Raw genomic sequence first — 57,464 nt, 5'->3', positions numbered from 1 at the left:
ACGGCGCCGGGGGTGAACTCCACGGCGATCTCCTGGGCGTGCAGCCTGCGGCGGGTCCCGTCGAGCAGCAGCTCGGTGATCTGGCGCAGCTGATCGTCGGTGAGCCGGCGGAAGACGATGATCTCGTCGAGCCGGTTCAGGAACTCCGGGCGGAAGTGTTCGCGCAGGGAACTCAGCGCCCGCTCGCGCGCACCGTCGCCGGCCTCCGCCCCCGAGATGTCCGGGCCGAAGCCGAGCACCCCGCGGCTGCCGCTGAGCGCGTCGGAGCCCAGGTTGCTGGTCATCACGATGACGGTGTTCTTGAAGTCGACCGTACGGCCCTGGGAGTCCGTCAGATGCCCGTCGTCGAGGACCTGGAGCAGCATGTTGAAGACATCCGGGTGCGCCTTCTCCACCTCATCGAGCAGCAGCAGCGAATAGGGGTGGTGCCGCACCGCCTCGGTCAGCTGGCCCGCGTCCTCGTGGCCGACGTAGCCGGGGGGCGCGCCCACCAGCCGGCTGACGGTGTGCCGCTCCTGATACTCGCTCATGTCCAGCCGCACCATGCGCTCCTCGCTGCCGAACAGCGCCTCGGCGAGCGCGCGGGCCAGCTCGGTCTTGCCCACACCGGTCGGGCCGAGGAAGAGGAAGCTGCCGATCGGCCGGTCGGGGTCGGCGAGTCCGGCCCGCGAGCGCAGGATCGCGTCGGAGACCGCGGTGACCGCGTCGTCCTGCCCGATCACCCGGGTGTGCAGCCGCTCCTCCAGCTTGAGCAGCCGCTCCTTCTCCTCCTGGGTCAGACTGCTCACCGGCACCCCGGTCTGCCGCGACACGATCTCCGCGACGTCCTCCGCGGTGACCTTGACGATGTGGCAGTCGCTCGGCGGCTCCGCCTGGCCGGCCCCGATCCGCGCGGTGAGGTCGGCGATCCGGTCCCGCAGCTCGGTGGCCCGTTCGTACTGCTCCGCCGCGACCGCCTGGTCCTTGTCCCGGACCAGTTGCTCCACCTCGCGTTCCAGATCCCGTACGTCGGTGGCCTTGGCCCCCGAACGCAGCCGGACCCGGGCACCGGCCTGGTCGATCAGATCGATCGCCTTGTCGGGGAGGAAGCGGTGCGCGATGTAGCGGTCCGAGAGCTCGACCGCCGCCAGCAGCGCCTCCTTCGTGTAGCGCACCTGGTGGTGCGCCTCGTAGCGGTCCTGCAGTCCGCGCAGGATCTCCACCGTGTCCGAGACGCTCGGCTCGGGCACCAGGATGGGCTGGAAGCGGCGGGCGAGCGCGGCGTCCTTCTCGATGTACCGCCGGTACTCCTCCAGGGTGGTGGCCCCGATGACGTGCAGCTCCCCGCGCGCCAGGGCGGGCTTGAGCATATTGCTCGCCTCCAGGGAGCCGCCGTCCCCGCTGCCGCCGCCCGCCCCGACGACGGTGTGCAGCTCGTCGATGAAGACGAGGAGCGAGTCGGGGTGCGCGCGGACCTCCTCCATGATGGCGTTCATCCGCTCCTCGAAGTCGCCGCGGTAGCGGGTCCCGGCGACCACGGCCGTCAGGTCGAGGGCGACCACCCGCCGGCCCGCGAGGGTCTCCGGGACGTCCCCGTCGGCGAGCCGCTGGGCCAGGCCCTCGATGATCGCCGTCTTCCCGACCCCCGCGTCGCCGACCAGCACCGGGTTGTTCTTGCCCCGGCGGGAGAGCACCTCGATGGTCTGCTCGATCTCCTCGCCACGGCCGATGACCGGGTCGATCCGGCCCGCGCGGGCCAGGTCGGTCAGATCGCGGCTGTACTTGTCGAGCGTCGGGGTGTCGTGCTTCGGCGGGGCGCCGTGCTCGGGGCCCGGGTGCCCGGGGCCGTGGCCGTGGCCGCCCTGCGGGGTGGCGTGCGGCTCGAAGTGGGCGAGGTTCAGAATGCGCCCCGCCGCCGAGTCCGGATTGGCCGCCAGGGCGTCCAGGACGTGTTCCGGGCCGATGTACGAGGAGCCGTTGTCCCGCGCCAGCTCGTGCGCGCTCAGCAGCGCCCGCTTGACCGCGGGCGTCACGGCGACGCTGGACTGCTTGGGACCCGACCCGGCGGCCCGGTCGATCTCGGCCGCCAGCGCATCGGGGTCCGCCCCCGCCTGCTGCAGCATGCTGCGGGTCGGTTCGGACGCCAGGGCGGCCCGCAGCAGATGCTCGGTGCCGAGCTCGGGACTGCCGTGCTCGGCGGCGTAGGCGGCTGCGGAGGTCACCAGGTCCCGGGCGGGGGCGCTCATCATGCGCGCGATGTCCGCCTGCCGGGGCATCGACTGCCCCTGCTCGCCGCCCGTGGAGGGCGCGGAACCGAAGAAGCGCGCGAGGAAGTCACCGAACGGGTCCGGGCCGTAACCCTCCGGACCCATGGATCCATTGCTCATGAGTGTCCGTTCCGCTGTCACGGCGGGACCGCGACATGCTGCCTTGTCGGGTGCCTTGTGCTGGTGCCGTGTCCCCGTCCTGCCGGGTGCCCGGGAGGCGCGACGCGACACGTCGTACGACACTCCACTGCTTCAGGATCAGGGCCGGGAACTCCATCCGCACCCGGGCAGCCGGCCCCCGGTACGCCCCGTCCGGCGCCACCTGTTCCGGCGCCGTCCGTCCGGCCCGAGGCGCCCCGCGGCACCGGACGGCGCGCGGCCGCGGCGGCACTGGTCCCCGGGCCCGGCGGCAACGGCGTCACACCTCCTTGTGGATCCTGCTCAGATCGGCGGTGAGTGCGTCGAGCCAGATCACCGAGTCGAGGAGCAGGGCGGCGGAGAGCGCGCGGGACCCGGTGTCCGGGCTGTGGTGCGGGACGGCCGGTGCGACCGCCAACAGGGCACGGATGTCGAGTGGTTGCGGCCGGTCCCCGGGTGCCTCGCGGTCCGTGCCGAGGCGTTGGCCGAGGGACCGGTAGTCGGCGGCCGTCCGTCCGGCCGAGTGCCGCAGCCAGGCGCCGACCTCCGGTGAGGCGATCTGGCCGGGGCGGCCGGGCAGCAGCCGTTCACCGCGCCGCGCGTCCTTCCCGGCGACCAGCACGGCGGGCCAGTCCGGCTGCGGGGCGTCCTCCCGCGGCTCGCACTGGTACTGGGCCAGGCTCTCCTGCGCGAGGCCGATGGCACGGTTGAGGGCGAAGATGTCGGTGCTGCCGGAGCGTTCGACGACCCGTGCGGTGGTGTGCCCGATGGCATCGGCGATGGCCGAGCACAGCGCCGCCATGCTCCGGCGTACCTCGCCGCCCGCGCCCCGGGGCCAGGCCACCAGCCCGCAGGCCAGCCCGATGACGCTGCCCACCAGCACATCCACCAGCCGGACCGGGGCCAGCTGCCAGGTGACCGGGGAGACCTGCGCGAACAGCGTGGCCACGACCAGGGTGAAGCCGCCCTGCGCCCAGGCCAGCCCGCGCAACGGTCCCGCGATGAACGCCACCAGCATGACCACCGGCAGCACCACGGCGTACACCGTGTCCCGGTCGTGCACCAGCGCCAGCATCCCGCCGGCCAGCACCGCGCCGACCAGCGTGCCGGCCAGCGCCTGCCGGACCGCGGACCGGGTCTCCAGGCTCGTGGTCCGGGTCAGGGTGAGCGTGGCGAGCAGGACCCAGAAGCCGTGCTGGAGGTCGAGGAGCCCGGCGATGGCACGGGCCGCGGCCAGCCCGAGCGCGAACCGGCAGGCGTTCTGGAAGATCACCGAGCGGGGCGTGAGGTGCATGGTCAGCCGCTGCCACCACAGCCCGAGGAGACGGGCCCGCGCATACGCGAAGGTGTGCCCGGCGGGGTTCCGTTCGACGGTGCGGTCGCCGAACATCAGCCGGGTGGCCAGGACCAGGACGACGGCACAGTCGGCCGCCTGCACCACCTGGGACCGGCGCCGCAGATAGACCAGCTTGTCGTCGGCGCCGAGCCGTTCCAGGGTGTCCACGGCCCGGCGGGCGCGGACCGGGGCCAGCTCTTCCTGGAGGGCGGTGGCGGACGGCCCCTCGCCGGGCCGCAGCCGCTTCCCCCGCCACAGCGCGTCCGCCGCCCCGCGTGCGGCGTCGCCGATGCCCTCCAGCAGCGCCACCGTCTCCGGCTGGTACCTGCTGTGCGGCCCGGTCCCGGTGTGCAGGGTGTCCAGCCGCGCCAGCAGGGTGCGGACGGCTTCGGAGGCGTGCGCCATGGCCTTGTGGGCGAGCGTGGGGGAGGCGGGCCGGTCCGCGAGTGGCACACCGGAGGGGCGGAGCGCCTCGCTTGCCCTGTGCGCCCGGTCGAGCGCCGCCACGGGCGGTGGCCCGCCGTGGTGGTCGGCCAGCCGCGCGGCCGCGTCGGCGGCGTCGGCCAGCAGCCGGCGGTAGGACGGGGTCTCCGGTTCGGGCATCAGGAAGCGCTGGGCCAGCGCGAGCAGCACCGCCCCCAGCAGGAAGCCGGACAGCCGCTGCCCCAGCGTCTCCGGGGCGTACGGCGGGAAACACGGCAGGATGTAGAGCAGCTGCATCCCGGGCGCCGCCCCGGCGATCCGCGGTCCGGTGGTGCCCGCGTACGCCACCATGAAGCCGATGACGAGCATGCCGACGACGGCCGACCAGGTCTGCACGGCGAGCAGGGTGCCCAGCGTGATCAGCACCAGCCCGGCGGGTACCGCGGTGAGGACGGTCGCGGCGCGCTGCCGCCCGGAGCCGGGAATCCGGGCGAGCACACCGAGCGACACCACGGTGAAGGTGGCGTAGACGGACATGACGAGCAGGCCGAACCCGTAGCGGCAGAGATAGAACGCGGCGCACGAGGCGGCCGTCACCCGGACCGCGTTGCCGACCACCGTGTGGTGCGCCTGCACTCCGTGTTTGCCGTGCTCCAGCAGGTAGCGCAGTCTGCGCAGCGCGGCCCGGACGGGTCCGCCGGCCGAACGCCGCGGCCCGGACCCCGGGGAACCTCCCTGCTGCGGGCTCACCTTTCCACTATTGGCCAGCGGGTCCGGGACCGCACCGCGCAGCCGGCCGGCCGGCGTCCCGTATCCCGCGCCGCACCCGCCCCGCCGTCCCGCCGAGCCGCGTGACACCCGCCACTCACCCTCCGCCCGCCCGACGCCGCCCCGGTCCGCGCCACCCCCACGTCCCGAACGTGTTTCCGTTCGGCATAGCTCTGTCAGGAATGCCACGCGGCGGAACGGGAGTTGACGACGCGTGGCCCGGCGGGGGACCGGCGCGGACGTAGGATGCGGCACGTGACGGAGAAGAGGGGCGACGCCGTGGACACCGTGACCGGCGAGGCCGGGCGACCGGCGCTGCCGGCGACCAGTTGGGCGGTGCTGGGACTGCTCTCCTTCGGCGAGGAGCTGTCCGGCTACGACCTGAAGAAGTGGTCCGACTGGTCGCTGCGCCTCTTCTACTGGAGCCCGTCGTTCAGCCAGATCTACGGCGAGCTGAAGCGTCTGGAGAAGGCCGGTTACCTCACCTCGCGGATGGTCGCCCAGGAGACCGGCAACCGCGACAAGCGGGTCTATGTGATCACCGACGCAGGCATGGCGGCGGTACGGCACTGGGCCCGCGAGGCACCGGTGGAGCCGCCCGTCCTCAAGCACGGTGTGATGCTGCGGATGTGGCTGGGGCATCTGCTGGAGGCCGACCGGATGCGCGAGGTGCTGGGCCGGCACCGGGAGTACGCGGAGTCCATGCGGCAGCGCGCCGAAACGGACGTCGAGGACACCCACGGCGAGGAGGGCTGGGACTGTCCCGCACTCGTCCTGAAGTGGTCGGAGCGCTACTACGCCGCCGAACGGGACCTGGCCGACGCCATGCTGGCCGACCTGGACGAACGGGACCGCCGGCGCCTTTAGTGGGCCCGGGACGTCTGCTGCTCGGCAGCCACCCGTCACATGTGAGGCCGGCCGGGCTGACGACGGTCCGCCAGGAGGCTGTGCGCACGGCTGGGTACGCGGTGCGGTTCGCCGTGGTGCGCCTGGAGAACGTGGAGTTGGCGCCACCGGAGGCGGTCCTGGCTCCGCAGTTGGTGGGACGCGGGACGAGCGGGCCGCCGCGGGCCGAGTGCGGCGAAGGTGCCCGCGCGTACGCTCCAGGGCACTACATCTGGTCCCCCAAGGCTCCTGACACGGACGGTTCGACAGGTCGGGGAACCGCACGCCCCCAAACGCTGGGTCAGTTCTTCTTCGACGTGTTCCAGGGAGCGGCCGTTCGTTTCCGGGACGGCCCGGACGTAGAAGGTGAGCGTGCCGATGTTCACCGCGGCGAAGAGGAAGAACGTGTAGCCGTGGATCGTGCTGATCAGGACGCGGGATGGGGCGAGGGCGTTGTCAGATGCGGGCCGGGGCCCAGTCGGGCGCGTCGCGGATGACCACGGACCTCAAGAGTTCGGCGGAGCGCCGGACGCCCTCTTCCGAACCCACCAGGACGTCTTCGTGCTCGATGTTCAGCGGCCCGTCATAGCCGGCGGACCGCAGCACATAGACGAACTCCGACCAGAAGGCCGCGCCGCCCGGGTGACCGAGGCCCAGGGTGACGTAGTTCCACGACCGCTCCGCGGCACGCGTCGGCGGCAGGGTGTCCAGAACGCCGTTGACGGCGGAGTTCGGATGCTCGACCCGGGCGTCCTTGGCGTGTACGTGGAAGATCGCGGAGCCCAGGCTGCGGATCACCGCGAGAATGTCCGCCCCCATCCACATCAGATGTGAGGGATCGAGATTCGCGCCCACCACGTCCTCACCGGCCGCTTCCCGGAGCCGGTGCATCGTCGCCACGTTGAAGACGAGCTGGCGCCCGTGCATCTCCACCGCGAGCCGCACGCCACGCGCGCGGGCGAACGCCGCAAGGTCGCGCCAGTAAGGGATCGCCACCTCGTTCCACTGGTATTCGAGGATCTCCAGCGTCTCCGGTGGCCATGACGTGGTGATCCAGTTCGGGGTGCTTTCGCCCTTGGCGCCCGGCAGACCGGACATCAGCACGACGGTGGGCACGCCCAGCTCCCCGGCGACCGTGATCGTGTCGCGAACCACCCGGTCGTGGTCGGCACCCTGGACCGGGTGCAACTGGTTACCGTTCGCGTTCAGGGCGCTCAGCGAGAGTCCGCGGGACTCCACCGCGCTGAGCAACTGCTTGCGCGCCGCCGGGTTCGATACCAGTTCGCCGAGGTTCGCGTGCGGGCTCTCCGACCAATTGCCGGTGGCGACCTCAACCGTGTCCAAGTTCAGCTCGGCCGCGAGGTCAAGTGCCTGCTCAAGCGGCTGGTTTCCGACCGAGTCGGTGATGAGTCCGAGTTTCACGGGGCATCCGATCTGCCGTGGTTCGAGGCATGAGGGGAGGGGAACCGCCCTCAAGCGCGGGAGCCTACGTTCGAATGTCATGACATTGCAATGGGTTGGACGCCCCTTGGTTCGGGGAACGTTCCGGCCGGGTCACCCGCCCGTGTGTCACGGTGGCGGTGCGTTTCCCCCGTCGCCGGTAGCGACGTGCGGCGGCTCACCGCCGAGGGGGCGCGCGGGTTCAGGAGATGGTGGGACCGCTGCACGCCCCAGAGGTCAACCGGCCAGGACGCGGGCGCGGCAGTCGGCCGAGGTGCCCCAGGCGTCCCGCAGCGGACGGGCCTTGCGGATCCACAGCGAGAGGTCCAGCTCTTCCGTGTAGCCGATGGCGCCGTGCAGTTGGAGCGCCGTGCGGGCCGCGGCATACCCGGCCTCGCCGGCCGCGACCTTCGCCGCCGCCACCTCCCGGCCCGCCGACGGGGCGTCCACCGCCACCGCCAGGGCCGCCGCACGGACCAGCGGCTCGGCGAACTCCAGCCCGAGGAGGGTGTCCGCCAGCCGGTGCTTGACCGCCTGGAATGACCCCACGGCCACCCCGAATTGGGTGCGCTGCCTGACGTACGAGACGGTCGCGGCCAGCAGGGCGCGGCCGAGCCCGAGCGACTGCGCGGCGGTGGCCAGCCGCGCGATCCCGACGGCGTGCGCGGCGGCCGCGGTCACCGCCGGGCCCCGGGCCAGCACGGCGCCGCCGTCCGGACGGGCCACCCGCCGCGCCGGGTCGAGACAGCCCTGCACCGGGCCGTGGGCCTCCGCACGGCAGACCGTGTCGCCCCGTACGACGAGGACGGCATCGGCGGCATCCGCGTCCAGGGCGTACGGGTCCGCCCCGGCGCACAGGCCGAGGACGGCCCCGCCCGCGGCGATCCGCGGCAGCCACTCCCCGGCCTCCGGCTCCGCCCCGAGCCGCGCCAGCAACGCGGCCGCCGCCACCGTCTCGGCCAGCGGCCCCGGAACGGCATGCCGCCCCAACTCCACGAAGGACAGCGCGAGTTCCACCGGCAGCAGCCCCGACCCGCCGTGCCGCTCCGGAACGGCGAGCCCGAACACCCCCGCCTCCGCGAGCCGCAGCCACAGCGCCCGGCCCGGCCGGTGCTCCCCGGCCGCCCAGGCCCGCACCACGGCGGGCGTACCGGACGCCCCGAGCAGGCCGTCCAGCGTCTGCCCGAACTCCCGCTGCTCGGCGGTCAGGAGGAACCGCATCACCGGCGTCCCTTCGGCAGGCCGAGCAGCCGCTCGGCGATGATGTCGCGCTGGATCTCATTGGTGCCGGCATAGATCGGCCCGGCGAGCGAGAAGGTGTAGCCCTCCGCCCAACTCCCGTGCGCGGGCGCCTCGTTCGTGTCGTCGGAGAGCGTCCCGTACGGGCCGAGCAGGTCCAGCGCGGTTTCGTGCAGCGCGATGTCCAGCTCGGACCAGAAGACCTTGTTCAGGCTCGACGCGGCGCCGGGGTCCTCCTCGCCGGCCGCGAGCCGGGAGGCATGGGCGTAGGTGAAGAGCTGGTAGGCGCGGGCGCCGATCAGCGCGTCGGCCACCCGGTCGCCGAGGGCCGTACCGGCGTCCTCGGGGGCCTCCCGCCACAGCGCGGCCAGCCGCTCGGCGGCCGCGGTGAAGCGCCCCGGACTGCGCAGCGTCAGACCCCGTTCCTTCCCCGTGGTGCTCATCGCGATCCGCCAGCCCTGCCCGGGTTCGCCGATCACGTCCGCGTCGGGCACGAAGACCTCGTCGAGGAAGAGTTCGGCGAAGGCGGGCTTGCCGTCGAGGCGGCCGATGGGGCGTACCGTCACGCCCGGTGCGTCCAGCGGGAACATCAGATAGCTGAGCCCCTGGTGCGGCCGGGCGGTGTCCGGGTCGCTGCGGAACAGCCCGAAGGCGCGGTCGGCGAACGCGGCCCGGGACGACCAGGTCTTCTGCCCGCTCAGCAGCCAGCCCCCTTCGGTCCGTACGGCGGCCGAGCGCAGCGACGCCAGATCCGACCCCGACTCCGGCTCCGACCAGGCCTGCGCCCAGATGACCTCACCGCGCGCCATGGGGCCGAGCACCCGCGCGCGCTGCTCCTCGGTGCCGTGCTCGAACAGGGTCGGGGCGAGCAGGCTGATGCCGTTCTGGCTGACCCGGCCGGGGGCGCCCGCGGTGTAGTACTCCTCCTCGAAGACCAGCCACTGCCAGAGCGAGGCGCCCCGGCCGCCGTACTTCTCGGGCCAGGAGACGACCGACCAGCGGTCCGCGGCGAGCCGGTGCTCCCACTCCCGGTGGGCGGCGAACCCCTCCGCGGTCTCCAGTGACGGCAGCGGCGCGGCGGGGACGTGGCGGGCGAGCCAGGCGCGGGCCTCGGCCCGGAACTCCTCTTCGGCGGCGGTGAATTGGAGGTCCATCAGGCGCCTGCCTCCGGTGGGCGGGGGAGTGGCCCGTCGCGCCGGGGCGTCTGGTCGTGGGCAGCGGGCATCGCCATCGGCCTCCTTCTCTAACAAGTGTTTGGTAGGTTAACGTAGCGCCATGAGCAGCGTCGAGGCCGCACCGACGGCGAGCACCCGCGCCGTTCCGCGACCGGACCGCCCGGCCCCGGACCGGGCCGGAGACCATCCGCTGGAGGCTCGCGTATGACACCGCCCCCGTACGTGCCCGGCCACCATCTGCTCGACGGCCGGACCGCCGTCATCACCGCGGCCGCCGGAGCCGGGATCGGCGGCGCCACCGCCCGCAGGTTCCTGGAGGAGGGCGCCCGTGTCGTCATCGGCGACGCCCATGCGCGCCGGCTGCGGGAGCACGCCGCGGCGCTCGCCGCGGAGTTCGGCGACGGCAAGGTGGCCGCCCTGCCCTGCGACGTCACCGACGAGGACCAGGTCAACGCCCTGCTGGAGCTGGCCGTGGAGCGCCACGGTCGGCTCGACATCGTGGTCAACAACGCCGGGCTCGGCGGCACCGCCGATCTCGTCGAGATGACCGACGAGCAGTGGGGCAAGGTCCTCGACGTGACGCTGAACGGCACCTTCCGCTGCACCCGGGCCGCCCTGCGCCGGATGCGGGCCACCGGCAGCGGCGGCGTGATCGTCAACAACGCCTCGGTCGTCGGCTGGCGCGCCCAGCGCGGCCAGGCCCACTACGCCGCGGCCAAGGCCGGGGTGATGGCGCTGACCCGCTGTGCCGCCATGGAGGCCGCCGCGTACGGCGTCCGCGTCAACGCGGTCTCGCCCAGCCTCGCCCTGCACCCGCATCTGGTGAAGGTGACCACCCCCGAGCTGCTCGCGGAGCTGACCGAGCGCGAGGCGTTCGGGCGCCACGCCGAACCCTGGGAGGTCGCCAATGTCATCGTCTTCCTGGCCGGCGACTACGCCTCGTACATGACCGGCGAGACGGTGTCCGTCAGCTCCCAGCACGCGTGAGCCGCGGCCGGACGGACGCCCGGCCGCCCCGTACCGCCCGGGGAGTTCGCCGCCCGCACCCGGCAGCACCTTGCGGAACCGACCGGCACGTCCGCAGAATCTGACCAGGGAGACCACCATGGCCGAGGCCTACATCGTTGACGCGGTCCGCACCCCGGTCGGCAAGAAGGGCGGCGGTCTGTCCGCCGTCCACCCCGCCGACCTGGGCGCCCATGTACTGACGGCGCTGATGGCACGCACCGGCACCGACCCGGCGGCCGTCGAGGACGTCGTGTTCGGCTGTCTGGACACGGTCGGGCCGCAGGCCGGGGACATCGCCCGGACGTGCTGGCTGGCCGCCGGGCTGCCCGAGGAGGTGCCCGGCGTCACGGTCGACCGGCAATGCGGTTCGTCCCAGCAAGCCGTCCACTTCGCCGCCCAGGGCGTGCTCTCCGGCACCCAGGACCTGGTGGTCGCGGGCGGGGTGCAGAACATGTCGCAGATCCCGATCGCCTTCGCCAGCCGGCAGGCCGCCGCCCCGCTCGGGCTGACCGACGGACCGTTCGCCGGCTCCGAGGGCTGGCGGGCCCGTTACGGCACGGCGCCCGTCAACCAGTTCCACGGTGCCGAACTCATCGCGTCCAAGTGGCACATCTCCCGCGAGGACATGGAGGAGTTCGCCCTCCGTTCGCACCGGCGGGCCGTCCGCGCCCTCGACGAGGGCCGCTTCGACCGCGAGGTGGTCCCCTACGGGGACGTCACCGCCGACGAGGGGCCACGGCGCGGCACCTCGCTGGAGAGGATGGCCGCCCTGCCGCCGGTCGTCGAGGGCGGCCGGCTGACCGCGGCGGTCTCCTCGCAGGTCTCCGACGGCGCTGCCGCCATGCTCCTGGCCTCCGAGCGGGCGGTGGCCGAACACGGGCTCACCCCGCGCGCCCGGATCCACCATCTGTCGGTGCGCGGTGAGGACCCCATCCGGATGCTGTCCGCACCGATCCCGGCGACGGCGTACGCGCTGAAGAAGGCGGGCATGTCGATCGGCGACATCGATCTGGTCGAGATCAACGAGGCGTTCGCGCCCGTGGTGCTGGCCTGGCTGAAGGAGACCGGCGCCGACCCGGAGCGGGTCAATGTCAACGGCGGCGCGATCGCCCTCGGCCATCCGCTCGGCGCGACCGGCGTCCGGCTGATGACGACGCTGCTGCACGAACTGGAGCGCACCGGCGGCCGGTTCGGGCTGCAGACCATGTGCGAGGGCGGCGGCCAGGCCAACGTCACGATCATCGAGCGTCTCTGACGGCCCCCCGGAACGAGCTCACGTGGGACGAAACCGTCAGCGCCCGCACCCAACGTCGTGCTTTGCCGGGCTGCAAAATTCGAAAACTTCTCGCTATCTGGAGTCCCGGAATCCGGCACCTCGTAAAGAATGTTGTCTAGAGTCGTTGGCTCTCTCAAGGGGGCGGCAATAGCGGCGTGATGATGAACTGACCCCAGGCGGTCTGTAATATTCACCCTTTGAAATTCTTCTAGACCTTGTCGGCGCATCCATTCATTTGCAGCTTTGATGTCGTCCTCGTATATTTCAACTATCTTGGCGTAGCCGTCGACGTTCCTCATGCCTTCCGCCATGCGGGCCTGCATTGTTTCTGCTGTTCCTGGGCGCTCGGCGGCGATGTGCATCAGCCTATCCAGATTGCCAAGGTAGCGAATTGAAAGCCATGCAATAGAGGTCGCAATGATTACCGTAATCGCGGAGGTGAGCGCCGTGTTCCTTGATAGGGCTGCTGTATAGAATTCCCCTATCGAGCTCAAATTCACGAATGTTAAAGTCAGGGCAACTCCCAGGGCGCCGAAAGTTAGGGATGCCAGGTTGATCAAATTCGTGCGAGCGCGATCTATGCGGACCTTAATTCCTGGACGTGCCGCCCGCAGGGGATACGTTATAAGGCTTAGGCGATCTTGCGCCCATTGCCCTGTAACTCTCATGATGGGACCTTTGGTCAATCACCTTCAGTCAAACATGCGAAGCCAACGCGTGCCACTGCGCAATTGATTGAGTCGTTTATTATTCCCGGTTCAATGAACTGCGTCGCTGACATCCACGAGTGACATCAATGGCGCCACACCCGGGCACCCCTGCACGGCTCAGCACATTCGAGCCGACCGTCCACTGACACCCCCGAGCCGCGCTCGGATGGAACTCCTAAGGCAGGCGTCGGCGCATGCCAGATCAGGCGGACAGTCACGGTCAACGCGGGTGCGTGGGAGTGCAGTGATTGCGTTGCAAAGGAGGAGACTGCTCGTCGCGTGACCACCACAGATGTGCTAGAGGTCACCGCCAGGCTTACAAAGCAGCGATCGTGAAGCCAGCGCACCGTCGTAGTAGCTCCGACCGCCCTATGGGCCGGCCTTTCGCCACCTGAGCGCTTCTTCCCGCGCTGCGTTGCCCAGAGCTAGCGCGGCTTCCACAGGGAGCGACAGTCGGAGTACTCCCGAGCCATCAGTTGTTGTCGATGCCGTCGACATGACGTGGGTCGTGTCGATGCCGGCCTCATCCATTGCGCCCTTCAGCTCCGTCGCAGCGTCGACGGCGCTCCGCCAGTCGGCCAGGTAGTCCACTCCGCGGACCCACATCCAGCCGTCCGGTTCCAGAGCCTCGTCGTCGAAGTTCGGGTCCATCGGATCGTGCTGCACAGAACGTCACTCCCAGGAGCAGCAGTTGATTACCTGGGGCTGTCCCCCGCCGGTCAGCGGGCATGACTGCCGCCCCAGTACCATCGGCACCGGGGTCCGCGAGGGCTCCGGACCGGACCACCCCGAATGCTGTCCAGGCGAGGGGGTCCGGTCTCACATGTCTTGGGTCAGCCGTTGTCAGGGGTGCTGATGACGACAAGCGGCACGACTATCGCCGCCCAGAAGGCCACGATCAGAATGCTGAATAGTCGCTGTCTCACAGGCACTCACCGTCCGTCGGCGTCATGCGCCAGAACCGTGTGACGGTCTCGCGGTACCCGCGGTGTGAGGGGTGTTGGCCGGTATGCGAGAAGGCCCAGTCGCGTGCGGTCTCGAACTCTTCCGAGGGGTCTGCTGCGGCGTTGCAGGACATGCACTCCAACTCGTGCACCATCTCGGGGGCTTCCGGAGCGGTCTCCGGTCCCATCGTCCATCTGAGATAGCGGAAGACGGACCTGGTCACAGCCCGCTCCTGCTGTGAGCGTTGAGTTCTGCCACTCGTGAGCTCAGATCGTCACAGGAACCGAGTGCGCGTAGATCCTCCGGACGTGCGTCCCATTCGATCCCGCCTTGGGGCGGACGCAGTTGTACGTGCGACCACATGACGTCCATGACCCGGCCGACCCGGCCGCTCCTGGTGTCCAGCGTCAAAGTGCCCACCGCAGGGGCTTTCTTGTCGCTCATGCAAGGAGGATCACGGCGATGCCCAGGACGTAGGAACCTCACCCAAAGCCCATTTTGGGACGTCCCAGAGGAGGTAGAACGTCCCTAGCAACGTCCCAACTTCCAGGGAGAGACTGCGGATGCCGAACGAGAGGCTTCGAGCCGCCATGGCAGCCGGAGGGTGGACCCATGCCACCCTCGCAGCCAGGGCTCAGGTGGACCCCAAGTCCGTGGAGCGATGGGTCAACTTGGGCCGGACCCCGCGACGGGCGACGGCCCTGCTGGCGGCTGAGACGTTAGGAGAAGACGTGCATGCACTTTGGCCGGCGCTCAGGCAAGCACGCTCCGCCCGCGCTGTCAGCTCAGAGCTGGTCGCGTTGTACGACCAGCGGGCGGACGTTCCCGTATCCACGTTCACGGACATGCTGGCGGAGGCCCGCGAGAACATCGACGTACTCGTCTACGCGGCGGTCTTCCTGCACGAGGGGTTTCCCCGCCTGAACGATCTGCTCCGTGAGCGTGCCACCGAAGGGTGCTCTGTACGCATCGCGTTGGGTGATGCGGAGAGCGAGAACCTGCGGAAGCGCGGCGAGGAGGAACGGTTCGGGCACGGCATCGAGTCGCGTTGCCAGCTCGCTCTCATGCACTACCGGTCGATCCTCGGGGTACCCGGAGTCGAGATCCGGACCCACGGAACCACGCTGTACAACTCCATCTACCGGGCGGACGATCAGCTCCTGGCCAATGCCCACGTCTGGGGCGTGAACGCCTATGGGGCACCGGTATGGCACCTTCGTCGCAACGGGGATGGTGGAATCTTCGACACCTACGCCCAGAGCTTCGACGCGGTCTGGACGACGGCGAAGCCTGTACCCGAGGAGTGAACCCTGTCGCGCACCGAGTACTACGACGATCCCGATGCCCCCGAGCCCAACAGCCTCGTCGTTGCCGCTTCAGCTGTGGTGACCGACGACGAGGGCCGCATCCTGCTCCAGCGGCGCCGGGACAGCGACCTCTGGGCCCTGCCCGGCGGTGGCATGGAGATGACCGACTCCCTTCCTGGCACCGCGGTCCGGGAGGTCAAGGAGGAGACCGGGCTGGATGTGGAGATCACGGGGCTGGTGGGCACGTACACCGATCCCCGTCACGTGATCGCCTACACGGATGGAGAGGTGCGGCGGCAGTTCAACGTGTGCTTTACCGCGCGCCTCGTCGGAGGGCAGCTTGCCATCTCGGACGAGTCCACGGAGCTGCGGTTCATCCAGCCCGATGAGATCGGCGATCTCCCGATGCACCACACGCAGCAGCTCCGTATCCGGCACTTCCTTGAGCATCGGGAGCGCCCCTACCTGGGGTGATGCGGCTCGTAACGGGGGCAGTCGTCAGTCGGCACCGGCGTGATGACCGTTGGGCAGAACCGTCCCCCGTTCGCCTCCGACGGGCACTTAGCTTGAGCGCAGTCCCGGCGAATCTGTCAGCCCGTGCGATCCGATCAGCGTTCCGCGGAGTGAGGCGAGTCTTTGCCGCGGCTCCCAACGGAATGGATGTGAAGGTGCCTTGAACTTAAAGGCGGCGTAGAACCTGTGCCTCCGCCCGCTCGACAAGCGTACGGCCGTATGCGTGCACGAGGGAGAGATGGAAGAGGGACGGTGCCAATGGTGCCCAGCGGTGGATGCGGTTGGTGCGCAGCATGTATTTGACCACCGTTGCCGGCCGGAAGGGAACGTAGTCGATGGTCTGGTGCTCCCAGCGATCGGCGACACCCCTGCTGATACGCGCTTGTAGATCCGCGCTCGAGAGGTCCTTCAGCCTGGCATGGAAGTGACCACTCCAGTGGCGCTTGTCTATGTCCAGGACGAAGGCCAGCAAATCGAGAGAGTATTCGTGGGGCTCCAGGGACAATTCCTCCCGCATCCCGCGACGAGCCACCGCGTGCAGGTCCGGTGCGCTCCGGCCCGAAGAATCGATGTGCCTCGAAAGGCCCTCGTTGACGGAGGAGTTCCAGACGTCCGGTGCCATGCGCACCCGGTTGCTGCGTTGGCTCACGACGAGCATGTCGTCGGCGGTGACCACGGCGACGTTGACGGCGAAGCTGCACTGGAGAAAGGACGGAGCTGTCAGTGGGTCGTCGGGATTCAGATAGCGGGTCCGCGGTGTGGTGCCGTCAGAGAGCCTACGGTCCAGTTGCTGAGCGGCGAGGAACGTGTAGTAGTCCGTAGGGCGCAGCCTCAGGTGAATTTCGGGCGTCTCGTCGAGAGGGGTGCGGGAGATGTCGAAGGACTCTACGGCGTAGCGGGGACCGTTCCACAGCGGCGTGCGTCCCTCCGCCCGCAATCGCTCGCCCTCTTCGGCGATTTCGTCTCGCCAGTCGGCCATATCCGGTGGCAGAACCACCTCTTCGTCGAGCACTTGGACGTTGATGGCTGCCGGGGGCACGGGAGACGATCCGTCGCCTTCGACGATCAATGCGGAAGTCCGCAGGGGCCCGAGCGAGAACGTCTGCCAGACGGGCCCCGACTCCTCCCGCCGTCGCATGGCGTGAATCGCGGTCGTGGAGCGCTTGCGTAGTCGGTACCAGGTGTCCTGCAGCGGCTGTTGGAACAGCACGGCGCAGATCATGCCGAGCACGGCACCCACCAGTCCGTTGGCAACATCGATTCCGTCCATGCCAGAGACGGTAAGGATCTTGACGCTTCCGGGAGACCTTAGTGCCTCATCCGTTACCCGGTGGCCCGGCCGGCCGGTTGCGTCGGTGGGAAGGCCGGCGCACGTTGACGCCACGACGGCAGCGCGCCAGCAAGGACATGCCACCACGGACCGGGAGCGAGCTGCGTGGGCTACTCCTCCGTGGCTTCCCGGCGCAGGCGCAATGGCCGTCGGGCACGACCGGCCCCAGTTCCTCTCCGACGGGGCACTTAGCTTGACCCCCGTCCCGCTCAGCCCCTCGTGCCCGACGGCAGCCCGGCCAGTGTCCGGTGCGCCTCGGCCATGATCCGTCCGACCAGCTCCGCACACGACGGCAGATCCTCGATCACCCCGGCGACCTGCCCGGACGCCATCACCCCGAGATCGGTGCGTCCGTCGACCATCGACGCCTTGAGCAGCATCGGCGTGTTGGCCGCGAGCAGGACCTGACTCCAGGACAGGTCCCGGCCCCGTCGCATCGCCACGCCGTCCCGGAGCAGCCGCGCCCAGCTCAGCCCGGACACCTTCCGGAACGACGCGGCATGGCGCACAGCGCGGAGCAGCGCGGCGCCGCGCCCGGACCGCTCCAGCGCCTCGACCAGTTCGCTGCGCAGCATCCGGTGCGGCATCCCGTCCACCTTCGTGGTGACGGTGACGTCCTGGACGGCCGCCGCGAGATAGCGGGCCTGGACGGCCGGCGGCACCGTGCTGTCCGACGTCAGCAGGAAGCGGGTGCCCATCGCGACCCCGGCCGCCCCGTACGCCAGCGCCGCGACCAGTCCGCGGCCGTCGAAGAAGCCGCCCGCGGCGATCACCGGGATGTCCACCGCGTCCACGACCTGCGGGAGCAGCACGGACGTGGCGACGCTCCCGGTGTGCCCGCCGCCCTCCCCGCCCTGGACGACGACCGCGTCCGCGCCCCAGGCCGCGACCTTCTCGGCATGGCGGCGGGCCCCGACGGACGGAATGACCACCACGCCCGCGTCCTTGAGCCGGGTGATCAGTTCACGGGACGGCGCCAGCGCGAACGAGGCGACCCGTACGCCCTCCGCCACGACGAGGCGCACCCGCTCCGCCGCGTCCCCCGCGTCCGCCCGCAGATTGACCCCGAACGGCGCGTCCGTACGGGACTTGACCTCGCGCACCGCCGCCCGCAGCTGCTCGACGGTCATGGTGGCCGAGGCGAGGATGCCCAGCGCGCCCGCGTTGGCCGCCGCCGACACCAGCCGGGGCCCGGCCACCCACCCCATTCCGGTCTGCACGAGGGGGTGGCGCACCCCGACGAGCCGGGTCAGCGGCGTCTCGATCCCGGAGCCGGCCGTCATACCGGCGGCACCTCGCGGTCGCGCAGCCCGTCCGGGTCGAGGACGGTACGGATCAGCCGCAGTTCCGTCGCGGTGGGCTCCCGGGTGTACGGCACCACGTCGGGCAGGGCGAGCGGGAACCCGGTGGCCGCCTGGACCTCCGCCGCCGTCACCCCGGGATGGCAGGACGCCAGTCGCATGGCCCGGTCCGGGGTCGCGAAGTCGAGGACGCCGAGGTCGGTGACCACCCGCGGAATGCGGTGGTAGCGGGTCGCGGACGGGCCGGCCGCGGCCGCACTGTCGAAGCCCACCCCGCAGATCATGTCGACCTTCTCGACGAAGACCCGCTGGGAGTGCCTGGGCACCCAGTAACTCACCGGATTGTTGAGGGTGTTGACGGGTGCACCGCGCACCCCGAGGAGCTGGCGGGCGGGCCGGCGCCAGTCGCCGATGCAGGAGATGTTCTGGTTGCCGAAGCGGTCCAGCTGGCTCGCGCCCATCATCACATGGCGCCTGCCGCCGGTGACCATGGCGAGATGCCGGCGGTAGGGGAGCCAGCCCTCGGCGCCCCCGTCGAGTCCCACCAGCGTCGCCTCGCCGTCGGTGAGCAGCAGCTCGGGGGAGAAGGTGTGTTTGGCGAGCCGGGCGCCGATCGACGGGATCAGCCCCATCGGGCTGGCGAGCACCTCGCCGTTGTCCCGCCAGGCCTCGGCGCAGGCGAGCACGCAATACTCGGCGCGGGTCGTGGTCGTCCTGCTCACTTCTGCTCCTCGTGCCAGTTCTGGACCGCGGACTGATAGGCCTTCTCGTCCCCGGACAGGAACCGCTCGGCGAACTCCGGCCAGGGCGTGGTGGCGTACAGCTTCTGGAAGGCCTCGTCACGGCGGTGGTCCGGGGCGCAGGAGGTGAAGTGCGCGCCGTTGGGGGCCTCGACGACCCCGGTGACCGTGTGCCGGTTCACCAGCAGGGTCTGCGGCACGGCGGCGCCGAAGTCGTCCACCAGCCGCTCGCAGGAGAGATAGGCGCGGTCCGCGGCCTCGCAGAACAGATCGTCGAAGTACGGGTCGGGGCCGAGGTACTGGCCGTTGCCGAGGCGGTCGGCACGGTTCAGATGGACCAGCGCGGCGTCCATGCGCAGGGCCGGCACGGCGACCAGGGTCTCGCCGTCCTCGTACGGTGAGGTGACGGTCCGCAGACCGGGGTTGACCCGCAGGACGTCCGAGCCGAGGCCGGCCCGTACGGGGAGGAACGGCAGCCGGTTCGCGGCGGCGTGCAGCCCCCACATGAACATCGCCTCGTCGATCTCCATCAGCTCGAACGCACCGCGCTGACGGGCCGCGCGGAAGTGCGGTTCGAGCGGGATCGAGTCCAGCGTCACGAACGCCGTGACCAGCTTGCGGATCCGGCCCGCGGCGGCCAGCAGCCCGACGTCGGGTCCGCCGTACGAGATCACGGTGAGATCGGTGAGGTCGGAGCGGAGCAGCGCGCGCACCAGCGCCATCGGCTTGCGGCGTGACCCCCAGCCGCCGATGCCGAGGGTCATCCCGCTGTGGAGCCGGGAGACGACCTCCTCGGGTGTCATGATCTTGTCGGTCATGGCTCAGCCCTCCTTCGCGGGTGCGCCGTGCGGTGCGTCGTGCGGTGTGCCGAAGGTGTCGCGGACGCGGTCGGCGACCCCGCTGAGATTCGCCTCGAAGGTGAAGCCCTGCTCGAAGCGGTAACTGCGGCGGACGTCGACGGGGTCGATGCCGTTGAGCGCGGCCTTGGCGAGCCGGAGGAGACTGCCGTCCTTCCGCGCGATCTCCCGTGCCAGGTCCCGTGCCGCGGCGAGCAATTCGCCGCGCGGTACGACCCTCCAGACCGAGCCGTGGGCGTGCAGTTCGGCGGCGGTGGCGGTGCGCGAGGTGTAGTAGAGCGCACGCATCAGATGCTGGGGGACCAGCCGGGCCAGATGGGTGGCCGCGCCGAGTGCGCCGCGGTCCAGTTCCGGCAGCCCGAAGGTGGCGTCCTCGCTCGCCACGATCGCGTCCGCGTTGCCGACGAGACCGATGCCGCCGCCCAGACAGTGGCCGTGCACCGCCGCGACCACCGGAACCTCGCAGGCGTACACCGCCGAAAAGGCCTCGGCGCAGCCGTGGTTGGCACCGATCAGGACACCGTGGCCGCCCGCCGCGGTGTCCCGCTGCATCTCCTTGATGTCGACGCCCGCGTTGAAGCCGCGGCCCGCGGCGGTGAGGACGACACAGCGGACACCGGGGTCGTGGCCGGCCGCCCGCACTGCGTCGGCGAGGTCGTACCAGCCCTGTACGGGAAGGGCGTTGACCGGCGGGAAGTCGACGGTGACGACGGCGACGCCCTGGTCCGGTGTGGAGGTGGAGACACCCATGAGGCGATCAGCTACCTTTCCACCAAGCGTTTGTTAGGTAGCGAAGCTAGCAGCGGATCGCGCGCTGCGGGAGGGGTGCCGAATGAGCCTGACCCTCGATCTGACCGGACGGGTGGCCGTCGTCACCGGTGGCACCCGGGGCGTCGGCGCGGGGATCGCCCGCGCGTTCCTGCAGGCCGGTGCGGAGGTCGTGGTCTGCGCCCGGCGGCCGCCGGACACCCCCGTCACCGCGGCCGGCCGCACCGCGCGCTTTTGCCCCCTCGACCTGCGCGACCCGGCCGCCGTCCGGGCCTTCTTCCCGCGGGTCGCCGCGGCGTACGGGCGGCTGGACTGCCTGGTCAACAACGCCGGAGGCACCCCGTACCGGCTGCTCGGGCAGACCGCCGCCGAACGGCACGCCCGGGTCGTCGAACTGAACCTGCTCGCCCCGCTGACCGCCTCGCTCGCCGCGTACGAGGTGCTGCGCGACGGGCCGGCCGGCGGTTCGGTCATCATGATCGGCAGCGTCAGCGGCACCCGGCCCTCGCCCGGCACCGCCGCCTACGGCGCGGCCAAGGCGGGCCTGGAGCAGCTGGCCCGCTCCATGGCCGTCGAATGGGCTCCCGCGGTCCGGGTCAACACCCTGGTCCTCGGCATGGTGCGCACCGAACTCGCCGCTGTGCACTACGGGGACGCGGCGGGCGTCGCCGCCGTCGGCGCCACCGTCCCGCTCGGCCGGCTCGCCGAACCCGCCGAGATCGGCGATGCCTGCGTCTTCCTCGCCTCCGACCGCGCCGCGTATGTGACCGGCGCGAGCCTGCTGGTCCACGGTGGCGGTGAGCGCCCCGCCTTCCTCGACGCCGCCACCGTCAACCACCCCACGCCCGAAGCCCCCGAGGAGATCCGCCATGACGGAACAGGAGAGCTGAGATGACCGGAACCGGAATCTGCGCGGGACGCGTCGCCGTCGTCACCGGAGCGGGCCGCGGTCTGGGCCGCGCCCATGCCCTGGCCCTCGCCGCGGCCGGAGCGCAGGTCGTGGTGAACGACCTCGGGGTGGCTGCCGACGGCGCCGGCGCCTCGGCCGGACCGGCCCAGCGGGTCGTCGACGAGATCCGCGCACACGGCGGCGAGGCCGTCGCCCACACCGGCGACATCACCACCACCGACGGTGCCGCCTCGCTGGTCACCACCGCCCTGGACGCCTTCGGACGCCTCGACGCCCTGGTCAACAACGCCGGGTTCCTGCGCGACCGGATGCTGGTCAACCTCGACGAGGACGACTGGGACGCCGTCATCCGCGTCCACCTCAAGGGCCATTTCCTGCCGTTGCGGCACGCCGCCGCGCACTGGCGCGCCGCGTCCAAGGCCGGCCGTATGCCCGACGCCCGGATCGTCAACACCGGTTCCGGCGCCGGGCTGCTCGGCAGCGTCGGCCAGGGCAACTACTCCGCCGCCAAGGCCGGCATCATCGGCCTCACCCTCGTCGCCGCCGCCGAACTGGCCCGCTACGGCGTACAGATCAACGCCCTCGCCCCGGCCGCCCGGACCCGGATGACCGAGCAGACCTTCGCCGCGACGATGGCGCCGCCCGCCGACGGGGAGTTCGACGCGATGGCCCCGGAGAACGTCTCCCCGCTGGTGGTCTGGCTGTCCTCCGCCGACAGCGCCGGGGTGACCGGCCGGGTCTTCGAGGCCGAGGCGGGCCGGATCACCGTGATGGAGGGCTGGCGCCCCGGCCCCACCGCGGACAAGGGCAGCCGCTGGACCCCCGCCGAGGCGGGCGCCGCCGCCCGTGAACTGCTGGCCGCCGCCGAGTCACCGCGGCCGGTGTACGGCGCACGGTGAGGCCCCGGCCGCCCGCGAACTGCCCCCGGGCATCGGCCGGTTCGCCGCGGGTGGGAGTCCGGGCGCCGCCCCGCCGTCCGTCAGCCGGCCTCCTCCGCGGCGACCCGTCGTTCCCGCAGCCGGGGCCGGCAGACGGCGAACAGCCCGAAGGCGCCGAGGAAGGCCAGTACGGAAGTGCCGCGCAGGACGGCCTCGATGGCGGGGCCGTCGGCGGCCGCGGTCGACGGGGAGCCGCTGACCGCCTCCAGCACCGTCGCCGCGATCGTCACACTCACCGCACCGAACAGCACCAGCGACGTCAGCACCAGGCCCGACGCCGCGCCCGTCCGCTCCGCGGGGACATGCGCCTGTGTGGCCACGTTCGTCAACGCCCATCCCAGCCCGATCCCCACCCCGCAGACGGCCAGGACCACCGCGTACCAGCCCAGCGGCTGCACCCAGGTCAGCACCAGCAACCCGGCACCGCTGAGCAGCATGCCGCAGGCCATCAGCAACTCGGCCCGCCACCGCAGCGCCAGGTGCCCGGCCCGGTAACTGGCCGCGCCGACACCGCAGGAGAGCGCCAGGAAGATCACCCCGGCGTCGGTCGGCGAGAGCCCCCGCGCCTGCTGGAGATAGAGCGCCGCGAGCACCGCGATCAGGCAATAGACCACATTCGACAGCGAGCCCGCGAGGGTGATCACATCGAACTTCACACTGCGGAAGAGCGACAGCTCGATCAACGGCTCCGGCGCCCGCCGCTCCACCGCCACGAACAGCACGAGGAACGCGATCCCCAGGGCGAAGGCGGCGAGCGTGGGGGCGGACGCCCAGCCCCAGCCCGGCCCCTGGTCGACGGCGAGCATCAGACAGGCCAGCCCGAGGGCCACGGTCGCCGCGCCGGGCAGGTCGAGCCGGCGGGTCGCGTGCTCGTCGCGGCTCTCGGGCACGAACCGCAGCACCAGCAGCACGGCGATCAGGCACACCGGCACGTTCAGCAGGAACACCGCACGCCAGCTGACGTGTTCGGCGAAGACACCGCCCACGAACGGCCCGAGCGCGGTGCCGACGGAGCTGAACGCGAGCACCGTACCCACCGCGGGCGCCTGCCGCGCGTCCCGGAAGTAACTGGTCACCACCGCAACGGACACGGGGAAGATCAGCGCCGCGCCGGTGCCCTGCACCACCCGCGCGCCGATCAGCCAGGGGGCGTCCTGGGCGGCGCTGCAGACCACGGACATGGCGGCGAACACGATCAGCCCGATGACGATGACCCGCCGCCGCCCGTGCACGTCGGCGGTCCGGCCACCGACGATCATCAGGGCGCCGACGGCCAGCATGTAGCCGCTGACGAGCCACTGGAGGTCGGTCGACGAGGTCCCGAAGTCCCGGGCGATGACCGGCAGCATCAGATCGAGCGCGAACCAGTCCATCTGCACGATGAGCATGGACAGCGCGGCAGCGGCGATCACCGCCCGGTCCCGGTGCGAGAACGAGCCGCCCGATACGGTCTCCTCGGCCTGAGGTGCCATGCGAGGGCGCATGTGCACTCCTAAGCGTTCGGGAAGTGCCGAGAGCTGCCCTCCAAGGATAGAAGTCGCCGTCGGGGGCCGCACGGCGGCGGAGCGGCGCGCACCGGAACGCCCGGCGCGCGGGACTCGGGGTCAGCCGGCCTCTGGCTCCAGCCCCGCGAGTGCGGCGGCGCGGGCGAGCAGTTCGACGAGCATCTCGAAGGTGAGCCGTCCGGTGAACGTATTGCGCCGGCTGGGGTGGTAGCTCCCGAGCACATGGAGTTCCCGCCGCTGCCCGGTGGCGGGCAGGGTGATCCGCACGCCGTGGCCGAACGCGGGGCGGGGCCGGGGGAGTGGCCACCCCGTCTCGCCCAGTACGGGCAACAGCGCCTGCCAGCCGACGGCGCCCAAGGCCACCACCGCACGCAGGCCCGGACCCAGGAGCGCCAGTTCCGCCGCGAGCCACGGCCGGCAGGTACGGCGCTCGGCGGGCGTCGGCCGGTTCGCCGGCGGAGCGCAGTGCACCGGGGCGGTGACCCGCACCCCGTACAGCTCCAGTCCGTCGCCCCGGTGCGCCGAGGTGCGTCGGGATGCGAGGCCGACGGCGTGCAGCGCGGCGAACAGGAAGTCACCGGAGGCGTCTCCGGTGAACATCCGGCCGGTGCGGTTGCCGCCGTGCGCGGCCGGCGCCAGCCCGACGACGGCCAGCGCCGCGTCCGGCGGCCCGAAACCCGGGACGGGGCGGGCCCAGTACTCCTCGCCCCGGAACGCCGCCCGAGGCTGAGCGGCGGTCTCCTCGCGCCAGGCCACCAGCCGCGGGCAGGCCCGGCAGCGGACCAGCTCCGCATCCAGCTCCGCCAGTCCGCCGCAGCGCCCCGCGCGAGCGGCGGGAAAACCGCTGTCCTCCGTGCCTGGCGACCCCGCCGCCCCGGTTCCCTCCATCCCTCCACGCTAGGCCCTGCCGCCGGACTCCCGCCTGCCCTGCCTGCCCCGCCCGCCGGTACGGCGTCAGCGCGTGCGCGACCTGTGCCACTCCACTTCTCCGGGCGTCATCGGGGCGAGGATGTGGTAGACGTCGCCGATCCGCAGGCTGTCCGGCGTGGCGTACTTCCCGTGGGCGCGGATGACCCTGATGGACACCTGTGAGGCGGGCTGCCAGTAGAGGCGGTAGTGCGCCGCCTGCACCGGAAGTTCCGGCACCTCCACCAGCGGGGTGCCGCGCCTCTCCAGCAGCCTCCGGAGTTTGTCGAAGCGAAGCCGCCGGTCGAACCGCCCGTACCGGGAACGCAGTCTGTCCCCGACGACGTTCCCGCCGTGCGCGAGCCGGTGGACCTGAAGGGTGAAATGGTGGCCGGTCCATGGCTCGTCGAGGGCGGCGCGCTGCCAGAAGAACTCCGTCAGACCGTAGTCGCGCCACTTCTGCGAAGCGTTCGGGCAGTTCTCGGCGTAATCCGGCCCCAGGGCCTCGGTGACCCGGTCGGGGCCGGCGGACGGGGATGCGCCGAGCACGGTGCCATGGGTGACGACGTCCAGGTAGAACGCGAGGGAGTAGGGGGTCAACTACGGCTCCTGGAGGCATCAGCGGGAAGGCCGGGGCAGACCGCCTTCGAGGAGGCCGGCCATCCATTCCTCCACGCCGTCGACCGTACGCGGCAGTGCCGAGGACATCAGCCGCGCCCCGTCCGAGGTGATCACCAGGTCGTCCTCGATACGGATGCCGATCCCGCGCAGCTCCCGCGGCAGGGTCTCGTCGTCGGGCTGGAGATAGAGCCCAGGTTCGACCGTGAGCACCTGGCCCTTCGTCAGGACCCCGTCCAGATACTGTTCCGCGCGGGCCCGCCCGCAGTCGTGCACATCGAGCCCGAGCATATGTCCCGAACTGCACAGCGTGTAACGCCGGTACAGACCGCTGTCGGGGGCCAGCGCCTCCGCGGCCGGGACGGGCAGTACGCCCCAGTCGGCCAGGCCCTCGGCCAGGACGGCCGAACAGGCCCGGTGGAAGTCGCGGAAGCTCGCCCCCGGCTTGAGCGCGGCGATGCCCGCCTCCTGCGCGGCGAGCACCAGCTCGTACACCCGGCGCTGGACCGGGGAGAAACGGCCGGACAGCGGCAGGGTGCGGGTGAGGTCGGCGGTGTACAGCGAGTCGGTCTCCACGCCGGCGTCGAGCAGCAGCAACTGGTCCGGACCGAGCGGGCCGTCGTTGCGGATCCAGTGGAGCACACAGGCGTGCGCACCGGCGGCGGCGATGGTCTCGTACCCCGTGCCGTTGCCCTCGGCGCGGGCGCGCAGCTGGAAGACCCCCTCGATCCAGCGCTCCCCGCGCGGGTGGCGCAGCGCGGTGGGGAGGGCCCGTACGACGTCCTCGAAACCGGTGACCGTGTGATCGACGGCCTGCTGCAGCTGACCGATCTCCCAGGCGTCCTTCACCAACCGCAACTCGCTGAGCGCACAGGCGAGTTCTGGATCACGCGCGGCGTCCCGGTCGGTCCCGTGGCGCACCAGGTCGTCCAGGTGGGCGCAGCGGAGGCCGGTGAGCCGCCCGGCCTCGGCCAGATCGGGGCGGCGTCCCACCCAGAACTCGCCGTATTTGCGGTCCCGGTAGAACTCCCCGCGGCCGTCCCGCGGTGAGCGCGGCCGTACGTACAGCACCGCCTCGCCGTCCGGCTCCAGGACCAGCACATGCCCCGGCTGGTCCTCGCCCGTCAGTCCGGTCAGCCAGGCGTAGGCGCTGTGCGGACGGAAGCGGTGATCGCAGTCGTGCGACCGGACCGTCAACTCGCCTGCGGGGACGAGCAGTCGAGCGCCGGGGAAGCGGGCCGTGAGCCGGGCCCGGCGCTCCGCGAAGAGCGCGAAGCCGGCGACGCGGCCGCCGGCGGGGAGCGGAGTGGCGGCCCACCGGCCGGTCATGAAGTCGGCGAGGGCGTCCGATACCGGCAAGTCATGGCTTCCGGTGTGGAGTTGGTCGGTGCGCGAGCTCATTCGGCGCCTCCGGGAAAGCGGGGGTCTGAAGCCTTGTCAGTGCAATTTCACATTACTATGTTATAGGTCACACCTCGTGGAGTGAAGGCCCTCCCCTCACCCCCACCCCCCTCATCAACCCCCCACCCCCTCCCGGAGGTTCAGGTGTCTCCTTCGTCCCTGCCTGCGCCGCGCAGGGTGCTGCTGGCCGCGGCCCTCGTCTCGGCTCTCGCCCTGCCCGTCGTCCCGTCGGCCCACGCCGCGCCCCGCGCCTCGGCCACCCCCGCACCGGGGGCCCGTGTCCAGCAGCCCGCGCACCGGGCCGCAGCGCCCACCCCCAACCCCTTCGACCAGGTCCAACGCCTCACCAGAACACCGGAGTTCACCCCGGAGCCCGCACCGGCACCCCGCTCCCGCACCGAACGGGGCCGGATACCGGGCCCGCAGACCAGGCCCGCCACCGCGTCACACAGCGGCCCCAGACCCGGCGTCGCCCCCTGCACCCTCGACGGGGTCACGGGGCTGAGCCCCGAGCGGTTCGCGGACTTCCTCGCCGACCCCGCCGTCACCGCCGACGACTGTCTGCGCAAGCTCGTCTGGACCTGGGACGCCCGGCTCATCCCCGTCATGTCCGACGCCCATGTCCAGGCCGTGGCCCGTCGCATCACCGGTCTGGCCGCCGCACACGACGGCCGGAACACCAGCCATCTGTACGAGATGTTCACCTATCTCCACGCGGTGGCCTACCAGGACTTCTCGCACGACGAGATCGACCTCACCGACGCCCCCACCGTCGACGCCATCCGCCGCGCCGTCGACGCCTTCGGCACCGCGGCCCGCACCTTCGATGTCACCCGGATCAACGCGGACACCCTGCGCGAGGCGCTCTACGCCGCCAGCGCCCCCGGGCTGCGGCAGCACCAACTCGGGCTGATCCGCCGGGTCCTGGCGACCATGGACCCGTCCCACACCGCCACCCACAAGGACCCCGCATGGGGGAACGCCGCCCTCGCCGCGCTCTCCGTCAACTACCTGGGCGTCTACCCCGGAAACAAGGACACCGCCTTCCAGGCCGCGGTCACCGCCGACCCCGGCTACCGCGCCGTCTTCAAGGCCTTCGTGAGCTACCTCCACCTCAAGGGCACGCCCAACGCCTGGGTCATCCGTGACGCCCTCGGTGAGTACGGCCGCTTCGGCGAGATCGCCGCGCTCAAGCCGGGCATCGTCACCGACCTCGGCGCGCTGCTCAGGACCGCCGTGTACAACTACGGCGAGGGCAGCGAGCCCTGGGCCAAGATCGCCGGCTGGCTCGACTACTTCGGTGCCTGCGCCCCGTACGCGGTGTGCAAGGCGGACATCGAGAAGCGGATCTTCCCGCGCACCTACTCCTACGACAACGGCGCCATCAAGGTCCGCACCGCCCTCGACCGCGCCACCGTCGACCAGCTCTACTATGCGTCCAAGCAGGTCAGAGCGCAGTTCCACCGGGTGATCGGCACCGCCGAACCGCTCGCCGGGGACCCCAACACCACCCTGAACATCGTCCTGTACGCCTCCCGCGCCGACTACGAGGTCTACCACCCGCTGCTCACCGGCATGGGTACCAACAACGGCGGCGTCTACATCGAGCGCGGCGCCACCTTCTACACCTACCAGCGCCGCGTCCCCCAGGACTCCACCCTCACCCTCGAAGAGCTCTTCCGGCACGAGTACGTCCACTACCTCAACGGCCGCTTCGCCGTGCCCGGCTTCTTCGGTGAGGGCCCCTGGTACCAGGGCGACCGCACCACCGCCATGGACGAGGGCAGCGCCGAATTCTTCGACGGCTCGACCCGGGACGACGGCATCGCCGTCCGCCGGTCACTCGTCAAGGGCATCATCGCGGACACCGCGGGCGGCGGACCGCGGATGAGCATCAACCAGCTGCTCCACGCCACCTACGACGGCGACGGCTTCCGCTTCTACAACTACGCCGGGACGTTCTTCGAGTTCCTCTGGCGCGACCACCCGGCGAAGCTCCAGGAGATGTACCGGTACCTGCGCGCCGACGACCCGGCCGGGTTCGACTCCTGGCGCAACCGCATGGGGTCCGACGCGGGGCTCCAGCAGCAGTACGACGCGTTCCTCGACGCCCAGATCGCGGTCGTCGACGGCCTCTTCGTGCCGCGCACCACGTTCGTCCCCAACGGCTCCCTGAAGCTGGCCGACCCCGCCGACGTCCAGAGCGCCTTCACCGCCGCCACCGCGGCCCGGCCCGCCTGCAAGGACGACGGCGACCCGGGCTACGGACGGTTCGTCTGCACCGGCCGGATCACCGCCAACCTCAGCAACTCCGGCAGCCCCGACCAGGTCTTCAAGGACATGGCCGAAACGGTCGACTACTTCATCCTGGACCGGGCCGCACCGGCGGCGAACAACTTCGCCGACATGAACTGCTCCTTCGGCCCCACCGAGATCTGGTCCTCCGGCAAGGCCGGCACCGCCGCCTTCAGCTGTGAGGGACCGCTGCGGCGGTGACCGGACCGTCACAACCCGGGGTGCACGGCCCGTCGTCCGCCGGGCGGGCCGTGTCCGGGGGAGCGCCGAGGATGTCGAAGCAGCCGCGGAGGCCGACGGCGTCCAGAATGCGCAGGAAGCGGGGGTCGGTGATCACCAGGGAGAGCCGGCCGCCGTGGGCGCGGGTGCGACGGCGGGCGCGGCACAGCACCCCGATGCCGCCGCAGTCGAGGAAGTCCACCCGGGTCAGGTCGAGGATCATGTGCGGACGGTCGCCGGCCGTCACCGGATCGAGGCGTCCGTTGGTGCGCGCCGCGCTGGGGTAGTCCAGCTCTCCGAAGAGTTTCACCACGATCGGTGCGCCCATGGGGCGCCCGCGCCGAGGGGTCGTCGACTGCCGCCGCATGGGTCTCACCTGTCCGCACGATTCCGGCCTCCGGGCCGCTGTCACCATCAAAGGTGCCGGGCGCGTCGGGCAGCAGGGCCGGGCGGGCCATCCCCCATAGGGCCCTTCGGCCCCCTCAGTCGTCGGGAAGGTCCAGCCACCGGGACGTCCCGGGCGCCACGGCGAACGAACGGTCGCGCAGCATCACCCGCACCGCGGCGTTCTGGGAGTCCGGCACCGTGATCCGCACCTGGTCGGCGCGCAGGCGCAGCTCGATGTCCCAGTGGTGCCGGTAGTGGATGTGCACCGCGAACCGGGACAGCTCCCGCAGCGGCGCCGGATCGAGCCAGAGCGCCTGGTCACGGGTCTCCAGGCCGGTCATCCCGCGCTGGACGAAGTCCAGGGTGCCGGCCATCGCGCCGAGGTGGATGCCCTCCGCGGTGGTCCCGCCCTGGACGTCCGCCACGTCCCCGGTCAGCGCCTCCTCGCAGTACGTCCAGGCGTCGGCGTGGTGCGCCCGGGCCAGGACCCAGGCGTGCACCAGGGCGCTGAGCGTCGAACCGTGGCTGGTGCGGTGCAGGTAATAGTCGACGGTGGCGTCCCAGATCTCCTCGTCGAGCGGACAGCCGAGCCCCCGGAACACCGCGGCGAGCTCCGACGGTGCGAAGAGATAGCCCAGCATCAGGACATCGGCCTGCTTGGAGGCCTGGTAGCGGTTGACCGTGTCGCCCTCCGCCTCCAGGATCCGGTCCAGCCGGCGGATGTCGCCGTACCGCTGCCGGTAGCCCCGCCAGTCGAGTTCGGCGAGGTCCCCGTATCCGGCGAACTGGCTGATCACCCCGCGGTGGTACGGCACATACAGCCGGTGCGCGATGTCGTCCCAGCGCTCTGGCTCCTCGGGGTCGAGCTGCATCCGCTCGAAGAGCTGCCGCTGAAGGGGCTCGGGCAGCGTGCGGCACAGATCGAGCGCGCGCAGCAGTACCCAGGCCGCGGTGACATTGGTGTACGCGTTGTCGTCCACCCCCGGTTCGGCGGCTCCCGGATAGCCGTCGTGGTACTCGTCGGGACCGACCACCCCGCGGATGCGGTAGCGGCCCAGCGAGGCGTCCCAGTCCACGGCCGAGGCCCAGAAGCGGGCGATCTCCAGCAGCATCTCCGCGCCCCGGGTGTGCAGGAACTCCGTGTCGCCGCTGGCCTGCCCGTACTGCCAGACGTTGTACGCGACGGCCGAGCCGACATGGTGCTGGAGCCGGGTGTGGTCGGGCAGCCAGTGCCCGGAGTGCGGGTTGAGGTGGAGCTGCTGGGTCTCCTCGCGGCCGTCGCCCGCGCTCTGCCACGGATACATCGCCCCGGAACGGCCCGCCTCCCCCGCCGCGTGGCAGGCGGCGGGCAGCCGCCGGTAGCGGTAGTCCAGCAGGGCCCGGGAGACCTGCGGGAGGTGCAGGTTGAGGAACGGCAGGACGAACAGCTCGTCCCAGAAGACGTGCCCGCGGTACGCCTCGCCGTGCAGGCCCCGCGCCGGTACCCCGACATCCAGCTCGGCGGTGTGCGGGGAGAGCGTCTGGAGCACATGGAAGAGGTGCAGCCGCAGGATGCGGCCCGCGTCCCCGGGGACCTCCAGCTTGGCCTGCCGCCACAGGTTCTCCCAGGCGCGGCGGTGTTCGGCACGCAGCTGCCGGAAGTGCGGGGCGAGGGCCACCGCGTCCACGGCCGTGTGCAGCGGGCTCTCGATCGCCGGGTCGCGGGAGGTGTAGAGCGCCGCGGTCTTCTCGACGACCGAGGGGATGCCGGGGGTGAGCGGCAGGATCAGGGTGTGGAACGCCCGCAGCGCGGTCAGTTGGGGCCGGGGCGTCCCGTCGTGGCCCGAGGGGGTGCGGATGCGCGCGGCCAGCGCGACCCGGATGTCCGAGTCGAGGGTGCGGCAGCTCAGCCACACCGTGTCCGGCTGCTCGGCGCCGGTCTCCCAGCCCGTCAGATGCTGGTCGGCCAGGCCCCGGTAGCGCGCGACGCCGGCGTTGCGGACCGCCCCGTCGATGCCGGACTCCACCTCCACCGCGCCCGTCCACCCCTCGCACGTGAACGAGGTGCGCAGCGCGGCGAGATGGGGCTCGCCCATGTGCACCAGACGGCACTGCTCCACGGTCAGCCGCCGCCCGGCCCCGTCGTCGTAGACCGAGCGGCCGGTGAGGGTGCCGTGCCGCAGGTCCAGCGTCTGCCGGTGCTCGGCCAGGTAGGCGTGGTCGGGGGAGAGCCAGGGGCCGGGGGCGGCGTCGGCGGGGCAGATCCGGTAGCGCAGCGGGAGCCAGTTGGGCAGGTTGACCATGTCCTCGTTCTCGACGGGGTGGCCCGCCACCGTCGAGACCAGCCGGTTGTAGCAGCCGGCGGCGTAGGTGCCCGGATAGTGCGCGGGCCCGGAGAGCAGCTCGGTCGCCGCGCCGCGGGTGGCGAAGTAGCCGTTGCCGAGCGTGCACAGGGTCTCCCGCAGCCGTTCGGTGTCCGGGTCGTACCCCTCGTACGACCAGGTCCAGGCGCGGGTCATCCGTCCTCCCCGGGGATCAGCAGCTCACCGGGGTCGGTCACCACGACATCGGCACCGCGGCGGCGCAGGGCGCCCGCGCTGTACGGGCCGGCCGTCCGGTCCACGCCCACCACCAGGCCGAAGCCCCCGCGGCGGCCGGCTTCGACCCCGGCCAGGGCGTCCTCCACCACGGCGGTGTCCGCGGGCGGGACGCCCAGCCGCCGGGCCGCTTCCACGAACAGTGCCGGGTCCGGCTTCCCCGGGAGCCCCAGCCGGTGCGCCTCATTGCCGTCCACCACGGCCCGGAAGAGCGTGTCCACCCCGGCCGCGGACAGCAGCTCGGTCGCATGGCGCGAGGCCGATACGGCGGCACAGGGCACCCCGTGGCGGCCCAGCGCCCGCAGCAGCCGCACGGTGCCGGGCCAGGTGGCGACGGGATGCTTGCGCAGGCTCTCGCTGAACAGCTCCTCCTTGCGGGCCGCGACGGCGCACACGGTGTCCGTGCCCGGCGGGTCGTCCTGGGTGCCGAGCGGCAGGTCGAGACCCCGGGAGTGCAGGAAGGCGGCGGCCCCGTCCTGCCGCGCCCGGCCGTCGACATAGCGCAGATAGTCGTCCACCGGGTCGAACGGGCGCTGTCCGCCCACGGCCGCGAGGCAGGCGTCGAAGGCGCCCTTCCAGGCCGCGGCGTGCACCGGGGCGGAGTCGGTGATGACCCCGTCCGTGTCGAAGAGCACGGCCCGCAGCGACTGCAGGCACGCTGCCAGGGACGACGCGCCGGCCATGATGACGGTTCCGTTCGTCGGTGTCCCTTCCATGGCACCACGGCTGCGGGCCATGGGCGCGCCGCACGGACGACCGCCCGGCGGCTCACCGCATCACGCCGCCCGCTGCCCCCACCGCGGGCCCTCCGCCGCCCACTCCCGCTCCCACTGGGCGTAGCGGTATCGGTTCAGCAGGGCGCGGCCGCCGCGCTGGGCGCCGAGGAGCAGCAGCCCCGCCGAGGTCCCGGCCACGGTGCCGATCGCGATGCTCTCGCCCGTCGCCTGCCGGGGCGTGACCGGGTCGCGCACCAGCGCCCCGTGACGGTCCAGCCAGGCGGTGGTGCGGTCGCCGGCCCGCAGCTCCGGCGCCACCGTCGTGACGCCCGTCCGGGCCGCGCCGTCGGCGGCCTTCCAACGCACCGTCGCGTGGACCCGGGTGCCGACGCCGCCGGAGACGTCCACCCCGATCCGGGGCGGCGGGTTCTCGGTCAGTACGGCCGACACGGTGTGCCGGCCCTGTCGCTCCTGACCGGTTCCGGCGTCCACCGCGTTGGCGGCGGCAAGTCCGGCGGCCGGTGCGCCCAGGGCGATCAGCACGGCGGTCACCAGCACCAGCCAGGACTCCGCCACGTCCGAACGCCGCCGGAGCGGACCGGTCCGCCACGGCCGGAGGAAGTCGCTGCGAGCCATCACGCACCCCCTGCACCTGTGGCCCGACCGTCGCACGCGGCGCGAGGCCGGCAGGAGGGGCCGAACGGCCCTCGCGGGGGGCCGGTCGGGGTCGGCCCGCCGTGGGCGCGAGCCCCGTTCGGCCCTGGTGTGGGCACCGCGGCCGGGCGACGATGAGAAACAGCCCGCACCGGACGGCCAAGAGCGTGGAGGACGTCATGGGCGACGTACGCGAGTTCTCACCGCAGCGGCCGATCCGTGTCTTCCTGCTCGACGACCACGAGGTGGTGCGCCGCGGGGTGCGGGATCTGCTCGATGCGGAGCCCGACATCGAGGTGGTCGGGGACGCCGGGACCGCCGAACGCGCCCTGGCCCGCGGGCCGGCGCTCGGCCCGGATGTCGCGGTGCTCGATGTGCGGCTGCCCGACGGTGACGGGATCAGTGTCTGCCGGGAGTTGCGGTCGCGGCTGCCCCGGCTCTCCTGTCTGATGCTCACCTCGTTCGACGACGACGATGCGCTGCTCGACGCGATCATGGCGGGCGCGGCGGGCTATGTCCTGAAGGAGATCAAGGGATCGGATCTGGTCGCCGCCGTCCGCACGGTCGCCGCCGGCCGCTCGATGCTGGACCCGGCGACCACCGCGCGGCTGATGCACAGCCTCCGGGGCGTCGACGGCGACCCGGTGCCCGCGGCGGACGCGCTGTCCGGGCTGTCGCCGCGGGAGCGGGAGATCCTCGGGCTGATCGGCGAGGGTTTGACGAACCATCAGATCGGGCGCCGGCTCTACCTCTCCGAGAAGACGGTCAAGAACCACATCTCGCGCCTGCTGGCCAAACTCGGTGTGGAGCGCCGCATCCAGGCGGCCGTGCTCGCCGCCCAGGGGCCGCAGCGGGCCGCCGGCGACGCCGGACCGTACCGGCCCTGACGCCGGGCGAGCGGCCCGGACCGGCGCGTCAGGACGACGGGAGCGGCGCCTGCCACACCAGGCGGGTGCCCCCCTGCTCCGGGGTCTCCAGCGTCATCGTGCCGCCCACGCTCTCCGCCCGTTTGGCGAGATTGCTCAGCCCGCTCCGCCGGCCGTCGCGCGGCAGACCCACCCCGTTGTCGGTGACGCTCAGGCTCAGCGCGCCGCCGCCCACGGCCAGCGAGACCTCGACCGTGGTCGCGTGCGCATGCCGGGCGGCGTTGCTCAGCGCTTCGCCCAGCACCGCCACCACATGCTCCGCGATCTCGGCCGGCACATCGGTGTCGATCAGCCCCTGCATCCGGAGCGACGGGGTGAACCCCAGGGCGCGGGCGGCCTGTTCCACCGCCGTGACGGTGCGGACCCGCAGCCCGTGGCTCGCCCGGCCGGACGTGTGGGTGCGGAGCCCGAAGATGGTGGACCTGATGATCTTGATCGTCTCGTCCAGGTCGTCCACCGCGCGCAGCAGCCGCTCGCTCGCCTCCGGGTGGTCCACGAAACGCACCGCGCTCTGCAGCGTCATCCCCGTCGCGAACAGCCGCTGGATCGCCAGATCGTGCAGATCACGGGCGATCCGGTCGCGGTCCTGGAGCAGGGCCAGCTGCTCCGCGGACCGGCGCCGGTCGGCCAGTTCCATGGCGAGCGCCGCCTGCCCCGCGAAGGTCAGCAGCGGGCCGGTCTCCATCTCGGTGAACGCGGGCCGCTCCCGCACCCGCGCCACCAGCAGCACGCCACGGGGCCGGCCACCGGTGATCATCGGAACGGCGACCGCGGGCCCCAGTCCCGTCCAGCGCGGCGGCCCCGTGGTGATCCGCGGGTCCCGCTCGACATCGGTGCTGATCAGCGGCTCCTGCTGGTCCAGCGCCGCTCCCATGAACGACCCCCGCAGCGGCAGCAGAAGGCCGCGGTGCGCCTCGGCGTCGACCCCGGACGCCAGGGCGACATGCAGCGCCTTGCCGTCCTGCTCGGGGATCGCGATCACCCCGAGGTCCGCGGTGAGGATCTCCCGCGCCCGGTCCACGATCAGCGCCAGGGCCGCCATTTCGTCCACCCCCGGCAGCAGCAGGTTGGCGACGATCGCGCCGTTGGCCTCCTGCCACCGCTGGCGGTAGCGGGCCTCCTCGTACAGCCGCGCGTTCTCGATGGCGACGCCCGCCGCCACCGCGAGCGTCGAGAGCACCGTCTCGTCCTCGGCGTCGAACTCGCCGCCGCCGCGCTTCTCGGTGAGATAGAGATTCCCGAACACCTCGTCGCGGACCCGGATGGGCACCCCGAGGAAGGAGCGCATGGGCGGGTGGTGCGGCGGAAAGCCGTACGACGACGGGTGCCCGGACAGCTCGGAGAGCCGCAGCGGCCGGGGGTGCCGGATCAGCTCGCCCAGGATGCCGTGCCCCTCGGGCAGCCGGCCGATCGCCTTCTGCTGTGCGTCGGTGACCCCGACCGGCAGGAACTGGGTGAGCCGGGTGCCCTCGGACACCACGCCCAGCGCCCCGTACTCGGCGTCCACGACCACCACCGCCGCCTCCACGATGCGGCGCAGCACCTGCTCCAGATCCAGCTCCCGGCCCACCGACAGCACGGCCTCCAGCAGCAGGTTCGCCGGGTCGCCGGGGCCCTGCCGCAGCGCGTCGAGGCGCCGTTGCAGCTCGTCCGGCAGCGCATCGAGCCGGCGCCGCGCGGTGTCGCGCCGGCCGCTTCCGTGGTCGCCCACCATGGCCTCCGCTGGATGGCCCCGCACGAGGGCGGGGGCCGTATCTCCACGGTAGCCGCGGTGCCCTTCCGGGGCTTGGTGCGGCGGCGGGGGCCGGCCGCCGGGCCGAGGGGGTCCGGGCGGCCCACCGCCCGGTGTCCGTCCGGACCTGCACGTCCCCCGCACCCGGTGTCACGGTGGCAGTAGGGACCTGTCCGCTCCGAGGCGAGGAAGGACGTGGGCGCGATGGAACATCCGCTGGTCGTGGGGACCGATGGGTCGGATTCCGCGTTCCGGGCGCTCGACTGGGCGGCGGACCAGGCGGCGCGCCACGGCCTCGGGCTGCGGGTCGTCTACGCGTCCCGCTGGGAGCGCTACGAGGGCGCGGTGCCGGACGGCGGGGAACGCCCCGGTGAGCAGGTCCTCGCGGAGTCCGTCGTCGAATCCGCCGCGGAACTCGCCCGGCGCCGGCAGCCGGACATCAAGGTCTCCGGGGAGGTGCTCGCCCTCGACCCGGTCACCGCGCTGCTGAACGAGGGGCTGCATGCGACGGCGCTGATCCTGGGCTCCCGGGGACGCGGTGAGATCGCCGGTCTGCTGCTGGGATCGGTGAGCCTGGCGGTGTCGGCTCGCGCCCGCTGCCCGGTCATCGTGGTGCGCGGGGACACGGCCGGTCTGGCGGGCACGCATGAGCGCATCCTCCTCGGCGTCGCCGACCCGGCCAAGGACTCGACGGCCGTCCGTTTCGCCTTCCACGAGGCCGAGATCCGCGGGTGCGCGCTGGAGGCGGTGTGCGCCTGGCCGCTGCCGGTGCGCGACGCGACCGAGGCCCCGCTGCTCGCCGCGGACGCCCGGCGCCACCACGAGCAGCAGGCCTCGGCGCTGCTGGACGAGGCGCTGGACGAGATGTCCGGCGGGTATCCGGCGGTCCGGGTGCGGCGGGTCACCGTCGAGGGACCGGCCCACAAGGTCCTGGTGCACCGCACCGCCGCCGCGGATCTGCTGGTGACCGGCGCACAGCACCGCCAGGGCCACTTCGGCCTCCAGCTCGGGCGGGTGGCGCACACCGCGCTCTGCCACGCCACCTGCCCGGTCGCCGTGGTGCCGCAGCACGCCTGAAACGGCGCCGCCCGCGGTCAGGGCTTCAGCCCGGCCGCGTGATCGGGTACGTAGGTCTGGAGGTCCCGGGGCGGCCGCTGATAGCCGGTGGCCGGGGGCCGCGGCGGGATGTCGAGTGCCGGCGGGGTGATGTCGCGATACGGCACCGTCGACAGCAGATGGGCGATCATGTTCAGCCGGGCCCGGCGCTTGTCGTCGCTCTCGACCACGTACCACGGCGACTCCGCGATGTCCGTGTGGACGAACATCTCGTCCTTGGCGCGGGAGTACTCCTCCCAGCGGGTCAGCGATTCGAGGTCCATGGCGGAGAGCTTCCAGCGCCGCGTCGGGTCCTCCAGCCGGCGCCGGAACCGCTGCTCCTGGATCTCGTCACTCACCGAGAACCAGTACTTGCGCAGCAGAATCCCGTCCTCCACCAGCATCCGCTCGAAGACCGGGCACTGCCGCAGAAACCGCTGGTGCTCCGCCGGGGTGCAGAAGCCCATGACCCGCTCGACGCCGGCCCGGTTGTACCAACTGCGGTCGAACAGCACTATCTCGCCCGCCGCGGGCAGATGCTCCGTATAGCGCTGGAAGTACCACTCGGTGCGCTCCCGCTCGGTGGGCCGGGGCAGCGCCACGATCCGCGCCACCCGGGGATTGAGGTACTGCGTGACGCGTTTGATCGTGCTGCCCTTCCCGGCCGCGTCCCGCCCCTCGAAGACCACCACCAGCCGGGCGCCCTCGGACCGCACCCACTCCTGGAGCTTCACCAGTTCCGTCTGGAGCCGGTACAGCTCCTGCTCGTACACCGCCCGCGGCAGCTTCCCGGGGCCGTTGCCACCCTGTTTCTGCGCCATACGACGACGGTACGGAGAAAAGCTCCGCCGGGCCTCCCGGTCCCGGGAACCCGGTCACGCCCCACGGCCTCAGGCGTGCGAGCCGAACGGGGCCAGGACCTCGCGCTCGATCCGCCGCCGGACCCGGCCGGTCAGGTCGGCCAGCCGCTTCGACACCTGCGGGCGCACCGCGTGCGGCGACCGGATGTACCGGGCCGTGGCGGGCAGCTCCGCGACATCCGTCACCACCCGCTGCCGGGCGTCCGCCGGCCGGTCGCGCGGGGTGCTGCGCGCACCGCCCCGCATCAGCGTCTCCAGCAGCGGCGTACTGCCCGCCGGCGGCGGCTCGTCGGCCAGCCCCAGCACGTCGAGGCACCCGGGCCGGCGGAAGACCTGCTTGCGCCCCGGGGCGGTCATCTTGGCCGACGACAGCTTCATCACGGGCCGGCCGTCGTAGGCGACGAGCTTGTACGCCGAGTCCAGGGAGGGAGCGTCGGCGCTCACCCCGACGCGGGTGCCCACGGCGTACACATCGATCGGCGCGCCCGCGCGGGCCAGGTCGTGCACCGCGAATTCGTCCAGACCGCCGCTGGCGACGATGCGTACCTGCGGCAGCCCTGCGTTGTCCAGGATCGCGCGGGCCCGCACGGCGAGCGCCGCCAGGTCACCGCTGTCCAGCCGGATGGCCGAACCGTCGCCGCGGCCCAGCCCGTTGAGCACCCGGGCCGCCGCCGCGACCCCCGACTCGGTGTCGTAGGTGTCCACCAGAAGGGTCACCGGCCCGGGGTGGCAGAGCGCGAAAGCGGTGAAGGCCGCCTCCTCGTCCTCGAAGGCCTCGATGTACGAGTGCGCCATCGTGCCGACCGCGGTCAGATCCTCGGCGTGCGCCGCCGCCACATTGCTGGTGCCCGCGAAACCGGTCATCGCACCGAGCCGGGCCACCTGGTGGGCGGCGGCGGTGCCATGGGTGCGCCGCAGCGAGAAGTCCACGACGGAGCGGCCCCGCGCGGCGAGCACACAGCGGACGCACTTGGAGGCGATGGCCGTCTGGTGGGTGAGGTGATTGAGCACGAAGGACTCCACCAGCTGCGCCTGCGGCAGCGGCGCGGTGATCTCCAGCAGCGGTTCGCCCGCCAGCACCACCCGTCCCTCGGGCACCGCCCGGACCTCGCCGGTGAAGCGCATCCCCCGGAGCGGGGCCAGATCGTGCGCGGGCCGCTGCAACGCCTCGGCGAACACCTCGACATCGTCGTGGCCGACCGTGAAGCCGGCGAGGTAGTCGAGGACGGTTTCCGCCCCCGCGGCGATCAGGAAGCCCCGCTCCGGCGGCAGCGCCCGTACGAAGCAGCTGAAGGTCGCCGGTTGGGTCAGGCCCTCGTGCAGATACGACAGGGCCATGGTGACTTCGTACAGGTCGGTGGTCGTGGCATCCGACATGGCCGACTCCTTCCGTGGACGGACCGGTCACCGTCGGCGGTGGCCGCCGCCCGCACGGGGCTCACGCCATGGCGTCCGTCCAGCCGTAGGCCACCCGGCGCTCCCGCCGGGGCGGCCCGGCCCCGACGCCTTCGAGGTCGCGGTCGGCCACCCGCAGCAGCTGGCCGGCCAGATCCCGCACCGCACGCCCGGCCGCGATCTCGTCACCGATCTCCGGTACGTCCCGGTCCTCGGGGCTGCACCGGGCCGTGCCGTGCCCGGTCAGGGTGGTGGTGCCGGTACGCAGCTCCACGCGCGCCCTGGTCGTCCCGTCCTCCTCGAAGAGGAACAGACGGACGGGCCATTCGACTGTCGTTGCCATGGCTTGCCTCCATTGCTTCTCGGAGCTGCTGCCGTCTCGGGAGCTGCCGCCTTACCGGGAGCTGCCGCCCGGAGGCCCTCACCGTCATCATCCGCCTTCCGCCGCGGCCCGTCCTGGCGCGGCCGGTGCGCCGTCACGGACCGTGGCGCCCGCTGCCGTGCGGTCACTCATGGGGCACCACGGCGACCGGACAGGGGGCGTGGTGGACGATCGCCTGCACGACATGGCCGATCCGGGCCCCCGTCAAGTGGTGCCGGTGCCGGCGGCCGACGACCAGCAGCCCGGCCTCCGCGGCGCTGTGCAGCAGCGCCGGTGCCGGACTCTCCAGCACGACCCGGTCATCCACCCGGACCTCCGGGAACTTCTCCTGCCAGGGCCGCAGGGCGGCGAGCAGCTCCTCCCGGGCGTCCTCTGCCGCTCCCTCGGCGGCGATCGGCTCCACCCCGCCCCCGCGGTTGTAGGCGTACGAGGGAAGGTGCTGCCCGTGGACGGCACGCAGCGCGACACCCCGCCGGGCGGCGCTCTCGAAGGCGAACGCGAGCAGTGACTCGCACGGCTCGTGGAGGCTCACCCCGACCATCACCTCGCCGCTCGCCGCCCCGGCCGCGGCGTCCTGCCGGGCGCGCACCAGGACGGTGGGGGTGGCGGTGTGCGCCACCAGCCACAGACCGAGTTCCCCGAGGGCATAGCGGGCCACCGGCCCCAGATCCTTGGAGCCGAGGACCAGCAGATCCGACTGTTCCGCGGCCGCCCGGAGGGCTTCCTGCGGATCCTTGGCCACCAGGACCTCGTCCACCGGAAGGTCCGGGACACGTGCGCGGACCGCCGCGGCGGCCTCGTCCACCATCCGGTGGGGCCAGTAGTTCTGTTCCGGGCCGGCCGCGGGCGGGGGCTCCGCCTCCGGTGCGAGCAGCACCCAGGCGTGCAGCAGCCGCAGACGGGCACGGCGCAGCCGGGCCTCCTCGGCCGCCCACAGGATCGCGGACAAGGACTCGGGCGTACCGTCCACGCCGGCGGTGATGACATCCTTCATGGCCTCGCTCCGTTCCTGGCGCGCTCGGCGCGTTCGCGCCCACACCTCAAGGGTGCTCGGCCTCGTGCGGCGCGGCATGAGCCACTCGGCCCCGATCCCGCCGCCGGAGGTCAGTGCGGCCCCCGGCCGGAGCCGTCCGGCGCGGCCGCCGCCTCCGGACCGCCGCCCATCATGCGGAGCATGGCCCGGCCGCCGGTGCGCAGGAACCGGTGGACCAGCGCCGCGGCCGGCAGGAGGAAGGCGATGTTGAGCCAGGTGGTGTAGTTCCAGGAGACCCCCGACATGGGGATCGTCGCGGTCGCACGGCTCGGGATCAGCCCCAGGGCGCCGAAGACGGTCTCCACGGCGTATCCCGCCACGACGACGGCCGCATAGAAGGTCACCAGCAGGAACAGCGCCATCCTGGCCCCGTAGTACTTCCGGTAGATGTTCAGGATCGGCAGGATCAGCAGGTCGGCGAAGATGAAGGCGACCACCCCGCCGAAGCTGATGCCGCCCTTCCACAGGACCACCGCCAGCGGCACGTTGCCGATGGAGCAGACGAACGAGGCGATCGCCACCAGCGGCCCGATCAGCGGCCCCCACACCTTCGCCGCCAGCGGGTGCCCGTCGAAGAAGAAGGCGCTCCAGAAGCTGTCGGGGACCCAGGCGGCGACCGCGCCGGCGATCAGCAGGCCGAGCACCAGGTCCCGGAGGATCGCGGCCCACTCCATGACGAAGACGTGCGAGGTCGAGGTGTACCCCTCGGCGGAGAACAGCCGCCGCGCGAAGGACCCCTCGCGGGGTACGGACACATCCATCGCGGCATGTCCCTCCATGGAGCCCGCCAGGCCCCGGTCAGCCTGCTCACGGGCCTGCCGCAGCAGTCTGTCGGACAGGAGGAGACGGAACAGCACGGCCAGCACCACGATCATGACCGGCCCGCCGATGAACTCGGCGGCGGTGAACTGCCACCCCATCAACAGGGCCAGGATCACGCCGAGTTCGACCACCAGGTTCGTGGAGGCGATCTCGAACGCCATGGCGGCCGTGAAGTGCGCGCCCTTGCGGAACAGCGACCGGGCCAGCGCGACCGCGGCATACGAGCAGGACGAGGAGGCCGCGCCCAGCGCGGCGGCCAGCGTCAGGGTGCGCGGCCGGTCGTCTCCGAGCAGCCCGGCCACGGTGGACTTGCGCACCACGGCCTGGACGACCGCGGACAGCGCGAAGCCGAGGATCAGCGCCCAGGTGATCTCCCAGGTCATCGATCCGGCGATGGACAGGGCGTGCAGGATGGCGGACATCGGCTGAGGTGTTCCGTGCGGTGCCGCGGCCCAAACGCCCGCCCCCGGGCCGCCGGTCAGAGCCGGCCGTGCGCCCGCTGCGCCCGCCGCGACAGCGAGTCGATGACCACGGCGATGAGCAGCACGCCACCCGTGATCATGAACTGCACGGCGGTCTGGATGCCCATCAGCGCCACACCGGAGGCGATCGACTGGATCACCAGAACACCGAGCAGCGCCGACCAGGTCCGGCCCCGTCCGCCGAACAGACTGGTGCCGCCGATGACCGCCGCGGCGATGACGTCCATCAGCAGCAGCCCGGCCCCCGAGGTCTGACTGGCCGAGGTGACGCGCGAGGCCAGGAACAGACCGCCGACCGCCGCCATCGTCCCGGACATCATGAAGACCGAGATGCGGACCAGGTCGACGTTGAGACCGGTCCGGCGGGAGGCCTCGACGCTGCCGCCGAGCGCGAAGATCATGCGGCCGTAGCGCGTACGGCGCAGTACGTAGTCCAGGCCGACCAGCACGACGAGGAAGATCAGCAGGGCCAGGGGGAGGCCCAGGAACTGGTTGAGGACGAACGCCGAGGCCATGGCGATCGCGGCCAGCACCCCCGTGCGCAGCAGGATCTCGCTCAGCGTCCTGGCGGGCACTCCGGCGGCCCGGCGCCGCCGCGCGTCATGGTACGAGGCGAGGAAGTACCCGGCGGTGCCCAGCGCCGCCAGGCCGTACGCGGCGGCCACATTGTGGAAGTAGTAGCCGGTCAGCATCGCGAGCAGGCCCTTGTCGTCGATGTTGATCGTGCCGTTGGAGCCCAGGATGTAGAGCATCAGCCCGTTCCAGCCCAGCAGACCGGCAAGGGTGACCACGAACGCCGGTACCCCGACCTTGGCGAGGAAGAAGCCCTGGATCGCGCCGATCACCATGCCGCCGAGCACCGCGATCAGCAGGGCGAGCCCCTCCGGTACGCCGTGGCTCACGTTCAGCACCGCGAAGGCCGCCGCGGCCAGGCCGCTCACCGAGCCGACCGAGAGGTCGATCTCGCCCAGCAGCAGCACGAAGACGACGCCCACCGAGATCATGCCGGTGCCGACGATGTCCACGCTCAGATTGGACAGGTTGCGCGGCGAGAGGAAGTTCTCGTTGAGGCTCTCGAAGATGATCCACACCACGATCAGGCCGAGGGCGACCGGGACCGAGCCGAGCTCACCGCTGTGGAACCTGCGCTTGAGCAGCTCCAGCGGGTTCTGCGCGCCGAACTCGGGCGCGAGCCGGCGGCGGTCGGCACCGGTCACCCCGTCGCCGGCCGCCTTCTGCTTCCTGAGCGCCCAGGTCCGGCTCATGGCTCCACCTCCCACTCCGGCGCCTTGCGGCGGGTCACGGCGTTGTCCGTGGCCCCGGTGATCGAGGAGATGATCTGTTCGTGGGACGTGGTCGTCACATCGAAGAACCCGTTGTTCCGGCCGAGCCGCAGCACCGCGATCCAGTCCGCGACGGCCTTGATGTCCCCCATGTTGTGGCTGATGAGCAGCACCCCGAGGCCGCGTTCCCGCAGCTGGTCGACGAGGTCGAGGACCTGGGTGGTCTGCTCGATGCCCAGGGACGCGGTGGGCTCGTCGAGGAGCACGAGCCGCGGTTCGCCGAGGAGCGAGCGGGAGATCGCCACGGTCTGGCGCTGGCCGCCGGAGAGCGAGGCGACCGGGAGGCGGACGTCGGGCATCCGGATGGCCAGCATGTCCAGCAGCTCCAGGGTGAGCCGTTCCATCTCCACCTCGTCGAGGACACCGGCCCGGTGGATCTCCCGGCCGAGGAAGAGATTGCCGACCACATCGAGGTTGTCGCACAGCGCGAGGTCCTGGTAGACGGTGGCGATGCCCAGGTCCTGGGCGTCGTGCGGCCGGGTGATGTGGACGGGCCGGCCCTCCCACTCGACCACCCCCTCATCGGCCGGGTCGACCCCGGCGATCACCCTGATCAGCGTGGACTTGCCGGCGCCGTTGTCGCCCACGAGCGCGACGACCTGCCCGGCGCGGACCTCCAGATCGACATCGGCCAGGGCCTGCACGGCGCCGTAGCGCTTGAAGACGCCGTGCAGCGCCAGCAGGGGCGGTGCCGTCCTCGGCCGCCGGAGGGTTGCGCCGGACTCCATGGATACCTGCCTTACCTGAGGAGCCCCGCCTTCTTGCAGGCGGACTCGTACTTGGGGGTGCAGATCTGGTCGATGGTGTACATGCGGTCCTTGACCACGGTGTTCTTGATGTTGTGCACGTTCACGGACACCGGGGTGAGCAGCACGGCCGGGATGCCGCGGTGGGTGGGGCTGTTGACGGTGTGCGTGGTGATGCCCTTGAGCTTCTCGCCGCGTCCCAGCGCGACGGCCATCGCGGCGGCGGTGCCGGCCTCGGGCGCGAACGGCTTGTAGACCGTCATGATCTGATCACCCGTCACAAGCCGTTGAATGGCCGCGAGTTCGGCGTCCTGGCCGGTGATGGGCGGCAGCGGGGTGACCTTGGCGGCCTGGAGGGCGGCGATGATGCCCGCGGCGAGCCCGTCATTGGCGGAGTAGACGCCGTCGATGTTCTCCGCGCCGAGGGCCGAGATCGCGGCGGACATGTTGCGATTCGCGTTCTCCGGCCGCCAGTCGCCGGTCTCGTAGGCCTTGCCGATCTTCACCTTGCCCTTGAGCGCGGCGAGCGCGCCCTTCTTGAACCAGGCGGAGTTGGGGTCCGTCGAGGCACCGTTCATCATCACGATCTGCGCGTCGCGCGCCCTGGGCCCGAGCGCCTTGAGCAGCGCCTCGCCCTGGAGCCGGCCGACCGTCTCGCCGTTGAACGAGACATAGGCGGACACCGGTCCCTCCACCAGGCGGTCGTAGGCGACGACCGGGATGCCGGCCCGCCGCGCGCTCTCGACCGAGGAGCGGAGCGACTTGGAATCGACGGAGTCCAGGATCAGCACCTGCACCCGCTTGGTGATCATCGCGTCCATCTGCTGCTGTTGGGTGGCCACGTCGTGTTGCGCGCTCACGGTCTCCACCGTGCACGCGGGGCACAGCTCATGGATCTTCTTCTCGATCAGCGGCTTGTCGAAGTGGTAGAGGCGCGAGGTGTTGTCCGGGAGCAGCACACCGATCTTCGGGGCGCCGCCGGAGGCGGACCCGTTCGACTCGCGCGCCCCGCCGGCCTCTCCGCAGGCGGCCGCGCCGCCCAGCAGGCACACGGCGAGGACAGCGGCGGCGCCCCGACGACGAGACCTCACCTCAGCGCACCTCCTCACCGCTCCGCCGGCGTTCGCCGGCCGGCTCCTCCGGCGCGCCGAGCCGCTCGCCCGGCTCCAGGGTGATCTCGCTCCACACCTGCTTGCCGCCGCTCAGCGGCACCGACCCCCAGGACGCCGACATCGCCTCGACGAGCAGCAGCCCGCGGCCGCCGGTCGACTCCCAGTCCACGCTCGCCGGTTTGACGGGCGCGCGCGGCGAGGCGTCGTTCACCCCGATCCGCAGCCGGTCCGCGGCCAGCGTCAGATCCAGCCGCACCTCGCCCTGGGTGTGCGCGATGGCGTTGGTGACCAGCTCGGACACCACCAGCAGGGCCACGTCCTGCTCCGCCGTCACGCCCCAGGAGCGCAGGGTGCGCCCGGTGAAGCGGCGGGCGTGCATGACGGCGTCCGGGAGCCGCCAGACCGTCCAGCGCGCCCGGGTCGGGCGGACCCGCATCCCGTCGTAGCGCAGCACCAGCAGGGCCACATCGTCGTCGCGCCGCTTCGCGCCCCCGAGCAGATCGTCGGCGAGCTGACCGGCGTCGGCCGGATCGGCCGCGCCGAGCGCCGTCCGCACCCGGCGGATGCCGTCCTCCAGGGGCAGGCTGGCCGACTCGGCCAGGCCGTCCGTGAGCAGGGCGAGCACGGTGCCGGGGGCCAGACCCACCTCCGTCAGCGGGAACTCACCGTCCTCGGCCACCCCCAGCGGAGGCCCGCCCTCGACCGGCAGTTCCTCGGTGGTGCCGTCGGGGAGCCGCAGCAGCGGTGGCAGATGCCCGGCCCGGACGAACCACGCGATGCCCTCCTCCATGTCCAGGTCCACATAGCAGCAGGTGGCGAACAGATCGGTCTCCATGCCCAGGAGCAGCCGGTTGGCGTGCGCGATCACCACGTCCGGCGGGTGGCCCTCCACCGCGTAGGCCCGGATCGCCGTACGCATCTGGCCCATGATCGTCGCGGCGCCGGCGCTGTGTCCCTCCACATCGCCGATGACGAGCGCGACATGGCCGTCGGCGAGCGGAATGACGTCGTACCAGTCGCCGCCCACCTCCAGCCCCATCGTGGCGGGCAGATAGCGGGCGACGGCCACCCCGCCGGGCAGCGACGGCAACTTGCGGGGCAGCAGACTGCGCTGGAGCATCGTGGCCAGCTCGTGCCCGGCGTCCATCGCATGGGCGCGCACCAGTGCCTGCCCCACCAGACCCGCGGTCGCGGTCAGCAAGGACCGCTCCTCCGGCCCGAAGTGGTGCTCGGTGTCCCATCCGACCAGGCACACGCCGACGATCCGGCCCTCGGCCGGCAGCGGCAGCACGGCGAGCCCACCGGGCCCGACCCCGGCGAGACCGGGTTCGAGCTCGGCCCCCTGCGGCCACAGGGCGACCTGTCCGGCGCGCAGCACGCTCTCCAGTGTCGGCAGCGAGTGACAGGCCGCATCGGGCCACTCCGACCGCCACTCGGACCGCCAGGCGTCGGGCCAGGCGCCGGGCTCCGGAGGATCGAGGACGGACACCACGAACCGGTCGGCCTCCAGCTCGGCCACCGCCACCCGGTTGGCCCCCAGCGGCGCCCGCAGCGCGGTGACCACCACCCGGCTGACGTCCCGGATCGTCGTGGCACCGGCCAGCGAGGCCGACAGCCGCTGCACGATGGAGACCTCGTCGGCGGTGGGACGCAGATACGAGGCGTCGGCGACCACCCCCAGCATCCGCTCCGGGGTGCCGTCGGCGCTGACCAGCACCCGGCAGCGCAGGCTGAGCCAGTGCAGCTCGCCGTTGGGCCGGCGGATCCGGATCGACAGCTGCTGGCTCTCGGGCAGCCCGCCCGGCTCCACGATCGACATCAGCGCCGGGACGTCGTCCGGCACGGTACGCGCCAGCAGCGTCTCCACCCGCCGGTCGAACTCCTCCGCAGTGATCCCGAACAGCTCCAGCACCTGGGCGTCCGCGTCCATCCGGCCGGTGCGCAGGGTCAGGGTGAAGGCGCCGCCCCGGAGCGTGTCCAGCCCCGGCCCCAGCAGCGACCGCCGCTCGGTCTGCGCCATGAAGCGGGCCGCGACGGCCTCCAGCCCGGCGGCAACCTGGTCGGCGTGCAGCTCAAGGAGGTGACGGCGGTCCGCGTCGAAGGCGTCGGTGGCCTTGTCCATGACCACCAGGCACCCCAGCCGCCGGACGCTCCCGCCCAGCGGCAGCACACCCAACGACACATCGGCGGGCGGCTTCCCGGCCCCGTCCCAGGGGCCCGCGCCGGGGGAGTCCGGGGCGCCGGTGAGGTCGTACTCCGCGAGCTCCGCCGGGCCCAGCCACAGGGGGGCGCCGGCGCGGAAGGCCGCGGCGACCGGAGAGTTGCCGGACAGCGGGTAGCTCGTCGGCAATCCGTAGGGAACGCCGGAGCCTCCGACCATCTCGGCCAGCTGAAGAACGCCGTCCCCTTCGGCCGGCACATAGACGGCGGTCAGCTCAGCCCCGGTGGACCCAAGGACTCGTGCGGTCACTGCCTGCACCGCCTCCGTACGCCGGAAGCCCTCGTCATAAGCCACGGTCGCCGTATCCGCCCTCGGGGGCCAGGGCGTCCACCCCGCCACCGCCTCATCGGATATGTCGTAATTTACCGCCTTCCCTCCATGGTGCGGCACGCAGGGAGCAGCCAGCTAGTCGGCGCCGGGATCACGGTGTGTGACTGGGAAAGTCCTCCGCCAGCAGCGCGGCCAGGTCGAGGAACGCCTCATGCGTACGGGAACGCATCCGGGCGAGATCGATGTCGCGCTGGCTGTCGAGGCGGTAGTCGAACGGGACGAAGACCGTCCCGCCCGGATGACCGCGGAACTGCTCGGCGAAGTCGTCCCGCCGCAGCGGCCGGTCCGGTCCGGGCAGACCGGTGACCGCGAGGACCGCGTGCTCGGCCAGCTCCGGATAGCCGCGGTGCGCCAGAGCGGTCAGCAGCGCCCGGGTCTGCCCGATGCCGCGCTCGGTCATCCGGGCCACGACCACCAGACGGTGCGTCATCGAGAGCACGGTGTCGCTGACGCTCTCCGTCCGCAGATGGGCCCAGTCCGCGAGGACGACGGAGAAGTGCCGGCTCAGCAGCTCCATCAGCCGGCGGTACTCCTCCTCGTACACCGGAACCGGCGTGGTGCGGCCCAGGCCGTGGGTGAGCGCACACAGCCCCGACGGGCCGTCCAGGGTGTGGCGCAGCACCTCCTCGTAGCTGCCGAGCGCGGGCAGCGCACGAAGGAGGTCGTGGCGCAGCCGGGCCGAGCCGCCGCGGTTCAGCCGGCCGGCCAGCTCGCCGACCGCGTGGCCGGCATCGAGCGCGATCACCCGGCCACCGCGCGCGGCGGACAGCAGCGACCCCAGCGCGATCGTGACCGTGCTCCGGCCGACATCGCCGTCCACGCCGACGACGGTCACCCGGTAGCTGAACCGCAGCCGGGCACGGATCAGTTCCAGCTTCCGCTGCTGCTCCGGCCCCCACCGCCGCCGCCCCGGCAGGGGCACCGCACCGCCGCCGCGCAACGGCTTGGCCGCCGCTTCGGCGGGCGCCGCGGAGTCGTTGTCGAGCGGGATCTGCGGGCCCGGACGGAGCGAGAAGCGGGCCGTGCCCCGGCCGTCCGCGTCGTCGGCCTCCGTGTCGGCACCGCCCGTCCGCAGCTCCGTCGCCAGCGGCACGTAGCGGGCGAAGGCCTCGGCGACCTCACCGGCGGCCGGGCGGTGGCGCGGGTCCTCGGCCAGGCACGCCGTGACGATCTCGCGCAACGGTCGCCAGGTGTCGCCCTGCCACAGCGCCATGTCCCCGCTCTCCGCGGACTGCGGCACCCGGTGCTTGTCCCCGAGCCGGCGCAGGATCTGGCCCAGCGACTCGACATTGTCCGCCGTCGTCGGGACGGCTTCCGCCCCGCGGGCCCGGAACCTGCCGTCGATGCCGCACCGGCCCAGTCCGGTCAGCATCAGCGAGCGCCCGACGACATGCACGCTCTGCGGTGTGAGTTCGGGCAGCACCAGCCCCTTGAGATGGCAGAGGTTGACGGCGCTCGCGAGATGCCATCCGTAGGCGATGGACAGCAGGGTGTCGCGGCGCAGCTGGGTGCCGCCGGCGGCCCGCAGCAGGCTGCTGAGCTGCGGCGGCGGACCGCCCTGGTCCTGCCCGGACGGGCGGTAGAGCTGCATCGCCAGCCACGGCGGCTCGTCCCGCAGGCCCGTCGCGAGCAGCAGCGGTGCATACTGGCCGGCCATCCGCCCCAGCGCCTCCGCCTCGGTGGCCAGCAGCGCCGCCGCCTCGTCCGGCGCGCCCGGCCTGATCACCCGGACCGCTGCCTCCTTGCCGGCACGGTCGCGGCCCAGGTAGACGAGCGACCGCGCGCCGGGCTGCCGGCCGTGCAGGGTGTACGGGCCCAGCCGGCGCGGGTCGCGAGAGGTCAGCGGGCGCCAGCCGTCCGGGTCCGCCGGCTCCGTGTCGTCCTCCGGCGGCGCGACCTGGACGGAGGCGCCCAGCCGGGACATCAGACGCCGCTCCACCGAGGAGAAGGCACGCGAGCCGGACGGGAGATGGTCCATCCCGTCCGGATGCGCGAGCCAGGCGGGGAAGTCGGGGGAGCGCCCGGCCAATTGCTCCAGGCGGCGGCCGATGTGGCGTCCGGTGCGCAGGAGTTCGGGCGTGGACACCGCATCGAGGAGCGCGGACTTGGCCGTCTCGGCGAAGTCGAAGATCCGGTGCTGGTCCCGCAGCGGACCGGCCACCGGTGCCTCGACGGGCTGCATCAGACCGCCCAGGAACACCTCGGCCAGATGGGCGGTGTCGACGGACCACGGCACCGCGGACTGCACCAGCCGCATCACCGGCACGGACACCGGCGCGACCGCCGCGATGTGCGCGGCGAGCCGGTACGCCTCGGGCGAGGCCGCGTCGCGGAAGCGCCGCACGGTGTCCGTGCCGTCGCCCGACGGGACGACCGAGCGCCCGGCCGGGGCGTGCAGCAGCGGGAGCCGGACCGTGCCACCGGTCGAGGCGAGCAGCCGGGACCAGGCCGCGACGGGACCGGCGGAGGTCTCCAGCACCGGCACCGGCAGCCCGTGGAACGGCGCGAGTTCGGCAGGCAGCACCGGATCGCTGACGCTCCAGGAGGCCCCGGCGGCACCGCGCCGGCGGGTCGTCACCCGCCAGTGGTCCGCCTGGATGCCGGAGCCGCCCCACAGCCGTGGCGGCAGCGCATGCAGCACCGCCACCGGCCCGTTCGCCGCCCAGCGCCTCAGCACCCGGTGCATCCGGCCGTCCCGCCAGGCGGCGCCCATCCCGTCGCTCAGCAGCAGGATCAGGGTCTGGCCCGACGGGTCGGCCAGCACCGCCGGCGGCAGGGTGGTGGTGTCCGGGGCGAACGGGCGGCCGCGCAGCAGCGGGGCATCGGGCCCGCGGGTGTCCAGCCCGTGGACGTGGACCATGCGGAACGCGCCGATCCGCTGCATCATCGTCCGCCACTCGACGGCCAGCCGCCGCCACAGCAGCATCGACATACCGTCGTCCACCACGAGCGCGAGGTCCAGCCAGCGTTCCTGCCCGGGACGCAGCACGACATCGGGCAGCCCGCTCTCGGCGAGCGCGGCGGCCGTCGCCGCCTCGTCGAACTCCTGGATACGGCTGGTGGTCCGGCGCTGCCGCAGCGGGCGCAGGGCGCGGCCGATGCCCAGCTCGCCGAGGAGCGCCTTGTTCTCCGGCACCCGCAGCGGAATCGCCGCACTCGTCTTCGGCGGCGGCGGGAAGTCCCGCCGGGGCGTACGCGGCACCGTCCGGGGCTCCGGCGCGGCGTGCAGATCGCCGCCGAGATCGTCCAGCGGCAGCACGTCAGGGGGCTCCGCCTCGGTCGCGGGCTCGTCGACCGGCGCGGGTGGCGGCGGTGGCTCCGGGCACCCGCCGGCGTCGGGCGCGGCGCGATCGGGGCCCAACGCCCGTGCGAGGGGCGCCGTTTGCTGCCCGGTCGGCAGCCGCCCGGCCAGCCAGAGCGCATCCAGCAGGGAGTGCCGGTCCAGCTCGACACCGGCCCCCGCGAACACCGCGAGCACCTCCCCGAGCCGGTCCGGTCCCCCTGTCATCGGTCAGACGGTCCCGCCGAGTTGGTGGAGCACGGCGTCCAGCAGTCCGTCGGCGTCCAGGTCCACCCCGCCGGCGCGCAGGAAAACGGCGTTGAGCAGCTGGTCGGTGGCGAGTTCGCCCGGACCGCGGCGCTGCAGGAACGACCTGAGCAGGTCGTCCACGCCGACCAGTGCGCCGTCACCGAGGTGGGCCGCCACGATCGCGCGCAGCCGCTCCTCGTCGGGCGTGGGCAGGTCCAGCCGGATACAGCGGCGCAGGAACGCCGGCGGGAAGTCCCGCTCCCCGTTGCTCGTGATCACCACGACCGGGAACTCGGTGCACAGCACCTTGCCCCGCTCCACCGTCACCGGGTCCTGGGAGTCGGCCGCCAGGACCTGGACCACCGACTGGGCCTCGGGCAGCCGGGCCAGCTCCGGGATCTCGAAGACGCCCTCCTCGAACACGGTCAGCAGATCGTTGGGCAGATCGACGTCGCCCTTGTCGAGCTCATCGACGAGCAGCACCCGCGGCCGCGGGCCCGGCACCAGCGCCGTGCCCAGCGGACCGAGGCGGACGAAGCTCCCGATGGACGGCTCGGCCTCCCCGCGGTCACGGCTGAGGGTGGTCTCCCGCAGCCGCCCGATGGCGTCGTAGCGGTACAGGGCGTCCTGGACGTTCGCCCGGCTGTTGACCGGCCAGCGCAGCACCTCACCGAGGCCGAGTTCATGGGCGACGGCCCTGGCCAGCGAGGACTTGCCGGTGCCGGCCGGCCCGGTGACCAGGAGCGGCCTGCGCAGATGCAGCGCGGCATTGACCACGTCGGCGTGTTCCGGAGCGATCAGATACGGCAGGGGACCCGGGGCGCCGCGCCGGGCGCCGCCGAACCTGCGCCAGGGCGGGGCCTGCGGCAGGGTGACCCGGCGCTGGGTGCCGTCTCCCTGGAACAGCCGCCAGTCGGCGGCGGGTTCGGGGTTCATAAGAGCTCCGTGGGTTCGGACAGCTGGAGTTCGGGCAGGGCGCGGTCGGGGTCGGCCCAGGCGAGGACGGGCCTGCCGGGGTGGTCGGCGGGGCGGTGCAGGGTCTTGGCGCGGTAGGAACGGATCTGTTCGGGCAGTGCACGGGCCGGGGCGTCCGCCACGTGCTGGACGGCGTGCGACGCCTCGTGCGCCGGACCGCGGTCCCACAGCACGACGGGGACGCCCATCGCCAGACACAGCTGGATGATCTCCATCCGGGCCCGTGCGGACACCTCCACCGACACCCGGGCGGCATCGCGGCGGTCGAGCAACTTGCCGTACACCTCGCGCACTCCGGTGGAGGGGCCCATGATGCGCAGAGGGCCGGCGGACTCCAGGTGGTCCCAGCGGTGCCGCCAGTCGGTGAGGAAACGCTCATTGCGCCGCAGGAGTTCCGGGCAGTGCACGACCAGGGCGTACTCCGCGCCCAGCACCCCAGGGATCAGACCGTCCGGCTCGGTGAACTCCCACTCGTCCACGGGGAGTTCGAGGCAGTCCCGGTCGAGGAGGACCTCGACGACCGGCCGGACGCCCTCGGGAGCGGACCGGCAGAGCCGCTCCAGAACCCGCAGCACCGCCTCGGCGGTCTGCGCCGCGGTGTAGCGGCGGCCGGTCTCGGTCGGCTCCCGGTGCGGCCCCATCCCGTCGTCGCTCCACAGGCGCAGCCCGAAGGCGTCCGCACCGGCCCTGACCAGGTGCACCAGCAGGCGGGGCGGACGGGTGCGCCGGCGCCGCCCGAGGGCCCATTCGTCGGCGTCGGCGCGGCGCTCGCGCAGCGAGTACGGGGGGAGGCCGAGCCGGGTGGCGACGCGGTTGGCCCACATCCGCAGCCGGGCCCGCTCCGTGGCGGGACACAGCACCGCCACGAACTCCATCGCGCGCAGCAGGCCGGGCACCCGCTCACCCGGACCGGAACGGCTGTCGCCGGAGAGTTGTTCCAGACTGCCCAGCAGCTCGGGGAACCCGGCCTCATAGGGGAGTTCGGCGACCAGCGGCAGCGCGGCCCGCACCGCGTCCGGCAGCAGCTCGGTGACCTCCGGCGGCAGCCCGGTCACCAGGGCCAGCAACTGGTCGTGCTCCTGCGGCGACAGCAGCCGGGGCACCGTGGACAGCCTGCCCGCCGCGATCAGCGCGCAGACCGCTGACCGGTCCTTGTAGCGAAGCTCTTCGGTCAGCGCCGCCAGCGCCCGCTCCTCGGTCACCAAGATCCGCGCGAACTCCTCCGGCGTCGGCGCGGACGCGTCCATGGGGTGCCCGAGCCCGCAGCGCTCGGCGACAGCCCTGGCGTACTCGGCCCGGAACATCGGTGTGGGCAGCACATTCGCCAGCAGATCGGCGAGCACGGCATGGGCCGGATCGTCATCGTGGACCGGCCGTTCCAGCAGCGCTCCGGCGCCGGCCGCCCGCAGCTCGGTCTCGATCCGCTGCCACGGGATGCCCCAACTGCGGCGGGTGACATGCCGGGAGCTGTAGGGCTGGTCGACGGGCGGCAGCATGCAGGCCGTCACGAGTCCCACGACCGCGCCCTCGGCATCCGACCACAGGGGGCCGCCGCTGTAGCCGGGCCCGATCGCCATACCGGACAGCGCGCCGTCCATATAACCGATGCGGCCGTCACAGGACTTCACCCGGACATCGGCGTACGAGCCGCTCAGCGCGCTGCCGTGCCAGGCGCGCACCGACTGGCCCACCCGCATCGGCCGGAACTCCGGCGGAGCCGGGCAGCACAGTGCGGTGCCGACCCTGAGGACCGCCAGATCGCCCGCCCACTCCTGCTCGCCACGGCCCGGCGGACCGTCCGTGTCGTCGAGCCGGCGCGGCGGGATCCAGTGGACCGGCTGCGCCTCGTGCAGCTGCGCGCCGGACGGACCGTGGGTCTGCACCCGCAGGGTGATCCCCTCCGGCCGGCCGGCCTCGAACATCTCCTTTCCGAGCGCGTCATTGACGACATGGGCGCAGGTGAGCAGATGATGCGGCGTCAGTACCACGGCCGCGCCCGCCGATTTGCCGTCCCCGGCGTCCAGCACCGACGCCACCCGGAACCGGGGGTCCGCCGCATCGTCGGTGCCCGATACGGCGCGGAACCAGCCCACTAGTCCGCCCGCTGCGGCTGCCAGGTCGCCGTGATCGTCAGACTCGCGTGGCCGTTGGCCCCGACGATGCCGAGCTTGAGATCCTGGCCGACCTGCACCCCGAACTGCACCGACATCTCGTGCGGCGGGCGTTGGGAGGCGATGACCGCGTCGTGGATCTCCTGGAGCAGGGGCCCGAGCGGCTGCAGCGTCGTCCGCATCGCCGCGAGGGCACCGGCTCCGGCCGCCGCGCCGCCACGGGCCACGGGGACGGTCGGGCCCATGCCGTCCGGCAGGTCGGCGTCCTGGGATTGCGCCGGGGGCGCGGCCGCGGTCGTGGGGGCCAGTTCGAGGCAGACCGACGTTCCGTCGGCGAGGCTGAATTCTGTGAGTTGGGGCACACCTCCATTGTGCCGATCAGCGGTGCTCACGGCAGCGGAACGGACGGATCATTCCCGCAGGCCGCCGCGGCGCGGTCAGTGGGTGTACGGCCGTACGGACTGGGCGTGCCGGAACACGTTGCGCGGGTCCCAGTACTCCTTGACCGCTTGGAGGCGCGCGTAGTTGTCGCCGTAGTACAGGCGGTGCGAGGGTTCGCCGGAACGGTTCCACTCGGGGTCGTCGAGGTCGGTGTCGGGGTAGTTGATGTAGCACCCGTCGGTGACCGGTTCCGGCTGCCCGGCTGCCGGGGTGCCCGTCGGCGCAGGATCGGCACCCCGCCGGTGTCCTGGTAGACGTCGTGGTAGAACTCGCGGATCCAGCGCAGATTCGGCGCAGCGATCGAGGGGTCGTCAGGGGAGTCCTGCTGCCGGCTCCAGTACGTCTGGTACTGGAGCTTGAGCACGGAACTGCGTTGGTGGACCGCGGTGTCGGAGCTGTCGGGGAGGTTGATCGCACCGCCGTACGAGTCGACCTGGAGCAGCGCCTGGGGGTTGTCGTAGTCCTCGCGTGACAAGTGCCGGTAGATGGCGTCGAGTTGCGGCTCGGTGAAACCACGCCTCATGTAGGCCGACTTGTACTTGCCGCACTGGTTGGCGCCGGAGCCGTTGAGCGTCTGGGTGGCGGTGAGCCACGGCAGCCGGGTCGGCTCCTCCAGGCCCTCCATGGGCGCGTGCTCGCCCATCCGCCGGTCCAGTGCGGTGGATTCGACGCCCAGATCCCGGGTGATCCACTCCAGGAAGGCGTTCAGCCGCTCCACACTGTCCGGCCTGGTGGCGTCGAGCTGGGTGATCAGTCCGATCTGGCCATTGGCGCGGTGGTTCAGCTTCAGCAGGGTGAACATGTCGCTGTAGTCGCCGCGGAGGGGCGCCGGGAGTTCGGTGGTGTTCTCGTACTCGAAGAACAGCCCGTAGTTGCGCACCAGCGACTTCAAGCGGTCCGGGTGCCCCGTCAGCTCCTCCCACGGCCACGCCACGGCGTGCAGCAGCACCTGGGAGGGCGGCTTGGGCAGCCCCTTGAACCAGTACCGGGTCACCACACCGAAGTTCCCGCCGCCCCCGCCCGTATGGGCCCACCACAGCTCCCGCAGCTCCGGTTCGGGCGAGTCGCGGCGCGCGATCACGACCTCCGCATGCTGCCCGTCGCGAACGACGACGACCTCCACCGCATAGAGGTAGTCGACGGTCAGCCCGTGCTGCCGGGACAACAGCCCGTACCCGCCGCCGGCCACATGCCCCCCGGCGGCCACCGAGTAACAGGAGCCGCCGGGCAGGGCCACCCCGAACGGCGCGTAGAGGTGCGTGGCGGCATGCCAGTTGTTCGCCCCCGACTCGACGCAGTACGCGCCCCGCTCCTGGTCCAGGTAGGCCCGGTCCAGCTGCCCGAGGTCGATGATCACGCCCACGTCGTCACCGCAGACGAAGTTCTCGTAGCAGTGGCCGCCCGACCGGACCGTCAGGCGCCGGTGGAGGTCCTCGTCGGGACGGTGGCTCGCCAGATATTTGTTGACCGCCGCGACGATCTCACTCGTCGAGCTGACCACCGACACATAGTCAGGTGTCGCGAGAAAGCGCTGGTTGAACCCCCTTCGCAGCGCCTCGTAACGGTCGTCGCCCGGTCCCACCTCGATCCCGCACTCGGCTCCGGCCAGGATTTGATCGACGGCCATGGTGCTGCTCCCTCGTCCTCGTCGTCCTCTGCGAAATGGCAGCGTAGCGTTACCAGTGACTACTATCCGTGACGATCGCGGGTGGTGTGAGTCCCTGAAAAGAGTGAACTTGTGGGTCGGGGCCGGCCCCCGGCCTCTCGTGCGGACGGACTGGTGATCCGGTGGCCTGGTGGCCGCCGGTGCGTCCGGTCAGCCGGGTGTCAGCACGGCGGCCCCGTGAACCCGGTCGGCTGCCAGGTCCGCGAGCGCCTCCGGCGCACGGCTCAACGGGTAAGGGCTGACGGTGACCTGAATGCCGATCCGTGCCGCGGTCGCCAGGAACTCACGGCCGTCCTCCCGGGTGTTGGACGTCACGCTGCACAGATTCCGCTCGTAGAAGAGATGGCGTTGATAGGTGAGCGGTGGGATGTCGGAGAGGTGGATACCGGCCACGGCGAGGGTGCCGGAGCGGTCCAGCGCTTCGAGCGCCACCGGCACCAGATCGCCCACCGGCGCGAAGAGGATCGCCGAGTCCAGCGGTTCGGGCGGCCGGTCGTAGGCGCCGCCCGCCGAGGACGCGCCCAGCTCCAGGGCGAGTTCACGGGCCTGCGCGGATCGGGTCAGTACATGGACGGTGGCCCCTTCGGCCAGTGCGACCTGCGCCGCCAGATGCGCCGACGCGCCGAAACCGTAGATCCCGAGCCGGCCGCCGGGGGGCAGCGCACTGCGGCGCAGCGCGCGGTAGCCGATGATCCCGGCGCACAAAAGCGGCGCCAGCAGCGTGGCGTCCTGC

Annotated in this window: 47 protein-coding genes and 1 pseudogene (2 of these 48 running past the window's edge); 10 read left to right on the top strand and 38 right to left on the bottom strand. The window is 72.1% G+C overall.

The annotated features are described in order from the left end of the window. Together ACFW5B_RS11290 and ACFW5B_RS11285 are read right to left on the bottom strand one after the other, a co-directional pair. Positions 1-2,366 carry the 5' portion of an ATP-dependent Clp protease ATP-binding subunit gene (locus ACFW5B_RS11290; protein WP_386436740.1) on the bottom strand. It extends 199 nt beyond the left edge of the window, so only the first 2,366 of its 2,565 coding nucleotides appear in the window; it begins with the start codon at positions 2,364-2,366; the stop codon falls past the left edge of the window. Positions 2,367-2,664: 298 nt separating this feature from the next. Next, positions 2,665-4,893, bottom strand: a complete 2,229-nt coding sequence (locus ACFW5B_RS11285; protein WP_386436738.1) for an FUSC family protein — start codon at positions 4,891-4,893, stop codon at positions 2,665-2,667. Between the two features lie 273 nt (positions 4,894-5,166). Between ACFW5B_RS11285 and ACFW5B_RS11280 the strand changes: the two genes are divergently transcribed. After that, positions 5,167-5,778: a PadR family transcriptional regulator gene (locus tag ACFW5B_RS11280; protein WP_386436736.1), complete on the top strand. Its 612-nt coding sequence runs from the start codon at positions 5,167-5,169 to the stop codon at positions 5,776-5,778. Between the two features lie 474 nt (positions 5,779-6,252). Here ACFW5B_RS11280 and ACFW5B_RS11275 read toward each other — a convergent pair whose 3' ends face one another. The 3 genes from ACFW5B_RS11275 to ACFW5B_RS11265 form a co-directional block, all read right to left on the bottom strand. Further along, complete coding sequence (locus tag ACFW5B_RS11275) at positions 6,253-7,218, bottom strand: sugar phosphate isomerase/epimerase family protein (protein ID WP_386436734.1); 966 nt, start codon at positions 7,216-7,218, stop codon at positions 6,253-6,255. Positions 7,219-7,473: 255 nt separating this feature from the next. Next, the gene (locus tag ACFW5B_RS11270; protein WP_386436893.1) at positions 7,474-8,457 is read right to left on the bottom strand and encodes an acyl-CoA dehydrogenase family protein; all 984 of its coding nucleotides are present in this window, start codon (positions 8,455-8,457) and stop codon (positions 7,474-7,476) included. Next, on the bottom strand, positions 8,457-9,629 hold the full coding sequence (locus ACFW5B_RS11265) for an acyl-CoA dehydrogenase family protein (RefSeq protein WP_386436731.1): 1,173 nt from the start codon (positions 9,627-9,629) through the stop codon (positions 8,457-8,459). The genes ACFW5B_RS11270 and ACFW5B_RS11265 overlap by 1 nt, the downstream gene beginning before the upstream one ends. Before the next feature lie 225 nt (positions 9,630-9,854). Here ACFW5B_RS11265 and ACFW5B_RS11260 point away from each other — a divergent pair, with 225 nt between their 5' ends. Together ACFW5B_RS11260 and ACFW5B_RS11255 are read left to right on the top strand one after the other, a co-directional pair. Next, positions 9,855-10,637, top strand: a complete 783-nt coding sequence (locus ACFW5B_RS11260; protein ID WP_386436728.1) for an SDR family oxidoreductase — start codon at positions 9,855-9,857, stop codon at positions 10,635-10,637. Positions 10,638-10,755: 118 nt separating this feature from the next. Continuing rightward, positions 10,756-11,913, top strand: a complete 1,158-nt coding sequence (locus tag ACFW5B_RS11255; protein WP_386436725.1) for an acetyl-CoA C-acetyltransferase — start codon at positions 10,756-10,758, stop codon at positions 11,911-11,913. 1,100 nt (positions 11,914-13,013) lie between these two features. On the opposite strand, the gene ACFW5B_RS11250 is transcribed toward ACFW5B_RS11255, so the two are convergent. From ACFW5B_RS11250 to ACFW5B_RS11240, 3 genes are all read right to left on the bottom strand, one after another. Continuing rightward, a complete protein-coding gene (locus ACFW5B_RS11250; protein WP_386436722.1) occupies positions 13,014-13,295 on the bottom strand; it encodes a hypothetical protein in 282 nt (93 codons plus the stop codon). 271 nt (positions 13,296-13,566) lie between these two features. After that, positions 13,567-13,812, bottom strand: coding sequence for a hypothetical protein (locus ACFW5B_RS11245; RefSeq protein ID WP_386436719.1), 246 nt, complete (start codon positions 13,810-13,812; stop codon positions 13,567-13,569). Continuing rightward, the gene (locus ACFW5B_RS11240; protein WP_235468242.1) at positions 13,809-14,033 is read right to left on the bottom strand and encodes a hypothetical protein; all 225 of its coding nucleotides are present in this window, start codon (positions 14,031-14,033) and stop codon (positions 13,809-13,811) included. Before ACFW5B_RS11240 ends, ACFW5B_RS11245 begins: the two co-directional genes overlap by 4 nt. A gap of 119 nt (positions 14,034-14,152) precedes the next feature. Here ACFW5B_RS11240 and ACFW5B_RS11235 point away from each other — a divergent pair, with 119 nt between their 5' ends. Then, the gene (locus tag ACFW5B_RS11235) at positions 14,153-14,896 is read left to right on the top strand and encodes an XRE family transcriptional regulator (protein ID WP_386436715.1); all 744 of its coding nucleotides are present in this window, start codon (positions 14,153-14,155) and stop codon (positions 14,894-14,896) included. 3 nt (positions 14,897-14,899) lie between these two features. After that, entirely contained in the window at positions 14,900-15,370 is a 471-nt protein-coding gene (locus ACFW5B_RS11230) for an NUDIX domain-containing protein (RefSeq protein ID WP_386436890.1), read from the top strand. 205 nt (positions 15,371-15,575) lie between these two features. Here ACFW5B_RS11230 and ACFW5B_RS11225 read toward each other — a convergent pair whose 3' ends face one another. The 5 genes from ACFW5B_RS11225 to ACFW5B_RS11205 all read right to left on the bottom strand — a co-directional run bounded on the left by ACFW5B_RS11225 (position 15,576) and on the right by ACFW5B_RS11205 (position 20,387). Then, positions 15,576-16,679, bottom strand: a complete 1,104-nt coding sequence (locus ACFW5B_RS11225) for a hypothetical protein (protein WP_386436712.1) — start codon at positions 16,677-16,679, stop codon at positions 15,576-15,578. Positions 16,680-16,948: 269 nt separating this feature from the next. Further along, positions 16,949-18,022, bottom strand: coding sequence for an NAD(P)H-dependent flavin oxidoreductase (locus tag ACFW5B_RS11220; RefSeq protein WP_386436709.1), 1,074 nt, complete (start codon positions 18,020-18,022; stop codon positions 16,949-16,951). Next, positions 18,019-18,762 carry a CoA-transferase subunit beta gene (locus ACFW5B_RS11215; protein ID WP_386436706.1) on the bottom strand — a complete coding sequence of 248 codons (744 nt, stop codon included), beginning with the start codon at positions 18,760-18,762 and terminating at the stop codon, positions 18,019-18,021. The genes ACFW5B_RS11220 and ACFW5B_RS11215 overlap by 4 nt, the downstream gene beginning before the upstream one ends. Next, positions 18,759-19,598, bottom strand: coding sequence for a CoA transferase subunit A (locus ACFW5B_RS11210; protein ID WP_386436703.1), 840 nt, complete (start codon positions 19,596-19,598; stop codon positions 18,759-18,761). The genes ACFW5B_RS11215 and ACFW5B_RS11210 overlap by 4 nt, the downstream gene beginning before the upstream one ends. A 3-nt stretch (positions 19,599-19,601) precedes the next feature. Next, a complete protein-coding gene (locus tag ACFW5B_RS11205) occupies positions 19,602-20,387 on the bottom strand; it encodes an enoyl-CoA hydratase family protein (protein WP_386436700.1) in 786 nt (261 codons plus the stop codon). Between the two features lie 82 nt (positions 20,388-20,469). Here ACFW5B_RS11205 and ACFW5B_RS11200 point away from each other — a divergent pair, with 82 nt between their 5' ends. After that, entirely contained in the window at positions 20,470-21,300 is an 831-nt protein-coding gene (locus ACFW5B_RS11200; protein WP_386436697.1) for an SDR family oxidoreductase, read from the top strand. Next, on the top strand, positions 21,297-22,214 hold the full coding sequence (locus ACFW5B_RS11195; protein ID WP_386436694.1) for an SDR family oxidoreductase: 918 nt from the start codon (positions 21,297-21,299) through the stop codon (positions 22,212-22,214). Before ACFW5B_RS11200 ends, ACFW5B_RS11195 begins: the two co-directional genes overlap by 4 nt. An 80-nt stretch (positions 22,215-22,294) precedes the next feature. On the opposite strand, the gene ACFW5B_RS11190 is transcribed toward ACFW5B_RS11195, so the two are convergent. From ACFW5B_RS11190 to ACFW5B_RS11175, 4 genes are all read right to left on the bottom strand, one after another. Next, positions 22,295-23,737: an MFS transporter gene (locus tag ACFW5B_RS11190; protein WP_386436691.1), complete on the bottom strand. Its 1,443-nt coding sequence runs from the start codon at positions 23,735-23,737 to the stop codon at positions 22,295-22,297. Positions 23,738-23,857: 120 nt separating this feature from the next. Then, the gene (locus tag ACFW5B_RS11185) at positions 23,858-24,646 is read right to left on the bottom strand and encodes a uracil-DNA glycosylase (protein WP_386436688.1); all 789 of its coding nucleotides are present in this window, start codon (positions 24,644-24,646) and stop codon (positions 23,858-23,860) included. 66 nt (positions 24,647-24,712) lie between these two features. Beyond that, a complete protein-coding gene (locus ACFW5B_RS11180; protein ID WP_386436685.1) occupies positions 24,713-25,264 on the bottom strand; it encodes a hypothetical protein in 552 nt (183 codons plus the stop codon). Between the two features lie 18 nt (positions 25,265-25,282). Then, entirely contained in the window at positions 25,283-26,683 is a 1,401-nt protein-coding gene (locus ACFW5B_RS11175) for an aminopeptidase P family protein (protein WP_386436682.1), read from the bottom strand. Between the two features lie 144 nt (positions 26,684-26,827). Here ACFW5B_RS11175 and ACFW5B_RS11170 point away from each other — a divergent pair, with 144 nt between their 5' ends. Then, on the top strand, positions 26,828-29,179 hold the full coding sequence (locus tag ACFW5B_RS11170) for a collagenase (protein WP_386436679.1): 2,352 nt from the start codon (positions 26,828-26,830) through the stop codon (positions 29,177-29,179). Here ACFW5B_RS11170 and ACFW5B_RS11165 read toward each other — a convergent pair. The 4 genes from ACFW5B_RS11165 to ACFW5B_RS11150 all read right to left on the bottom strand — a co-directional run bounded on the left by ACFW5B_RS11165 (position 29,151) and on the right by ACFW5B_RS11150 (position 33,512). Further along, a complete protein-coding gene (locus ACFW5B_RS11165; protein WP_386436676.1) occupies positions 29,151-29,525 on the bottom strand; it encodes an STAS domain-containing protein in 375 nt (124 codons plus the stop codon). The two genes, ACFW5B_RS11170 and ACFW5B_RS11165, sit on opposite strands and share 29 nt — an antisense overlap. Positions 29,526-29,679: 154 nt before the next feature. Continuing rightward, positions 29,680-32,082 (bottom strand): glycoside hydrolase family 65 protein, encoded by a 2,403-nt coding sequence (locus tag ACFW5B_RS11160; RefSeq protein ID WP_386436672.1) that lies wholly within the window; start codon positions 32,080-32,082, stop codon positions 29,680-29,682. After that, positions 32,079-32,843, bottom strand: a complete 765-nt coding sequence (locus ACFW5B_RS11155) for an HAD family hydrolase (protein ID WP_386436669.1) — start codon at positions 32,841-32,843, stop codon at positions 32,079-32,081. Before ACFW5B_RS11155 ends, ACFW5B_RS11160 begins: the two co-directional genes overlap by 4 nt. Positions 32,844-32,936: 93 nt before the next feature. Then, positions 32,937-33,512 (bottom strand): hypothetical protein, encoded by a 576-nt coding sequence (locus ACFW5B_RS11150; protein WP_386436666.1) that lies wholly within the window; start codon positions 33,510-33,512, stop codon positions 32,937-32,939. 197 nt (positions 33,513-33,709) lie between these two features. Here ACFW5B_RS11150 and ACFW5B_RS11145 point away from each other — a divergent pair, with 197 nt between their 5' ends. After that, positions 33,710-34,417: a response regulator gene (locus tag ACFW5B_RS11145; protein ID WP_386436663.1), complete on the top strand. Its 708-nt coding sequence runs from the start codon at positions 33,710-33,712 to the stop codon at positions 34,415-34,417. A gap of 28 nt (positions 34,418-34,445) precedes the next feature. On the opposite strand, the gene ACFW5B_RS11140 is transcribed toward ACFW5B_RS11145, so the two are convergent. Then, entirely contained in the window at positions 34,446-36,170 is a 1,725-nt protein-coding gene (locus ACFW5B_RS11140) for a GAF domain-containing sensor histidine kinase (protein WP_386436660.1), read from the bottom strand. A gap of 222 nt (positions 36,171-36,392) precedes the next feature. Here ACFW5B_RS11140 and ACFW5B_RS11135 point away from each other — a divergent pair, with 222 nt between their 5' ends. Beyond that, positions 36,393-37,265, top strand: a complete 873-nt coding sequence (locus tag ACFW5B_RS11135) for a universal stress protein (RefSeq protein ID WP_386436657.1) — start codon at positions 36,393-36,395, stop codon at positions 37,263-37,265. Positions 37,266-37,282: 17 nt separating this feature from the next. Here the strand turns inward: ACFW5B_RS11135 and ppk2 are convergent, their stop codons facing one another. The 16 genes and pseudogenes from ppk2 to ACFW5B_RS11055 all read right to left on the bottom strand — a co-directional run. Then, positions 37,283-38,104, bottom strand: a complete 822-nt coding sequence (ppk2, locus tag ACFW5B_RS11130) for a polyphosphate kinase 2 (protein ID WP_386436654.1) — start codon at positions 38,102-38,104, stop codon at positions 37,283-37,285. A gap of 69 nt (positions 38,105-38,173) precedes the next feature. Then, positions 38,174-39,520: a nicotinate phosphoribosyltransferase gene (locus ACFW5B_RS11125; RefSeq protein WP_386436651.1), complete on the bottom strand. Its 1,347-nt coding sequence runs from the start codon at positions 39,518-39,520 to the stop codon at positions 38,174-38,176. A gap of 61 nt (positions 39,521-39,581) precedes the next feature. Then, complete coding sequence (locus ACFW5B_RS11120; RefSeq protein WP_386436649.1) at positions 39,582-39,881, bottom strand: dsRBD fold-containing protein; 300 nt, start codon at positions 39,879-39,881, stop codon at positions 39,582-39,584. Positions 39,882-40,044: 163 nt separating this feature from the next. Next, complete coding sequence (locus tag ACFW5B_RS11115; protein WP_386436646.1) at positions 40,045-40,914, bottom strand: universal stress protein; 870 nt, start codon at positions 40,912-40,914, stop codon at positions 40,045-40,047. Between the two features lie 110 nt (positions 40,915-41,024). After that, positions 41,025-42,197 carry a permease gene (locus ACFW5B_RS11110; protein WP_386436643.1) on the bottom strand — a complete coding sequence of 391 codons (1,173 nt, stop codon included), beginning with the start codon at positions 42,195-42,197 and terminating at the stop codon, positions 41,025-41,027. Between the two features lie 56 nt (positions 42,198-42,253). Next, positions 42,254-43,522, bottom strand: a complete 1,269-nt coding sequence (locus ACFW5B_RS11105; RefSeq protein WP_386436640.1) for a sugar ABC transporter permease — start codon at positions 43,520-43,522, stop codon at positions 42,254-42,256. Next, positions 43,519-44,328 (bottom strand): ATP-binding cassette domain-containing protein, encoded by an 810-nt coding sequence (locus tag ACFW5B_RS11100; RefSeq protein ID WP_386436637.1) that lies wholly within the window; start codon positions 44,326-44,328, stop codon positions 43,519-43,521. The genes ACFW5B_RS11105 and ACFW5B_RS11100 overlap by 4 nt, the downstream gene beginning before the upstream one ends. An 11-nt stretch (positions 44,329-44,339) precedes the next feature. Next, positions 44,340-45,437, bottom strand: coding sequence for a substrate-binding domain-containing protein (locus tag ACFW5B_RS11095; protein ID WP_386436634.1), 1,098 nt, complete (start codon positions 45,435-45,437; stop codon positions 44,340-44,342). Position 45,438: 1 nt separating this feature from the next. Beyond that, positions 45,439-47,973, bottom strand: a complete 2,535-nt coding sequence (locus tag ACFW5B_RS11090) for a SpoIIE family protein phosphatase (RefSeq protein ID WP_386436632.1) — start codon at positions 47,971-47,973, stop codon at positions 45,439-45,441. Between the two features lie 127 nt (positions 47,974-48,100). Further along, a complete protein-coding gene (locus ACFW5B_RS11085) occupies positions 48,101-51,517 on the bottom strand; it encodes an SAV_2336 N-terminal domain-related protein (RefSeq protein ID WP_386436629.1) in 3,417 nt (1,138 codons plus the stop codon). 3 nt (positions 51,518-51,520) lie between these two features. Beyond that, positions 51,521-52,474: an AAA family ATPase gene (locus tag ACFW5B_RS11080; protein ID WP_386436627.1), complete on the bottom strand. Its 954-nt coding sequence runs from the start codon at positions 52,472-52,474 to the stop codon at positions 51,521-51,523. Continuing rightward, complete coding sequence (locus ACFW5B_RS11075; protein WP_386436624.1) at positions 52,471-54,606, bottom strand: trypsin-like peptidase domain-containing protein; 2,136 nt, start codon at positions 54,604-54,606, stop codon at positions 52,471-52,473. Before ACFW5B_RS11075 ends, ACFW5B_RS11080 begins: the two co-directional genes overlap by 4 nt. Further along, positions 54,606-54,986 (bottom strand): CU044_2847 family protein, encoded by a 381-nt coding sequence (locus ACFW5B_RS11070; RefSeq protein WP_386436621.1) that lies wholly within the window; start codon positions 54,984-54,986, stop codon positions 54,606-54,608. The genes ACFW5B_RS11075 and ACFW5B_RS11070 overlap by 1 nt, the downstream gene beginning before the upstream one ends. Before the next feature lie 75 nt (positions 54,987-55,061). Further along, on the bottom strand, positions 55,062-55,232 hold the full coding sequence (locus ACFW5B_RS11065) for a BBE domain-containing protein (RefSeq protein ID WP_386436888.1): 171 nt from the start codon (positions 55,230-55,232) through the stop codon (positions 55,062-55,064). 983 nt (positions 55,233-56,215) lie between these two features. Further along, positions 56,216-56,692, bottom strand: a pseudogene (locus tag ACFW5B_RS11060) (FAD-binding protein); the annotation flags it as partial. Between the two features lie 189 nt (positions 56,693-56,881). Then, on the bottom strand, positions 56,882-57,464 hold the 3' portion of the coding sequence (locus ACFW5B_RS11055; RefSeq protein ID WP_386436618.1) for a zinc-dependent alcohol dehydrogenase family protein. The gene runs 446 nt beyond the window's last position; only the last 583 of its 1,029 coding nucleotides appear in the window; its start codon lies off the right edge, out of view; the stop codon is at positions 56,882-56,884.

The sequence above is a fragment of the Streptomyces sp. NPDC058773 genome, assembly GCF_042746015.1.
Lineage (GTDB): Bacteria > Actinomycetota > Actinomycetes > Streptomycetales > Streptomycetaceae > Streptomyces.
Note: the sequence above shows the minus strand (reverse complement) of the source record. Positions and strands in the feature narration are given on the sequence as shown.

Bases quoted from the DNA above. Each gene is read 5' to 3' on its own strand.
- ppk2 (WP_386436654.1), bottom strand. From the start codon at position 38,104: ATGGCGCAGAAACAGGGTGGCAACGGCCCCGGGAAGCTGCCGCGGGCG.
- ACFW5B_RS11265 (WP_386436731.1), bottom strand. From the start codon at position 9,629: ATGGACCTCCAATTCACCGCCGCCGAAGAGGAGTTCCGGGCCGAGGCC.
- ACFW5B_RS11250 (WP_386436722.1), bottom strand. From the start codon at position 13,295: ATGGACCCGAACTTCGACGACGAGGCTCTGGAACCGGACGGCTGGATG.
- ACFW5B_RS11145 (WP_386436663.1), top strand. From the start codon at position 33,710: ATGGGCGACGTACGCGAGTTCTCACCGCAGCGGCCGATCCGTGTCTTC.
- ACFW5B_RS11085 (WP_386436629.1), bottom strand. From the start codon at position 51,517: ATGACAGGGGGACCGGACCGGCTCGGGGAGGTGCTCGCGGTGTTCGCG.
- ACFW5B_RS11125 (WP_386436651.1), bottom strand. From the start codon at position 39,520: ATGTCGGATGCCACGACCACCGACCTGTACGAAGTCACCATGGCCCTG.
- ACFW5B_RS11100 (WP_386436637.1), bottom strand. From the start codon at position 44,328: ATGGAGTCCGGCGCAACCCTCCGGCGGCCGAGGACGGCACCGCCCCTG.
- ACFW5B_RS11105 (WP_386436640.1), bottom strand. From the start codon at position 43,522: ATGAGCCGGACCTGGGCGCTCAGGAAGCAGAAGGCGGCCGGCGACGGG.
- ACFW5B_RS11260 (WP_386436728.1), top strand. From the start codon at position 9,855: ATGACACCGCCCCCGTACGTGCCCGGCCACCATCTGCTCGACGGCCGG.
- ACFW5B_RS11140 (WP_386436660.1), bottom strand. From the start codon at position 36,170: ATGGTGGGCGACCACGGAAGCGGCCGGCGCGACACCGCGCGGCGCCGG.
- ACFW5B_RS11200 (WP_386436697.1), top strand. From the start codon at position 20,470: ATGAGCCTGACCCTCGATCTGACCGGACGGGTGGCCGTCGTCACCGGT.
- ACFW5B_RS11150 (WP_386436666.1), bottom strand. From the start codon at position 33,512: ATGGCTCGCAGCGACTTCCTCCGGCCGTGGCGGACCGGTCCGCTCCGG.
- ACFW5B_RS11240 (WP_235468242.1), bottom strand. From the start codon at position 14,033: ATGAGCGACAAGAAAGCCCCTGCGGTGGGCACTTTGACGCTGGACACC.
- ACFW5B_RS11175 (WP_386436682.1), bottom strand. From the start codon at position 26,683: ATGAGCTCGCGCACCGACCAACTCCACACCGGAAGCCATGACTTGCCG.
- ACFW5B_RS11120 (WP_386436649.1), bottom strand. From the start codon at position 39,881: ATGGCAACGACAGTCGAATGGCCCGTCCGTCTGTTCCTCTTCGAGGAG.
- ACFW5B_RS11185 (WP_386436688.1), bottom strand. From the start codon at position 24,646: ATGGAGGGAACCGGGGCGGCGGGGTCGCCAGGCACGGAGGACAGCGGT.
- ACFW5B_RS11110 (WP_386436643.1), bottom strand. From the start codon at position 42,197: ATGTCCGCCATCCTGCACGCCCTGTCCATCGCCGGATCGATGACCTGG.
- ACFW5B_RS11160 (WP_386436672.1), bottom strand. From the start codon at position 32,082: ATGACCCGCGCCTGGACCTGGTCGTACGAGGGGTACGACCCGGACACC.
- ACFW5B_RS11210 (WP_386436703.1), bottom strand. From the start codon at position 19,598: ATGACCGACAAGATCATGACACCCGAGGAGGTCGTCTCCCGGCTCCAC.
- ACFW5B_RS11155 (WP_386436669.1), bottom strand. From the start codon at position 32,843: ATGGCCGGCGCGTCGTCCCTGGCAGCGTGCCTGCAGTCGCTGCGGGCC.
- ACFW5B_RS11255 (WP_386436725.1), top strand. From the start codon at position 10,756: ATGGCCGAGGCCTACATCGTTGACGCGGTCCGCACCCCGGTCGGCAAG.
- ACFW5B_RS11205 (WP_386436700.1), bottom strand. From the start codon at position 20,387: ATGGGTGTCTCCACCTCCACACCGGACCAGGGCGTCGCCGTCGTCACC.
- ACFW5B_RS11135 (WP_386436657.1), top strand. From the start codon at position 36,393: ATGGAACATCCGCTGGTCGTGGGGACCGATGGGTCGGATTCCGCGTTC.
- ACFW5B_RS11220 (WP_386436709.1), bottom strand. From the start codon at position 18,022: ATGACGGCCGGCTCCGGGATCGAGACGCCGCTGACCCGGCTCGTCGGG.
- ACFW5B_RS11225 (WP_386436712.1), bottom strand. From the start codon at position 16,679: ATGGACGGAATCGATGTTGCCAACGGACTGGTGGGTGCCGTGCTCGGC.
- ACFW5B_RS11080 (WP_386436627.1), bottom strand. From the start codon at position 52,474: ATGAACCCCGAACCCGCCGCCGACTGGCGGCTGTTCCAGGGAGACGGC.
- ACFW5B_RS11195 (WP_386436694.1), top strand. From the start codon at position 21,297: ATGACCGGAACCGGAATCTGCGCGGGACGCGTCGCCGTCGTCACCGGA.
- ACFW5B_RS11165 (WP_386436676.1), bottom strand. From the start codon at position 29,525: ATGGGCGCACCGATCGTGGTGAAACTCTTCGGAGAGCTGGACTACCCC.
- ACFW5B_RS11235 (WP_386436715.1), top strand. From the start codon at position 14,153: ATGCCGAACGAGAGGCTTCGAGCCGCCATGGCAGCCGGAGGGTGGACC.
- ACFW5B_RS11115 (WP_386436646.1), bottom strand. From the start codon at position 40,914: ATGAAGGATGTCATCACCGCCGGCGTGGACGGTACGCCCGAGTCCTTG.
- ACFW5B_RS11190 (WP_386436691.1), bottom strand. From the start codon at position 23,737: ATGCGCCCTCGCATGGCACCTCAGGCCGAGGAGACCGTATCGGGCGGC.
- ACFW5B_RS11270 (WP_386436893.1), bottom strand. From the start codon at position 8,457: ATGCGGTTCCTCCTGACCGCCGAGCAGCGGGAGTTCGGGCAGACGCTG.